The sequence below is a fragment of the Trinickia diaoshuihuensis genome (assembly GCF_003390925.1).
In the GTDB taxonomy this organism is placed as follows: domain Bacteria; phylum Pseudomonadota; class Gammaproteobacteria; order Burkholderiales; family Burkholderiaceae; genus Trinickia; species Trinickia diaoshuihuensis.
The window spans coordinates 57,672-98,670 of the sequence record NZ_QUBS01000016.1; the positions used below are offsets into that span (position 1 = coordinate 57,672).

39 protein-coding genes and 2 pseudogenes (1 of these 41 running past the window's edge) are annotated in these 40,999 nt (G+C 63.3%); 32 read left to right on the forward strand and 9 right to left on the reverse strand.

Going from position 1 to position 40,999, the window contains the following annotated elements; genetic code table 11:
• The 19 genes from DXT59_RS03065 to DXT59_RS03155 form a co-directional block, all read left to right on the forward strand.
• Positions 1-441, forward strand: partial view of an Hcp family type VI secretion system effector gene (locus DXT59_RS03065; RefSeq protein WP_116135465.1) — the 3' portion only. It extends 48 nt beyond the left edge of the window; the window shows 441 of its 489 coding nt (coding positions 49-489); its start codon lies off the left edge, out of view; it ends in the stop codon at positions 439-441.
• 63 nt (positions 442-504) lie between these two features.
• Entirely contained in the window at positions 505-954 is a 450-nt protein-coding gene (gene tssE / locus DXT59_RS03070; RefSeq protein ID WP_116135466.1) for a type VI secretion system baseplate subunit TssE, read from the forward strand.
• 5 nt (positions 955-959) lie between these two features.
• Positions 960-2,723 carry a type VI secretion system baseplate subunit TssF gene (tssF, locus tag DXT59_RS03075; protein WP_116135467.1) on the forward strand — a complete coding sequence of 588 codons (1,764 nt, stop codon included), beginning with the start codon at positions 960-962 and terminating at the stop codon, positions 2,721-2,723.
• Positions 2,678-3,766 (forward strand): type VI secretion system baseplate subunit TssG, encoded by a 1,089-nt coding sequence (gene tssG / locus DXT59_RS03080; RefSeq protein ID WP_116135468.1) that lies wholly within the window; start codon positions 2,678-2,680, stop codon positions 3,764-3,766. The genes tssF and tssG overlap by 46 nt, the downstream gene beginning before the upstream one ends.
• A 10-nt stretch (positions 3,767-3,776) precedes the next feature.
• Positions 3,777-6,470 (forward strand): type VI secretion system ATPase TssH, encoded by a 2,694-nt coding sequence (gene tssH, locus DXT59_RS03085; RefSeq protein WP_116135469.1) that lies wholly within the window; start codon positions 3,777-3,779, stop codon positions 6,468-6,470.
• A 1-nt stretch (position 6,471) separates the two neighbouring features.
• Positions 6,472-8,397 carry a type VI secretion system tip protein TssI/VgrG gene (tssI, locus tag DXT59_RS03090; RefSeq protein WP_116135470.1) on the forward strand — a complete coding sequence of 642 codons (1,926 nt, stop codon included), beginning with the start codon at positions 6,472-6,474 and terminating at the stop codon, positions 8,395-8,397.
• 27 nt (positions 8,398-8,424) lie between these two features.
• The gene (locus tag DXT59_RS03095) at positions 8,425-9,153 is read left to right on the forward strand and encodes a toxin-antitoxin system YwqK family antitoxin (protein WP_116135471.1); all 729 of its coding nucleotides are present in this window, start codon (positions 8,425-8,427) and stop codon (positions 9,151-9,153) included.
• Positions 9,154-9,156: 3 nt separating this feature from the next.
• Positions 9,157-9,543: a DUF4280 domain-containing protein gene (locus DXT59_RS03100; RefSeq protein WP_116135472.1), complete on the forward strand. Its 387-nt coding sequence runs from the start codon at positions 9,157-9,159 to the stop codon at positions 9,541-9,543.
• A 12-nt stretch (positions 9,544-9,555) separates the two neighbouring features.
• Entirely contained in the window at positions 9,556-9,777 is a 222-nt protein-coding gene (locus tag DXT59_RS03105) for a hypothetical protein (protein ID WP_116135473.1), read from the forward strand.
• 26 nt (positions 9,778-9,803) lie between these two features.
• The gene (locus DXT59_RS03110; RefSeq protein WP_240324387.1) at positions 9,804-10,748 is read left to right on the forward strand and encodes a substrate-binding periplasmic protein; all 945 of its coding nucleotides are present in this window, start codon (positions 9,804-9,806) and stop codon (positions 10,746-10,748) included.
• A 28-nt stretch (positions 10,749-10,776) separates the two neighbouring features.
• A complete protein-coding gene (locus tag DXT59_RS03115; protein WP_116135475.1) occupies positions 10,777-12,054 on the forward strand; it encodes a dicarboxylate/amino acid:cation symporter in 1,278 nt (425 codons plus the stop codon).
• Between the two features lie 9 nt (positions 12,055-12,063).
• Positions 12,064-12,774 (forward strand): cysteate racemase, encoded by a 711-nt coding sequence (gene cuyB / locus DXT59_RS03120; protein WP_116135476.1) that lies wholly within the window; start codon positions 12,064-12,066, stop codon positions 12,772-12,774.
• On the forward strand, positions 12,771-14,192 hold the full coding sequence (locus DXT59_RS03125; protein ID WP_116135477.1) for a dicarboxylate/amino acid:cation symporter: 1,422 nt from the start codon (positions 12,771-12,773) through the stop codon (positions 14,190-14,192). Before cuyB ends, DXT59_RS03125 begins: the two co-directional genes overlap by 4 nt.
• On the forward strand, positions 14,189-14,770 hold the full coding sequence (locus tag DXT59_RS03130) for a hypothetical protein (RefSeq protein ID WP_240324379.1): 582 nt from the start codon (positions 14,189-14,191) through the stop codon (positions 14,768-14,770). The genes DXT59_RS03125 and DXT59_RS03130 overlap by 4 nt, the downstream gene beginning before the upstream one ends.
• A gap of 81 nt (positions 14,771-14,851) precedes the next feature.
• The gene (tssK, locus tag DXT59_RS03135; protein ID WP_116135478.1) at positions 14,852-16,183 is read left to right on the forward strand and encodes a type VI secretion system baseplate subunit TssK; all 1,332 of its coding nucleotides are present in this window, start codon (positions 14,852-14,854) and stop codon (positions 16,181-16,183) included.
• 14 nt (positions 16,184-16,197) lie between these two features.
• Positions 16,198-16,956 (forward strand): DotU/TssL family secretion system protein, encoded by a 759-nt coding sequence (locus DXT59_RS03140; protein ID WP_116135479.1) that lies wholly within the window; start codon positions 16,198-16,200, stop codon positions 16,954-16,956.
• 34 nt (positions 16,957-16,990) lie between these two features.
• Positions 16,991-21,136 carry a type VI secretion system protein gene (locus DXT59_RS03145; protein WP_116135480.1) on the forward strand — a complete coding sequence of 1,382 codons (4,146 nt, stop codon included), beginning with the start codon at positions 16,991-16,993 and terminating at the stop codon, positions 21,134-21,136.
• Positions 21,133-22,245: a type VI secretion system protein TssA gene (gene tssA / locus DXT59_RS03150; protein ID WP_116135481.1), complete on the forward strand. Its 1,113-nt coding sequence runs from the start codon at positions 21,133-21,135 to the stop codon at positions 22,243-22,245. The genes DXT59_RS03145 and tssA overlap by 4 nt, the downstream gene beginning before the upstream one ends.
• 96 nt (positions 22,246-22,341) lie before the next feature.
• Complete coding sequence (locus DXT59_RS03155; RefSeq protein ID WP_116135482.1) at positions 22,342-23,097, forward strand: Fic family protein; 756 nt, start codon at positions 22,342-22,344, stop codon at positions 23,095-23,097.
• A gap of 9 nt (positions 23,098-23,106) precedes the next feature.
• On the opposite strand, the gene DXT59_RS03160 is transcribed toward DXT59_RS03155, so the two are convergent.
• Positions 23,107-24,009 carry a LysR family transcriptional regulator gene (locus DXT59_RS03160; RefSeq protein WP_240324380.1) on the reverse strand — a complete coding sequence of 301 codons (903 nt, stop codon included), beginning with the start codon at positions 24,007-24,009 and terminating at the stop codon, positions 23,107-23,109.
• Between the two features lie 124 nt (positions 24,010-24,133).
• On the opposite strand from DXT59_RS03160, the gene DXT59_RS03165 reads away from it, so the two are divergent.
• Together DXT59_RS03165 and DXT59_RS03170 are read left to right on the forward strand one after the other, a co-directional pair.
• Entirely contained in the window at positions 24,134-24,895 is a 762-nt protein-coding gene (locus DXT59_RS03165; protein WP_116135484.1) for an SDR family oxidoreductase, read from the forward strand.
• Between the two features lie 54 nt (positions 24,896-24,949).
• Positions 24,950-25,855 (forward strand): SDR family oxidoreductase, encoded by a 906-nt coding sequence (locus DXT59_RS03170; protein WP_162877928.1) that lies wholly within the window; start codon positions 24,950-24,952, stop codon positions 25,853-25,855.
• Positions 25,856-25,883: 28 nt separating this feature from the next.
• Here the strand turns inward: DXT59_RS03170 and DXT59_RS03175 are convergent, their stop codons facing one another.
• Positions 25,884-26,744, reverse strand: a complete 861-nt coding sequence (locus DXT59_RS03175) for a LysR family transcriptional regulator (protein ID WP_116135486.1) — start codon at positions 26,742-26,744, stop codon at positions 25,884-25,886.
• A 135-nt stretch (positions 26,745-26,879) separates the two neighbouring features.
• On the opposite strand from DXT59_RS03175, the gene mdtD reads away from it, so the two are divergent.
• A complete protein-coding gene (gene mdtD / locus DXT59_RS03180) occupies positions 26,880-28,271 on the forward strand; it encodes a multidrug transporter subunit MdtD (RefSeq protein WP_116135508.1) in 1,392 nt (463 codons plus the stop codon).
• Here the strand turns inward: mdtD and DXT59_RS03185 are convergent.
• Positions 28,214-30,151, reverse strand: coding sequence for a putative bifunctional diguanylate cyclase/phosphodiesterase (locus DXT59_RS03185; protein ID WP_240324381.1), 1,938 nt, complete (start codon positions 30,149-30,151; stop codon positions 28,214-28,216). The genes mdtD and DXT59_RS03185 overlap by 58 nt on opposite strands.
• Before the next feature lie 288 nt (positions 30,152-30,439).
• On the opposite strand from DXT59_RS03185, the gene DXT59_RS03190 reads away from it, so the two are divergent.
• Positions 30,440-30,958: a metal-dependent hydrolase gene (locus DXT59_RS03190; protein WP_116135488.1), complete on the forward strand. Its 519-nt coding sequence runs from the start codon at positions 30,440-30,442 to the stop codon at positions 30,956-30,958.
• Between the two features lie 49 nt (positions 30,959-31,007).
• On the opposite strand, the pseudogene DXT59_RS03195 reads toward DXT59_RS03190, so the two are convergent.
• A pseudogene (locus tag DXT59_RS03195) lies at positions 31,008-31,925 on the reverse strand (LysR family transcriptional regulator).
• 53 nt (positions 31,926-31,978) lie between these two features.
• Here DXT59_RS03195 and DXT59_RS03200 point away from each other — a divergent pair.
• A complete protein-coding gene (locus DXT59_RS03200) occupies positions 31,979-32,578 on the forward strand; it encodes an SDR family oxidoreductase (RefSeq protein WP_240324382.1) in 600 nt (199 codons plus the stop codon).
• Positions 32,579-32,600: 22 nt separating this feature from the next.
• Here DXT59_RS03200 and DXT59_RS03205 read toward each other — a convergent pair whose 3' ends face one another.
• Complete coding sequence (locus DXT59_RS03205) at positions 32,601-33,620, reverse strand: alcohol dehydrogenase (protein WP_116135509.1); 1,020 nt, start codon at positions 33,618-33,620, stop codon at positions 32,601-32,603.
• A 156-nt stretch (positions 33,621-33,776) separates the two neighbouring features.
• Complete coding sequence (locus DXT59_RS03210; protein WP_116135490.1) at positions 33,777-34,064, reverse strand: putative quinol monooxygenase; 288 nt, start codon at positions 34,062-34,064, stop codon at positions 33,777-33,779.
• Between the two features lie 80 nt (positions 34,065-34,144).
• Here DXT59_RS03210 and DXT59_RS31040 point away from each other — a divergent pair, with 80 nt between their 5' ends.
• The gene (locus tag DXT59_RS31040) at positions 34,145-34,768 is read left to right on the forward strand and encodes a YunG family protein (RefSeq protein ID WP_240324383.1); all 624 of its coding nucleotides are present in this window, start codon (positions 34,145-34,147) and stop codon (positions 34,766-34,768) included.
• On the opposite strand, the gene DXT59_RS03220 is transcribed toward DXT59_RS31040, so the two are convergent.
• On the reverse strand, positions 34,761-35,402 hold the full coding sequence (locus DXT59_RS03220; protein ID WP_116135491.1) for a LysE/ArgO family amino acid transporter: 642 nt from the start codon (positions 35,400-35,402) through the stop codon (positions 34,761-34,763). The genes DXT59_RS31040 and DXT59_RS03220 overlap by 8 nt on opposite strands.
• A 121-nt stretch (positions 35,403-35,523) precedes the next feature.
• Between DXT59_RS03220 and DXT59_RS03225 the strand changes: the two genes are divergently transcribed.
• Complete coding sequence (locus DXT59_RS03225) at positions 35,524-35,979, forward strand: Lrp/AsnC family transcriptional regulator (protein WP_116135492.1); 456 nt, start codon at positions 35,524-35,526, stop codon at positions 35,977-35,979.
• Between the two features lie 131 nt (positions 35,980-36,110).
• Here the strand turns inward: DXT59_RS03225 and DXT59_RS03230 are convergent, their stop codons facing one another.
• Complete coding sequence (locus DXT59_RS03230; RefSeq protein ID WP_162877929.1) at positions 36,111-36,776, reverse strand: NAD(P)-dependent oxidoreductase; 666 nt, start codon at positions 36,774-36,776, stop codon at positions 36,111-36,113.
• 156 nt (positions 36,777-36,932) lie between these two features.
• On the opposite strand from DXT59_RS03230, the gene DXT59_RS03235 reads away from it, so the two are divergent.
• Together DXT59_RS03235 and DXT59_RS03240 are read left to right on the forward strand one after the other, a co-directional pair.
• Positions 36,933-37,568, forward strand: a complete 636-nt coding sequence (locus tag DXT59_RS03235) for a TetR/AcrR family transcriptional regulator (RefSeq protein WP_162877930.1) — start codon at positions 36,933-36,935, stop codon at positions 37,566-37,568.
• A gap of 50 nt (positions 37,569-37,618) precedes the next feature.
• Complete coding sequence (locus tag DXT59_RS03240; RefSeq protein ID WP_116135495.1) at positions 37,619-37,798, forward strand: hypothetical protein; 180 nt, start codon at positions 37,619-37,621, stop codon at positions 37,796-37,798.
• Here the strand turns inward: DXT59_RS03240 and DXT59_RS03245 are convergent.
• Positions 37,785-38,180, reverse strand: coding sequence for a thiol-disulfide oxidoreductase DCC family protein (locus DXT59_RS03245; RefSeq protein ID WP_240324384.1), 396 nt, complete (start codon positions 38,178-38,180; stop codon positions 37,785-37,787). The genes DXT59_RS03240 and DXT59_RS03245 overlap by 14 nt on opposite strands.
• Before the next feature lie 138 nt (positions 38,181-38,318).
• Between DXT59_RS03245 and DXT59_RS03250 the strand changes: the two genes are divergently transcribed.
• From DXT59_RS03250 to DXT59_RS03265, 4 genes and pseudogenes are all read left to right on the forward strand, one after another.
• Positions 38,319-38,864, forward strand: a complete 546-nt coding sequence (locus DXT59_RS03250) for a GbsR/MarR family transcriptional regulator (protein ID WP_116135497.1) — start codon at positions 38,319-38,321, stop codon at positions 38,862-38,864.
• Positions 38,865-38,949: 85 nt separating this feature from the next.
• On the forward strand, positions 38,950-39,333 hold the full coding sequence (locus tag DXT59_RS03255) for a hypothetical protein (protein ID WP_162877931.1): 384 nt from the start codon (positions 38,950-38,952) through the stop codon (positions 39,331-39,333).
• A complete protein-coding gene (locus tag DXT59_RS03260; protein ID WP_116135499.1) occupies positions 39,330-40,631 on the forward strand; it encodes an SDR family oxidoreductase in 1,302 nt (433 codons plus the stop codon). Before DXT59_RS03255 ends, DXT59_RS03260 begins: the two co-directional genes overlap by 4 nt.
• Positions 40,628-40,951 (forward strand): annotated as a pseudogene (locus DXT59_RS03265) (DUF2269 family protein); the annotation flags it as partial. The gene DXT59_RS03260 and the pseudogene DXT59_RS03265, both read left to right, overlap by 4 nt.
• Positions 40,952-40,999: the final 48 nt, after the last annotated feature.

Sequence of the window (40,999 nt, forward strand, 5' to 3'; positions counted from 1 at the left end):
ATCGACGGCTACGCCGACGGCATCATCCTGTACTCGTTCAGCCACAGCGTAAGCATGCCGATGAACTCGGATACGTCGAACACGGAGCGCACGATGGGTCGCCCGACGTTCAGCGAATTCTCGGTCACGAAGGCGACGGACCAAGCCACGCCGGCGCTGTACGCGGCTTGCGCGGCGGGTACGAAGCTCGGCGACGCGACGATTTCGATCGGCCGTAACGAAGGCGGGAAGTTCATGCTGCTGATGAAGTACGTGCTCAGCAACGCCATGATCTCGCACATCAGCACCGGTGGCGGCAGCTCGGAGATGTCGGATTCGGTCACGATCCACTTCACGCAGATCACGTCGCAGTACACGCAGCAAAGCACCGACTCGACGAAGAAGGGTAACGCCTCGTTCGGTTGGGATCTCGCCGCGAACAAGGCAGCCAGCGCCTCGTAATCGAGGCCGGGCGCGCCGCCCACACGCGGCGCGCCCCGCGACCGATCGCCCCAGGCTTACGTTATGTCGACCCTCCGTCAAGGCTATCCGATGCCGCTCTTCGAGCGGCTCGTCGAGGATACCGGCGCTTGGCTCGAAGGCGAGGACGCGCTGCGGCAATCGGTGGCGCGCGAACTCGCGCGCTTGCTCAACGCGCGCTCGCGTCTGACGATGGCCGAGTTCGCGACGAGCGAATGCGGCGTGCTCGACTACGGCGTGCCCGACTTCTCCGAACGTTCGCTGCGCTCGGGCGCGGATCGCGATGCCATCTTGGCGGCGGTGCGCCGCGCGATCGCATTGTTCGAGCCGCGCCTCGTCAACGTCGCCGTGAAGTTCGGCTTCAAGGACGAGACGAGCCGCGATGCCGTGCTCATCGTCGAAGGCGACATCCGCGTGGAACGATCGGTCGAACACGTATTTTTTGAACTGGCGGCCGGGGCCGGGGAAAGCCCGGACGACCCGGACGGATGCTGAGCGACATGGCGCCGGACGACATCCTTCAGTACTACAAGCGAGAGCTGTCCTATCTGCGCGTGCAGGGGGCCGACTTCGCGCAGCGCTACCCGAAAGTCGCGGCGCGTCTTGCGCTGCACGGCACGGAATCGCTCGACCCGCACACCGAGCGGCTCATCGAGGCCACCGCGTTTCTCGCCGCGCGCGTGCATCGCGATCTCGATCAGGCGTTCCCGCAAATCGCATCGGCGTTGCTCGAGAACGTGTGCCCATCGCTCGCGCAAAGCGTGCCGTCTATGACGGTTGCGCAGTTCGAGCTCGATCCGACTCAAGGCAAGGTGACGGCGGGCTTTCGCGTGCCGCGCCATACGGGACTCTCGGCACTGACGGAGGCAGGGGACGCCTGCCGCTTCCGTACCGCGTGGGAAACCGTGTTGTGGCCGCTGACGATTGCCGATGCGGGCTTCGGCGACGACGCGACCCTGCGCCTGCGTCTCGAATGCGAGCCGGGCGTCGATTTCTCCGAGTTGGAACTGACTTCGCTGCGGCTGCATCTGCACGGCGATTGGATGATGACGGTGCCGCTCTACGAGCTGCTCGTCTCGGGTGTCGTCGGTGTGTCGCTCGAACCTGCCGGCGCGCCCCGCGTGCGGCTCGCGCAAGCGGCTTGGCGTGAAGTGGGCTATGCCGAGGAAGATCGCGTGCTGCCGCAACCGGCGCACGCGCACCCGGCCTACGGGCTCTTGCAGGAATATTTCGCATTCGCACGCAAGTTCCATTTCTTCGATCTCGACGTGCCCGCGGGCGCGTTCGGCCGCGGCCGCACTTGCGAGATCGTCTTGCACTTGGATCGCATGCCGCGCTCGCTCGCGCATATCGGCGCCCAGCATTTCCGCCTCGGCTGCACGCCCGTGGTCAATCTGTTCGCGCAGACGACGGAGCCGATCGTCGTCGACGGGCGCAGCTACGAGCATCGTCTCGTCGCCGAACAAAAGCGCGAAGCGATCACGGAGATCCATTCGATCGTCTCGGTGATCGCTTCCGATCCCGTCGCCGATCGCGCGATCGTGCTGCCCGGTTATACGGCGGTCGATCGGATGGACTCGGACGACGCGGGCACGCCGTCGACGTTTTGGTTCGCGCGCCGCGAACGCAGTGTGCGGGGCAACGTGCCGGGCGTCGATACGTATCTGAGCTTCGTCGATGCGAACCGCAATTTTGCGGCGCCGGCCTCGCCGGTGGTCTATGCGAACGTGCTTTGCACCAATCGCCGCCTGGCAGAGCACGTGCCGATCGGCGCGCGCATGCTCGTCGAGCGCGTTTCGCGCAACGCGCGCGTGCGGTGCTTGTACGAGCCCACCGCGCCGCGCGATCCGCCGCTCGGCAGTGAGGCGCTATGGCGGCTCGTGTCGGTCTTGACGCGCAACTACCACTCGCTCGTCAGCGGGCCCAACGGCCGGCGCGAGTTGCAGGAGATGCTGACGCTGTTCGCCTCCGATGCGCTGCGCGAACAAGATCAGATTCGTGGCATCAGCCGCATCGGGGCCCGGCACGTGACCGCGCACGTCGGCACCGACGCTTGGCGCGGCTACTGCCGCGGGACCGAGGTCAGCGTGGAGTTCGATGCCGATGCGTTCGTGGGCGGCTCGCCGCTGTTGATGGCTGCCGTGCTCGCGCGCTTCTTCGCGATGTGCACGTCGGTCAACTCTTTTGTCCGGCTCGTGGTCTGCCGTGGAGATGAGATATGGAAGCAATGGGAGCCGATGACCGGTTGCCAGCCGCTGCTCTGATCGCCCGGCTTCTCGCGCGTCCGCACGACTTCGACCTGTTCCAAGCGATTCATCTGCTGGAGCGCGCGCAATCGTGGGCGCGGCCGCTCGGAACGGGTGATGGGACCGACGAGGCCGTGCGCTTCGCCGGCCATGTCTCGCTCGCGTTCGAACCGAGCGACATCCGCGCGGTGCGTGCCGATACGGCGCAGCCCGGGCGCACGACCTACACCCTGACCACGGCGGCGATGACGCTCGCGGGCGCGAGCGGGCCGCTGCCGCTGCCGTTTACCGAATGGCTGTTGGCGCGGCGCGCGGCGCGTGAAACGGCGATGTCGGATTTTCTCGACATCTTCAACCATCGCTTCCTGTCCTTCCTTTATCGAAGCCGGCAAAAACATGCGCCGGGGTTGAACGGACGCGCCCCCGACGAGGCGGCGCTCACCGCGTGCCTGGACGCGCTCGGCAATCTGGGTTTGCGCGCCGGCGAGCGCGGGCCGGCCGGGGCTCGCCGCTGGCTGCGGCATGCGGGGCTCCTGGGCGGCGCGCCGCGCTCGATGGCCGGATTGTTGGCAATGCTCTCCGACCGGCTCGGGGTGGCCGTGCGCGGCGGCCAGTTCGTCGGCGGCTGGCGCGAGTTGGACGCCCGCGATTCGGCGCGCTTATCGGGCCTCGGGCGCGGCGCCAGCCGCTTGAACGGCCGAGCGGTGGTCGGGCGGCGTTGCTGGGACCAAGCGGCCGGCATCCGCATCGAATTCGTCGATCTGGTTCCCGACCGATTCGACGCGCTGTTGCCCGGGGGCAAGCTGCACGAATTGACCGCCTGGCTCGTGCAATCGTATTTGGAACAGGATCTCGACGTTCATGTCGTGCTGCGGCCGGCGCCGGGCCCGGCGGCCTGCGCGGTCGGCGGCGCGGGCGCGGCGCGTTTGGGCTGGACGTCGTGGCTGGGCGCTCAGCGCACTCCGAACACGCGCGAGGCGCAACGTACGCCGCGCGCGCCGGCCCGATTCACCCTGCGCATGGCGCCGAGCGCGCAAGCATGGCGCCCATCGAACGCGTAACCGAGCCAATATGGAAATCGACATCCGCACTTTAGTGAGCCGGCTCAATCCGGCCTGCAAGCACGCAATGGAGCTTGCCGCGCAGCTATGCGTGAGGCAAACGCACTACAACGTCGATGTCGAGCACTTCCTGCTGCAATTGCTCGAATCGGATGCGCCCGATCTGCGCGTCATCCTCGAGCATTTCGAGGTGGCTTCTGCCGACGTTTGCGCGCAGCTTCAAAAGGCGGTGGATCAATTCAAGCGCGGCAATGGGCGCACCCCCGCGTTGTCGCCGGATTTTTCCCGCTTGTTTCAAGAGGCTTGGCTGTTGAGCTCGATGCTGCTCGGTCAGCAGCAGATTAGGTCGGGCACGGTGCTGCTCGCATTGCTCGAAGTCGATGCGCTACGCGGGATGTTGATCGATTCCGCGCCTTCGCTTCTGAAGATCCCGCGCGCGACGCTGCGCGAATCGCTGGCGGCCGTGCTCGCCGCGTCCGGCGAAGACGGCGGCCCGGCGGGCACGCCCGCGGCTCATGGCGCCGCGGCGCCTGGCCAAGGGCCGCTGCCGGCGATGCCGTCGGCTGCGGGCAGCAAAGCGGGTGGCTCCGCGCTCGCGCAATACACGGTCGATTTGACGGAGTTGGCCCGCGAAGGCGCGATCGATCCGATTTGCGGACGAGATCTGGAGATTCGCCAACTGATCGACGTGCTGCTGCGCCGGAGGCAAAACAACCCGATTCTGACGGGCGAGGCGGGCGTGGGCAAGACGGCGGTCGTCGAGGGCTTCGCGCAGCGCATCGTCCTCGGGCAGGTCCCGCCCGCTCTGTTGAACGTCAGCGTGCGCTCGCTCGATCTCGCGCTGCTGCAAGCGGGGGCGGGCGTGAAGGGTGAATTCGAAAACCGGCTCAAGTCGGTCATCGCCGAAGTAAAGGCGTCGCCGGTCCCCGTCATTCTTTTTATCGACGAAGCCCATCAACTGATCGGCGCGGGCGGCAGCGAAGGCCAAGGCGACGCGGCCAATCTGCTCAAGCCCGCGCTCGCCCGCGGCGAGTTGCGCACGATCGCGGCCACCACTTGGGCCGAGTACAAGAAGTACGTCGAACGCGATCCGGCGCTTGCGCGACGCTTTCAAGTCGTCAAAGTCGACGAGCCGAGCGAGGCCGTCGCCATCGAGATGCTGCGCGGCATGGTACCGAAGCTCGCCCAACATCACGGCGTCGAGATCGTCGACGAAGCGGTGCGCGATGCGGTGAAGCTCTCGCATCGCTATATCTCGGGGCGTCAATTGCCCGATAAGGCGATCAGCGTGCTCGATACGGCCTGCGCACGCGTCGCTATCGGGCAAAGCGGCGTGCCGCAAGATATCGAGGCGCTGGGCCGCGCACTCGAGTCCGGCGAGAATCAACTGCGTATTCTGCGCCACGAAGCGGCAACGGGTGCCGATCATGCCGATGCGATCGCCGCGCTGAGTAAGCAGCTCGAAGAGCAGCGCACGAAGCACGCGCGGCTCACGGAAAAGCTCGCGACCGAGCAGCGGGCCGTCGAAGAGATCCTGGCATGGCGGCGCAAGATCGCTCGTCAGGTGGATGCGCCGGAGCCGGCCGAGGAGGGCGAGGACGCGCAATCGCTGCTGGCCAATCTCGGACGCCTCGAAAAAGGCCTGGAGGCCGTGCAGAACGACGAACCGATGGTGCCCGTGTATGTCGATTCGGCGATGGTGGCCGAGGTCATCTCGGGCTGGACGGGCATTCCCGTGGGCCGGATGCTGGCCGACGAGCTTCATACGGTGCTCTACCTGCACGAGAAGCTCGCCGAGCGCGTGGTCGGTCAGGACGAGGCGCTCGATGCGATCGCACGCCGCGTGCGGACGTTCCGTGCGGATCTGGACGATCCCGGCAAGCCGGTGGGCGTGTTCTTGCTGGTCGGCCCGAGCGGCGTCGGCAAAACCGAGACCGCCGCTGCGTTGGCCGACACCCTGTACGGCGGCGAGCGCAACATGATCACGGTGAACATGTCGGAGTTCCAGGAGGCGCACAGCGTCTCGGGGCTCAAGGGCGCACCGCCGGGGTATGTCGGATACGGGCGCGGCGGCGTCTTGACCGAGGCGGTGCGGCGCCGGCCATACAGCGTCGTGCTGCTCGACGAAATGGAGAAGGCCCATCCGGACGTGCTCGAATTGTTCTTCCAGGTATTCGACAAAGGGGTCATGGAAGACGGCGAAGGCGTGCCGATCGACTTCAAGAATACGTTGATCCTACTGACCTCGAACGCGGCGCAGGAGATCATCACCGAAGCGAGTCAAGGCGGCCGCCGGCCGCCGCCCGAGGAGTTGATCGAGCGGTTGCGGCCCGCGTTGCTGCGCCAGTTCAGCCCGGCTTTCCTCGGCCGGCTCGTGCTCGTGCCGTATTACCACCTCGGCGACGCGCAGATCGCCGCGATCGTCAACTTGAAACTAAACCGGCTCGCGGAGCGCTTCGCGCGCAACCATCATGCCGAGCTGACGTGGGACGACGACTTCGCGCGCGTGATCACCGAGCGCTGCAAGGAAGTGGACAGCGGCGCGCGCAACGTCGACCATATCCTCACGCAGATCGTCCTGCCCGAACTGGCGCGCGAGGTGCTCGAACGCATTTCGGTGGCGGAACCGTTCTCGGCCGTGCATCTCGCATTCACGCCCACGGGTAGCCTCGCGTTCGGCTTCACCGCGGGTGAAGGAGCCTAAGATGCCGCAAGTGACGACGGTCCAGTCCGGCAGCTTCCTTTCGGTGACCACGCCCTTTGGCGAGGACGTACTGCTGCTCGAGGGATTCTCGGGCCGCGAAGCGATTTCCGAGCCGTTTCATTTCGAGTTGCGGATGCGCTCGACCAATCCCGCGCTGTCGGCGGCGTCGATCGTCGGAAAAAGCGCCACCGTCACGATACAAACGCATGGCGGCACGCCGCGCTATTTCAACGGCATCGTCACTCGGTTCGCTCAAGTGGGCGCGGACGCGGCGTACGGCTACTACTCGGCGGCGCTCGCGCCGCGCTTGTGGCTCGCGACGCTCGGCAGCGACCGCGTGATCTACCAGAACATGACCGTGCTCGATATCGTCGAAAAGGCGCTATCGGGCCTGGGCATCACCGTCAAAAAGAACACGACGGGCGACTACGCCGCGCGCGAGTACTGCGTGCAGTACGACGAGAGTCCGTTCCATTTCGTTTCGCGGCTGATGGAGGAAGAGGGCATCTTCTACTTCTTTACGTTCGCGAACGGCAGCCATACGATGGTGCTGGCCGATAGCCCGTCGGCGCACGAGGCCACGCCGAATGCCGGCAAATTGTGGTTTTCCGGCGATTCGGTCGCGCATAGTCCGGCCGAGCGCGTAAGCTCGTTCGAGCTCGTCACCGGGCTAACCGAGCGCACGCATATCGTGGCCGATTACGACTTCACGTCGGCGGCCGTTTCCACGGCAACGTCGTCGTCAAGGAGCGGCACGACGAACGGCACCCGCTATACATTCCCGGGCCGCTACGCGCAGGCCAAGGACAGTAGCCGTACCGCGGATTTGCGGCTGGCGGCGCAACAGGTCGGGCAACAAACGGGCAGGGGGACGAGCGCGTGCTTCGCGCTGACGGCCGGATCGAGCTTTACGCTCGGGGGACATGCGAACGGCGCGGTCAACGCCAACTATGTCGTGCGCGCCGTCGAGCATAGCGCGACGAACGACCAATACACGAACGAGTTCGTGGTTTTCCCGTCATCGGTCCCGTTTCGCCCGCCGCTCGTGACGCCGCGGCCCGTCGTTGCCGGCAACCATACGGCGACGGTCAGCGGCTCCTCGGGCGAAGAGCTTTGGACCGACGCCTATGGCCGAATCAAGGTCAAATTCCACTGGGACCGCTCGTGGACCGAGCACGAAAACACGTCGTGCTGGGTGCGCGTCGCACAGACCGTGGCGGGCAACGGATGGGGACATTTCTTCCTGCCGCGCGTGGGCCAGGAAGTGATCGTCAGCTATGTCGACGGCGATCCCGATCGCCCGCTCGTGACGGGCTGCGTGTACAACAAGTCCAGCACGTTGCCCTATGAAATGCCGTCGATGCAAACGCGCAGCACGATCATGTCGCGTTCGTCCAAGAACGGCGAGGCCGGCAACGAAATCCGCATGGAGGACAAGACCGGCAGCGAGGAGCTGTATCTGCATGCGCAGAAGGACATGAACCTTTCGATCGAGAATGCGTTGGCGACGACCGTCATCGCGGGGAATGAAACACATACGGTCCAGAAGGGCGATCGAGTCGTGGACGTGCAGACGGGTAAGGAGACGCACACGGTCAAAGGCACCCGCTTGCTCGACGTGACGGGCGACGAGACCCATAGGAACCACGCGAAATTCACGCACGACGTGACGGGGGATTACACGCTCAAGGTGAGCGGGAACTTGACGATCGACGTCAGCGGTTCGATCACGTTCAAATCGGGTACGTCGTTTAGCGCGAAAGCCGGTACGTCGCTCTCGAACGAGGCGGGGACGACGCTCGCGAACAAGGCCGGCACCACGCTCACGATCGAGGGGCTCGAGGTGCAAGGCAAGGCGTCGGCGACGGCCTCGGTCGACGGCGGGGGCATGCTGGCCTTGAAGGGCGGCATCGTGAAGCTGAATTGACCGCGTCCCCCTATCGTCCTCATCGCCATGTCCGATCTCGATCCTAGGCATTCCCCGACTACTTCGCCCGCCTCGCCGGGGGAGCAGGCGCATGCCGTCGTCGAGCAGCGCGACGCGAACGGCGCGCTCGTCGGCCGTGACGCGCTGGCCGGCGGCGTCGCGCACGGGCCGATGATGCGGTGTACGCCGCAAGGCCAGCCGACCTTCGAGGCGCACTACGCGCATGGCGCGCTGTCGGGGCCCATGCGTGCCTACGATCCGCCGGGCGTACTCGTGAAAGAGGCGCACTACGCTCAAGGCAAGGAAGACGGTCTGACGACGCTGTATCAGGACGGCCGCGTGGCTGCGCGGCAACGGTACGTGCGGGGCGTGCTGCAAGGCGAGAGCGTGTCGTACGCGCCGTCGGGGCAGGTGACGTCGCGTTTGCCTTACGCGGCGGGCAAGCTGGAGGGCGAGGCAGTCTATTTGCATGAAGGCGTCGTCGTGCGGCGCGCCCGATACCGGGCGGGTGTGCTCGAGGGCGAGACGCTCGAGTATGCGGCGGACGGCACGCTGGTGCAGAGCTTGCCGTATCACGCCGGTCTGCTGCACGGGACGGCGCGGCGCTTCGCCCCGGACGGGCGGGTGATGGCCGAGCGCCGCTATGCGAGCGGCAAACCGCAAGAGGCTTGGTGCGATACCGACGCGCCCGTGGCCGGTCAAGTGGCGGGCTTGCCGAAGCTCGTCTCGAACTTCGAGAAATGGGTGAAGGGCTGACCGATGGGCATTTTGGTTACCACGGGCACTACGCTGCAATGCAGCTTCGGCGCGGCGCCCTCGGCGTTGAACGTGCTGCCGACCTCGCGCGTCATGGCGGGTGCACCGGCCGCGACCATCATGGATCACGCGCCGATGGTCAACGTGATGCCGTTCGGCATGTGCAACTGCCCGGCGAATCCGACGGTCGCGGCGGCGACCGCGGCCGCGTTGGGCGTCTTGACGCCGATGCCGTGCGTGCCGGCCACGGCGGCGCCATGGGTGCCCGGATCGCCGACCGTGCTGATCGGTGGGCAACCGGCGCTGCAAAACGATTCGAAATTGATGTGTAACTGGGGCGGCGTGATCCAGATCGTCGCTCCGGCGCAATTCACCACGATGGTTCCATAAGGACGAGCGGCGATGCCTTACGTTTTTTCGATGACGACACGGATGGCGACGATCGCGGCTTGCTGCGTGTTGCTGCTGTGCGTCCTGCTCTTCTTGCTCGGCGTCGAGATTGGCGCGCGCTACGTCGCGCCAGCCCAGGCGAGCGCCACGCCGGCGGCGAGCGAACGTGCGCCGGCGCCCGCGAATCCGGACGCCGCTAGCGCGCCCGCCGTACCCGCTTCCAACGCTTCTTGAAACTGCAAACGGTAATTGCCATGCCTATGCTTTACTTCCCGGGTCTCGCTTCGCAACGGCGTTCGGCCGTCGCGCGCGGGACGCGCCTCGCCGCCGCCTTCGTGACGGTCATCGCGCTTTTCGCGGGCGCGAATACGGCGAGCGCCGCCGGTACGTCTGCGCCGGTGCCCGCGCCCGCCGCCAGTGCGCCGCCCGCGATGACGTCCACCGGGCTCGTGCGGATGCCGGACGGACGTTTGCTTGCTCCGGAATTCGCCCGCATCGTGAATCGCGGCGAACTCGTGGTGGCGATGCTCGGCGTGGACCAGCCGCCGTTCTTCCAGACGCGCAACGGACGCTTGCAAGGGATCGACGTCGACATCGCCGACGAGATCGCGGCGAAGCTCGGCGTCAAGGTGCGCTTCAACCGCGATGCGAAGACCTACGACGGCGTCGTCGCCGAGCTTGCGAACGGCGATGCCGATCTGGCCGTCAGCAAACTTTCACGTACGCTCGCGCGAGCCGAACTGATCAGCTTCAGCACGCCGTACGTTCGCCTGCATCGCGCGCTGCTGCTCAACCGGTTGAACTTCGCCCAAGTCGCGCGCGGCCGCCCCGCGCCGGAAGTCATTCGTTCCTACGACAGCACGATCGGCGTCGTGATGAATTCGTCGTATTCGCAGTACGTCCAGACGAACTTCCCGAACGCGAAGGTCAAGGCATATCCGAGCTGGGACGCGCTGCTCGGCGGGCTCGACAAAGGCGAGGTGACCGCCGCCTATCGCGACGAATTCGAGGTCAAGCACGTGCTCAAGAGCGATCCGACGGCGTCGCTGAAGTTGCGTGTCGTCACGCTCGACGATCTGGAGGACCCGATTGCGATCGGTGTGAACGTATCCACGCCGGCGCTACTCGCGTTCGTCAATCAATTCCTTGCCGAACGCAGCACCAAACTCGATGTAAAGACGTTGCTGCAAGCCACCGATAACTAAAACAAAGAGCGCTACCCGGAGACCGACGATGAATTCGAACAAACTCTATGCCCTGGCCGTCAATCCTTGGATCGTGATCGGCAGCCTCGCACTCGGCAGCGCGCTCGGCCTATTGCTGCCGGCGATCGCGCAACGGCTCGACGTGATCGGCGATCTGTACGTCAATTTGCTGAAGATGACGACGTTGCCGTTCATGGTGTCCGCCGTGATTTTCAGCCTGCAGCGCTTGTTCCGCGACGGCGGCACCTCGCGCTTGCTGCTGCGCGTCGTCGTGGTCATCCTCGGCGCTTCGGCGACGGTGGCTCTGATCGGCGCGATCGTGCTGCTCACGATGCGGCCCGGCTCGAATCTCTCGACGGCGACGATGCAGACCTTCGGCGCGATGGTGGGCAGCGACGCCTCGGGCACGAACGAAACCGTCATGAGTCTGTACGGCACCGATACCGTGCCGAAGACGATCGGCTTTACCGATATGCTGCAAAGCCTCGTGCCGAGCAATATCTTCGCGGCGCTGGCGAGCGGCGATGCGCTCAAGGCGCTCGTGTTCGCGCTGCTGTTCGGTTTGGCCGTGGGCCGCGTGCCCGAACGGATCTCGGTGGGTTTGAGCCAAGCGCTCGAGACGGTCTACCATGCGTGCCAGAAGCTGATGCATTGGCTCAGCTATCCGCTGCCGCTGATTCTGTTCTGCATGAGCGCGGCGCAATTGGGCAAGTCGGGTGTCGGACCGCTGCATGCGATGCTGCAGTTCGTCATTGCCTTCTTCGTCGTGGCGGTGCTTTTGCTGGTGCTGGCGGCCGCGATCATCTGGAAGCGTTCGGCCAATTCGCTTGGCGGCACGCTCGATGCGCTTCGCGCGCCGTTCGCGCTTGCGCTGGCGACGCGCAACAGCGCGGCCTGCATGCCGAGCATGATCGAGAGCCTCGTTGATCGGCTGGGCTTCGCCCGCTCGCGCGTCGAACTGATGGTGCCGCTCACGGTGTCGCTGCTGCGTGTGGGTCCGATGGTCTATTACGTCTGCGCCACGCTGTTCATCGCACAGCTATACGGGCGTCACCTCGGGGTGGCCGAAGTCAGCACGGTCGTACTGGCCTCGATCCTCGCGGGTTTCGCATCGGCCGGGATGACGGGGCTCGTCACCGTCTCGTTGATCGGCATGACGTGCGTGTACCTGAGCTTGCCGTTCGAGGCGGCCTTCATTCTGTTTCTTGCGGTCGATCCACTGTGCGACATGCTGCGCACGTTAATTCTCGTCATCGGCAATACGGCGGCCGTGTCGATTATTTGCCCTCGGCCGCTCAAGCTCTAGGACCCGACCATGGCATTGATCGGCATCCTGGGCGGCATGGGACCGCTTGCCACCGTCGATTTCATGCAGCAGGTGATCGCGTTGACGAACTCGGCCGGCGCCTCGCGCGATCAGCAGCACCTGGAGCTGCTCGTCGCGCACCTGCCGCATATCCCCGACCGCTCCGAAGCATTGCTCGGCAGCGGCGAGAGCCCGTTGCCGGCGCTGCTGCGCGGCATCGATATGCTCAATCGCAATGAAGTCGAACTGATCGTCATTCCGTGCAACTCGGCGCATCACTGGTACGACGCGATGCGCACGCATAGCCGGGCTCCGATCATCCATATCGCCGAGGCGAGCGTGGCGGCGCTGCCGCCTGAGGCGTCGCGCGTGGCGGTATTGGCAACGGGCGGCACGTTTCAGTCCGGCCTCTATCAGCGCATGCTCGCCGCGCGCGGGTTCGAATCCATCGATCCCGACGACGCGACGCAACGGCGTATCGACGCCTGCATCCGCGAAGTCAAGGCGGGCCGGATCGATGCATCGACCGAACATCTCGCGGCGGCGCTTGATTGGCTGCTCTCGCATGGTGCGCAGGCGATCGTCTGGGGTTGCACGGAATTGCCGCTGGCCGCGCGAGAGATGGACCTTCCGGCGATACCGATCGTCGATAGCACGCTCGAACTCGCGCGGGCGACCGTATCGTACGGTCTCGCGCGCGGCTGGAATTCGCCACGATGAACGCGCTGAGACAACTGCCCAATTCCGCGCCGGTATTGCTGCTGTGTGTCGTGCTCGGCTGCGTTGCCGGCGCATTCGTCGAGCCGGTCGGCGCCGCCGCCTATGCGCTCGGCCAGGTCTACATCTCGCTCGTGACGATGGCGGCCGTGCCGTTGCTCGTCGTGGCGATGTTCTTTGGGCTGCGACAACTGTTGGCGCTGCCGCGCCCCGGGCTGCGGATCGGCACCATGCTGATGGTGGCGATCGCGCTCGTCGGATTGTGCGGCGCCGCCGGCACGATCGCGGGTGCGTTGGCGGCGCCGGGATTGCATTTGTCGGCGGCCGCGCACGAGCACCTCGGCCGGCTGATCCTGACGAGCGGCGGCAACGCGGGCGAGGTCCGCATGACGCTGTTCGCCCAGGGTGCGCAGCCGGCGGCCGATGGCATATTCGCGCTGAACGACTTGGTGCCCGATAACTTTTTCGGCGCCCTCGCAAACGGCCGCGCCCTAGGTATTCTCACGTGCACGATTTTGTTCGGCATGGCGTTCGCCGCGCTATCGAGCGAGCAGACGAAGGTGCTCAATGGCATCTTCGAAAGCATCTACCGGGCTCTGGAAGCGCTGATCGGCTACGCGAATCTGCTGTTGCCGGTGCTCGTGTTCGGCACCGCGGCCCATTGGGTGGCGCACACGCCCCGCGAGATCGTCTCGGCGATGAGCGGATTCATCGAGGTGTTTCTGGTTATGGCGGGCGTCTTCTCATGCGTTGCGCTCGCCGCCATCGCGATGCGTACGCGCGTGTCATTCATTCGAGCGCTCGCGTGCTTGCGCGCGCCGATGCTCGTGGGCTTCACGTCGGGCACGGCAACGGCGGCGATCCCGCATACGATCGAGGCGATGAGCGCGAAGCTCGGTTGCAGCCGTGGGGTCGCCGAACTCGTCGTGCCGTTCGGCGCCGTATTCGTGCGCGCCGGCTCGGCGCTCTATTTCGCATTGGTGACTACATTCGTCGCCAATCTTTATGCGCATTCGCTCGACGTCGCCGACTATGCGATCATCGGCGCCGCCGCCACCTTGGCCGCTTTCGCGTCGGCGGGGCGCAACGGAGCGGGCGGCATCGCCGCGGCGGGAATGGCGCTGTCGCTGTTGCGCTTGCCGGCGGAGGCTGCCTTGGTGCTGTTCGTGGCGATCGATTTGCTGTGCGACGGGCCGCGCAATGTGCTGAGCTTGCTGTCCACGTGCACCGTCGTCGCGCTGGTGTCGGCGGGCTTGCAGGCCGAACGAGCCCCCGTCTCGGCACAAGCCGTATCGCCGGATGGCGATTCCGCGCTGGTACGCCTAGCATTTACTCGAGCGCAACTCGCGTTGGTGGCGGGGTGCGCGCTCGTGGCGGCTTCGTTGATCGTAATCATGGGGATAGGAGTGGGAGCGAGATGACTCACTGGCGACGCTATGCGCGGCAGCTTCTCTTCGAATGCGGCGGTGCGACGCTTCGCGCGAGCCCCCGCCCGCGCGTGGGGATGTTCGCATCACGCGGCGAGCGTGCGAGCCTGCGGCGGTGGGCCGCCGGACTATTGACGGTGCTGTGTTTCGCCGGACTCGCCGGCTGTTCGATGCTGTTTCCGTCGGGCGAGAAAGTGAAATGGGACGAACTCACGCTGGCGGCGAGCGACGATGCGAACAACGACAGTCCCGTCGCGGTCGACGTCGTGTTCGTCACCGATCAGGCCCTGCTGGCCCGCGTCGCCGAACTGCCTGCCTCGAAGTGGTTCGCGGTGCGCGACGATTTGACGGGCACGTTTCCGGGGGCGATCCGTTATCAAAGCTGGGAGCTCGTTCCGGGGCAGCGGCTCGTGGTGCCGAAGGACAAGTTGCGCGGGCCGCGCGTGGCGGGGGTCTTCGTGTTCGCGGATTATCCAGGGCCGGGTGCCCATCGCGTGCGAGTCGAGCGATTCGACGGCCGGCTCGTCGTGCAACTCGGCGGCAACGCATTTTCAGTTTCGAGTGTGAAATGACAGAGCTTCGCTGTGCTTCCGATTCCCTGCGTGCCGCGCCGTCGCGCGGCTGCGTCGACCTATTCGATATGGGGGGCCGTCATGCCTGATCGATTGTTGCCCATCGTCGATCGCGTCGAATGGTTCGAGGGAATGATGCTCGCCCCGCAGCATTTTCAATTGCTCGGGGCGCGCGTCGATTCGCTCGTCGCGTGGCAAACGCTGGCGGCCGCGCCGTTCAGTTGGGGCGTGCGGCGCCTCGCGTTCGACGAGGGCTTGCTCGCGGCCGGCGTGGTACGCGTGCTCGCGCTCGAGGCCATCATGCCGGACGGCACTGCGGTGTCGTACTCGGCCGATTACGGTCAACAGGGCAGGCTCGAGCTTTCGCTGGCGCCGTTCGCCGAACGGATCGCCACGGCTGAACTCGAGATCTATTTGACGTTGCCCGTGGCCGCCTCGATGCGCGGCGAGGCTGAACTGCGGCGATTCCGCTCCGTGCCGGGCGAGCCGGTCGAGGACACCACGTCGAGCGCGCCGCCGGCCGATATTCCTCGCTTGCTGCCGAACCTCGCGCTCGAGGCGGGGGAAATTCCCTCGGCGCGCTTCGTCTCGCTGTGCCTCGGCACCGTGTACAAGGACAACGAGGTCGTCAAGCTCGGCGAGCGGCAGCCGCCGCTACTGGAAGTGGCGCGCGAGAACCCGCTGTGGACGGCCGTATCTTCGTTGCTTGGGCAGGTGCGCGGCAAAGCCGCGTTCGTCGCCCGGCAGACGGCGATTCCCTCGTCGAAGGCGGACGACCGTTTGAATCAACTCGAATTGAAGGACCGGCTGCGCAGCTTGCTCAGCGCGTTGCCGTTGGCCGAGGCAGTTTTGCGTACGCCGCATCTGCATCCGTTGGCGCTCTATCATGCGCTTGCCGCATTGCACGGTTCCCTATCGATGCTCGCCCCCGGCGGTCTGCCCCCCGTGCCGCCCGATTACGACCATGCCGATCCGCTTGCCGTGTTCAAGCCGCTGCTCAGTTCCTTACGCGAAGCGATCGCGGAGGTCAGCGAAGGGTACCGCGAACGAAAATTCCGCTTCGGCAACGATTTGTTCGATATCGCCTTGCAACCGCAATGGGTGGACGGGCGGCTCGTCATCGGCCTACGCGGTCAATCGGATCGCGATCTATTGGCTTGGATGGACGGCGCGGTCATCGGCTCCGAGTCGGTCTACGGCTCGTTGCGCAGCCGTCGCGTGCTCGGCGCCGGACGGCGCCCCGTGGAATATGCGGAAGAGCTCGGCGTACGGTCCGGATCCGGCTATTTGCTGTTCGAAGTCGCCGCCGACCCGTTGTTCGTAAGGGCGGGCGAGGCGCTTGTCATCAGCAACCCGAACGAGGGGGCGAGCGCGCAACGGCCCCAGGAAATGTTGCTGTTCACGAAAGACTGACGATCGACACGAAGATGCTACGCAATCGTATTGAAATCGAAGAGAACGATCCCGCGATGGAGCAGTTTCGCGCGTTCCTCGACGAGCTCGTCAAGGCGCAAAAGCGGTTCTCCGAGGCCGCCGAGACCGATGCCGACGAGGCCGCGCAGGGCATGTCGAGGCATCTGCTGAACGTGCTCGAGATCCAGACGCTGCAGTCGCGCCGCGACAGCACGCGCTTCGATATCGAGAACATCGCCGACGCCCGCTACCTCAAAGCCGTACTTGCCGACGAACTGCTGCTCAATGGCGAGTGGGCGGGGCGCGAGCGCTGGACTTCGACGTTGCTCGAATCGACGCTGTTTCGCACGAACATCGCCGGCGACCTCGTCTTCAAGAAGATCGAGGCGCTGCTGTCGGATCGAGAACCGTCACGCCGTGAGATCGCGCGGCTTTACCTATTCGCGCTCGCGATGGGGTTTCAGGGGCGCTTTCGCGGCGGCGGCGACGAAGCGCAGGCGCGCTTGCGCAGCTATCGCGAGGAACTGTACGAGTTCATCTACCAGCGCCGTGCCGACCTGGGCGGCCGCGATCGCGTAGTGGCCGAGTCGGCCTACACGAACACGCTCTCGCACATCGCACCGCGCAAGTTGCCGAGCGTGAGCCGTTGGAGCGTCATGGCGTTGCTCGCGGTCGTCGCGTTGCTGGCTATCTCCGAGATTTTGTGGGTGTGGCAATCGTGGCCCGTCCGCCAGGCCTTGCACGGCGATACCGTGGTGGGAGTGAGTTCATGAGCGTCTTGCATCGAGAGGTCATCGCGAGGGCGCTATGCTGACGAGCAATCTGTTCTTGTTGTCGGTCGCAGTTCTGATCGCGCTCGTGCTCATCGTGCTCGGGGCCGTTCTTTGGATTGCCGCGCATAGCGCACAGAACAAACCGGCCCCGGAGCGCAAGATCGTGCGGCTGCGCACCGATTCGTTGCGCAACGCATTCCGTCAAGCCGTCGAGCTGATCGAGGGCAACATCGCCTCGCGCAGCGAACGTTACAACGTGCCTTGGGTCATCGTCTTGAACGAGGGAGACGATCCACGGCCCTTGCCGATCGCGCAGGCCGGCGTGGCGAGCGTCTTGAGTTCGGAGGCTGCCAATCCCGCTGCGATCCAAGGGATCTCGTGGAATTTCTTCGATCGCGGGATTGCCATCGACATCAAGGCCGCGTACCTGGGTTCGCCCGACGAGGACAGCGATGAAAAGCCCTGGGACGAATTCCTGAGCCTGTGCCGCAACTATCGGCCGCAGCGTCCGTTCGATTCGGTGGTGGTGACGGTACCGGCTTCGATGCTGCTCGCCGATCACCCCGATGCGCGTCTGGAACTCGAGCGCCACGCGAAGCTCGCGCACCGTCGGCTCTGGCTCGCACAGAATCGGTTCGCGATGCGTTTCGCGGTCTATGTCGTCGTCACCGGCTGCGAAGCGCTGCCCGGTTTCGCCGCTTTCGCGCGTGCTTTGCCTGAACCGCTGCGGGCCAGTATGCTCGGCTGGTCCTCGCCGTTCGATTTGTCGACGACGTATCAATCGAGTTGGGTCGATACGGCTATGGCCAGTATCGAGCGCGCCGTCTCGGATGCTAGCGCCGAACTGTTTACGCTCGACACGGGCAACATCGACGTGCAAGGATGTTTATTGCTGCCGGCGCGCGTCGATGCGATGCGCGCGCAGTTGCAACTTTACGTCGACGAGCTGATGCGGCCGAGCGCGTATCACGAGCCGTTCTTCTTTCGCGGAATCTATTTGACCGGCGACAGCGGCGAGCTCGCGCAGCGCGGCGAGGCGGCCGGGCAAGCGGGCGAGGCGCAGGCGCCGGTATCGCCCGAGGCGTACGACCCGTACGCCGAACGCGCCGAGCCGCGCTTTGCGGCGAACGACGGCGATGAGAAGGCGCACGAAGACGGCCGCGCGCTGAACGATTTGATGCTGCAGCCGGCGTTTTTGCGAGACCTCTTCGAGAAGAAGATCTTCCTCGAATATGGCTTGACGCGGCCCTCGCGCTCACAGCACCTCACGCGGCCCATGCTGCATCGCGCGGTACGCTGGGGCGGCATTGCCTTGCTGGGCGGCTGGGCGATCGGGCTTGCGGGCGCCACGCTCGCGCTGAGCCACCGCAACCCGAGGCTCGTCGCCGCGCTTAACGAACTGCACGCCGACGCGCAAGAACGCGATGCGGCGGCGCGCGGCGGAGAGTCGCTGCCCGCCGATTGGTACCGCACGAAGACGCTGTCGCTGATCGGCCTGAACGGCGAGCATATCGGGACGCTTTGGACCGTCTTCATGCCGGGCTCATGGAGCGTGTTCGACGATCTGGATGAGCGCGTGCGCGCGCGCTTCGAGCGCGAGTTCGGCGAGATAGCCCTCACCGCGCTCGAACGGGAGATGTTGGCGCACGTGAGCCGCATGACGGGCGTGGCTACCGATCCGAGCACCGGGCAACTGATCGTCGGCGACGATTGCGCCGCGCCCGCACTCGGCAGCGATTCGCCCGTGGTCGGCAGCTTGGCCGTCGACGACCTGCCGGCGATGCACGCGATGCAACACTACGTGACTTCCGTCGATCAGCTCGACGCAGCGCTTGCGGCGATGCAGCGCTTGCAGCGGCCTTCGCCGGGCAACGAGGAGGCGCTTAGGCTCGTGGTGCGCTATGCGTTCGGCGCCGAATTGCAGGGCAACGTCGCCGGTAGCCTGCGCTACTTCTATCGCGATGCTTCCAGCCGCGGCGACGCCTACACGGCCGACCGCACCGGCGGTTTGAACGTGCCGGTCATCAGCCAGGCCGTGCGTTGCACGTTCGACAAAGGCGCGCAGCAACTGGACGCTCAAATGTTCGCGGCCAATCCGCTGCTGGCGGCCGAGCGGACCGTCACGGGCGAAATCGACGCGCTATCGGTCGGTAGCGTCGGCCTGGGCGACTTTGCGCAGACGAGCGGCAGCTATCGCGCGATCGTCTCCGGCATCGACATGCAGCAAACGTTGCTGGCTTCGGGAAAGGCGGGTTGGATGCACCAGACGCAATTCAATCCGGGACCGGTATGGGATCGCATGTACATTCGCGCGGCGCAGAACCGGCTGCTCGGGGCCGATCTCGTCGCACGCCTGCGCGAGCGCTCCGGCACGGCGTTCGAGGTTTTTTCCACCGAGATGGCGCAGCGCTTCGGCGGCCCGGACGGCGGTGTGATTTGGGTCGACAAAGATGCACGCTACGTCGTTTCGCCGGCGCGCCTCGCGTTGCGGGACGGATTGGCGAAGCTGCTGTCGCAGCCCTTCATGGTGGCGCCGCGCAATGTGCCGTTGCCGGCGGTGCCTGACGGTTCGATCGTGACGTGGGACAGGACGCAGCTCGATCAGGCGATCGCGCTCGGCGACGAACGCAAGCACTATCTCGCCGAGGGCTTGGCCACCTTGCCCGATGCGGTTCGGCCCGCCGTCCAGCAAGCGCTCGACGCGCAGTTCGCTCGGCTCGTACTCGATCAAGTGGCGTCCGCGGCATCCGTGTCGCCGGCGCAAGGCGATACGATCACTGCGGCGGGGACTGCCTTCGACGCGGCTCGCACGCGGCTAGTGAAAATTCGCGCGGTGCTCGCGGAAATGGGCGCCAACGCGCAGGCGGCCGATCTGGATACGCTGGTGTCGAGCGACGCGATGCAGCACCTTCGTCTCGTCGATAATGCGCTTGCGCAGTCCGATCTGTATGCGACGCGTCCGGCGGGCAGCGCGCCGAGCGGGGGCAGGCCTGTGCTCGCCGCATTCGGCGTCGGCGATGCCGCCGCGCTCAACGTTTATCTGCAACAGCAATCGCTGCGCGCGCTCGAATTAGGTAAGCAAGCGAAGACCTATCTGTCGGCCCTCGACGGCGCGGAGGCGAACACGCCGCTCGCGCAGCGCTGGCAAGCCATCGTGACCGACCTCGACCGCTATCAGTTGAAGAACCCCAACAGCAGTTTGCTGATGCTCGAGCAATTCCTGCAGACGGTCGCGGCCGATCCGAACGCGAGCGAGTGCGTCGATCGCTTCCCGCCGCGCCCGACCGGTGTCGGCGGCGACTACTTCACGTCGTTGCATATGCGTCTTTACGACAGCTTGCTGTCGCGCTGCGGCGCGGGCCTCGCCGATGCGCTACGCGGAGAATGGGATAGCTTCGCGGCGGTCTACAACCAAAGCGTGGCTTACCGGCGGCCGTTCGGCGGAGCGCTTGCGCCCGCCAAACTGAACGAGGCACCAGCGACGCCGGTCGATTACGGCGAGCTCGGCGTCGCGCTCAAGCGCTACGAGCAGGTCGCGCCCTCGCTGCGCGCGTCGGGGGCGGGGGCGCATGCGATTCGCGCTAGCTCGGTGCGCCATTTCGTCGAGCAATTCGATCCGGTCGATGCGTTGCTCGCGCCGCTCTATCCCGGCGCCGACGGAACGATGGCCGGTTACGACGTCAGCGTCGACTTCCGTGCCGACCGCGCATCGGAAGTCGCGGGCAATCAATTGATCGACTGGACGATTCAAGTCGGCGATCACAGCGTGTCGCTGCAAGACGCATCGCATTCGGTGCATTGGGAGTACGGCATGCCCGTCTCGCTCGTGCTGCGTTTTGCGAAGAACTCGCCGTTGACGGCGAAAAACGATCCGGCGCAGCGCAATTTCACGACGGACGGCGAGACGTTGACCTGGCAGTTTTCCGATCCGTGGGCGCTGCTTTCGTTTATTTCCGAGCAGCGCGTCGCCGATACGACGGTGCGTTCGAGCGCTAGCGCGTCGCTGCTGAAATTCGAGTTTCCGCTTGCGACCTCCAATGCGGCCGATACGGCGCTCGTCGCCAAGTATCCGCGCGGCCGTGTCTTTCTGCGTGTGCGGTTGACGCCCGGCGGTAAGAAGATTCCGCTTGCGTGGCCGAACAGCTTTCCGGCGCATGCCCCGAACTGGAGTACATCATGAACCCGTCCGATTTGATTGAAGCCGAGCTGAGCTTTGCCGTCGATCTGGAGCCCTTGCTGAGCCCGTTGCCCGACGGCGAGGGTGTCGGGGTGTCGTTGCGCTCCGATCCGATTTGGCAACGGATTCGCGACGCCCAGCGTGAGGACGATCCCTCGTTGCCGATGGGTGCCTGGGAGCGCCCGCTCATCAAAGCCGACTGGCATGCCGTCGCGGCGCTCAGCGCCGATGCGCTTCGCTCGCGCAGCAAGGACTTTCACCTGGCCGTTTGGCTCTGCGATGCATGGACGCGCCTATACCGGCTCGAGGGTCTGATGGCCGGCGTGAAGCTGCTGACCGAGCTGGTCGATCGGTATTGGGATCGTGCCTATCCGCTGATCGAGGGCGACGACATGGAGGCGCGCGCCGCGCCGCTTCATTGGATCAGCCGCCGGCTCGAGATCGTATTGAAGCTGCACGTGCCGTTGATCGGGCTATCGGTCGAGCCCGGATTCGTCAATCTGGACGACTGGCGGCGAGTCGTCGCCGCGTCGTTGCAGGACGACGATGAGACTGCCACGGCATTGCCCCGCGAGATGCTCGATCGCGAGGCCGCGCAAGGTTCGAACCTCGCGTTGCTGCGGCAACTCGAGCGAACCTCGGGCTCCGTGCTCGCCGCCATCGAGGCCTTGTCGCGCCGGCTCGACGAACGTTTGCGCGACGACGCGCCGAGCTTCGCGCGCGTGCTCGCCACGCTTGGCGAACTGCAACGCGCTGCCCGCACGCTACGCGGTGACCATGCGTTGGACGAAGCGGTGCCGCCGGCATTATCCGGCGAGCCGGCGGACGAAATTCGCGTGGCCGAAAACGGCGACGCACCTATGGAGGTCGAGATGCCGTCGCGTACGATTCCCCTCACACGCGAGCATATCGTCGATCGCGCGCACGCCTATCGGTTGCTGGAGGATATCGCGCGGTATTTGGCGGAGCATGAGCCGCATAGTCCAACGCCTTATCTGCTGGCGCGCGCCGTGAGCTGGGGGCATATGCCGTTGCCCGAGTTGATGCGCGACATCGTGAGCCAGGAAGGCGATCTGGGCCGGTACATGGCAATGCTCGGCGTGGAGCCGTAGGCTCGATGGGGAGGAGCGGGCAGAGGATGACAGCAACTGCCTTATACTCGTTTCAACGTCGGCGTTTGCTGCCGACATTGAACCCGCGAAGAACTCATGGATGCCTCGCTGAAAATCTTGCTAGACGCCGTCGACGCCGATAAGGCGAAGCTCGACGCCTTGCGTCCTCTGCCGCCGCATACGTTGGCGTCATTGCGTGAAAAGTTGACGCTGGAGTGGACGTATCATTCGAACGCGATCGAAGGCAACACTCTGACGCTGCGCGAGACGAAAGTGGTGCTCGAAGGCATCACGGTCGGCGGCAAGACATTGCGGGAGCACTTTGAGGCTGTCAACCATCGCGATGCAATTCTCTACGTCGAAGAGATTGTCGCGAAGCAAGAGTCACTCACGGATTGGCAGATTCGAAACATCCACGGACTTGTTCTCAAGGGCATCGACGACGCTGAGGCGGGCCGCTACCGGCAGGAAAACGTCGTGATTTCCGGCGCGAGCGCGGTCCCCCCCGACTTTCTGCACTTGCCGGCGGAAATGGCTGCCCTCGTAGCGTGGTACGAGCAGGCTGGGGCGATGCGTCCGGTGGAGCGCGCAGCTCAATTGCATACCCGCTTCGTAAAAATTCATCCGTTTATCGATGGCAACGGCCGGACTGCCCGCTTGCTACTGAACTTCGAGTTGATGAAGTTCGGCTATCCGCCGGCCGTCATTCGTAAGGAAGACCGGCTCGCTTACTACGATGCACTCGACGAGGCCTGCGTTAGCGGCAACTTCGAAAACATCACGCACCTCGTTGCGGAGGCGGTCAAGCGATCGCTCGACACCTATCTCCAGGTGCTAGGCCCGCGCGGATAGAGGCCGAGCCTATCTCAGCACCGACCGCAAATATTCGGTCGCGAAGTCGATGAAGGCTCGCACGCGCAGCGGCAGCCTGCGCTGTACGGGATAGACGACCTGTGCGGGCAGCGGCTTGGCGTGCCACTTCGGCAATAGGCGCACGAGTCGCCCCGAAACGAGGTCCTCCTCGACCAGCCATTCCGGCAATACGGCGACGCCGAGCCCCATCCGTACCGCTTCGCGCATGCTCGTCACGCCCTCCGAAATCATGACGGGATCGATGGCAAACGTCTCCTTCATCGTTCCCGAAGACAACACCACGTCCTTCGCGCCGCCGAACTGACTGCTCGACAGCGCGATCCACGGCACCCGCGCGATCCGCTCGAGCCGGTTAAGGCCTTTGTGCTGCGCGATGAAGGACGGGGCTGCCACCGGGAAGCGCCTGATCTCGCCCAAGGATCGCGCAACGACGCGCTCGTCGCTCAGCGAACCCGCCACGATGCCCGCATCGCAGCCTTCCTCGATCATATGCAACGGCCGGTTCGAATAACCCAATTCGATCCGCACGGCCGGATGCGCCTGAATGAAACTGGCGATCAACCTGCTCACGACGGACTGGCCGAAGTCGATCGTCGAAAACACGCGGATGTTCCCGGCCAACGCATGTTCGTCCTCGCGAAACCGCTGCTGCGCTTCGTCGGCCAGCGAGAGCAGCGCCTGCGCGTCGGCCAGAAAGCGATGCCCCGCATCGGTCAAATGCATGCGGTGCGTGTCGCGCCGAATCAGCGGCGCGGCGCATTGCGCTTCGAGCGCGCGAAGCTGACGGCTCAGCGTCGGCTGCGTCACGCGCAGCTTGCGCGCGCCGGCCGAGATACTGCCGCTCTCGACAATCGAGACGAACGCTCGCAGCAAGGAAAGGTCGTCGAACATGCTCATACGGTTCGTGCATAGGTGATATGACGGTTATGCGCGTTCCAAGATAACCGATTCGGCGGGAAGATGCACCCATCGCATCAACGAACCCAGTCCACCCCAACCGAAACGGAGTATCGCCATGAGCACAGCAAGCAATGCAGTCAATGCAGGCAAGGTCGCTATCGTCACGGGCGCGTCGCGCGGCATCGGCGCATCCATCGCTACGCGGCTAGCCGCCGACGGATTTGCCGTCGTTGTCAACTACGCCGGCCGCGAAGCCGACGCGAATGCGATCGTCGAACAAATCAAAGCGAACGGCGGCCGGGCGGCCGCGATTCAAGCCGACGTTGCCGTGCCCGCACAGGTGGCCGCCATGTTCGACCGCGCGCTGACGCTGTTCGGCGGCATCGACGTCCTCGTCAACAACGCAGGCATCATGCAGCCCGGCCTGACGACCTTGGCCGAGACCGACGACGCGCTGTTCGATCGCCTCGTCGCCATCAATCTCAAAGGCACCTTCAATACGCTGCGGATCGCCGCGAACAAGCTTCGCGAGGGCGGCCGCATCGTCAACTTCTCGAGCAGTCTGACGGCGCTCGCGACGCCCGGATATTCGATCTATGCGGGCACGAAGGCCGCCGTCGAGACGATGACGCTCATCTTCGCCAAAGAGTTGCGCGGACGCGGCATCACCGTGAACGCCGTGGCGCCGGGGCCGACGGCCACCGAACTTTTCTTGAAGGACAAGACGCCCGAACAAATCGAACGTCTCGCCAAAATGCCGCCGCTCGAACGCCTGGGCCGCTCCGAGGACATCGCCTCCGTGGTCGCGTTCCTCGTCGGCCCGGACGGCGGCTGGATCGATGGCCAAACCATCCGCGCCAACGGCGGCATCGCCTGAGCGTGCGATCGACGCACGGCCCCTATATCGCTAGCGAACTCAAAGGAAAAGATCATGAAGAAGGTTATCGTCGTAACCGGCGCATCGAGCGGCTTCGGCCGGTTGAGCGCCGAAGCGTTGGCTAAGGCCGGTCACATCGTCTATGCGTCGATGCGCGCGACCACGGGGCGCAACGCCGAAGTCGTCAAGGAGATGGCGGCGCTTTCCGAGCGCAATGGCGTGGACTTGCGTACGGTGGAGTTGGACGTGCAATCGCAGGCGTCCGTCGATGCGGCAATCGAGCACGTCATCACGGAGGCCGGCGCGATCGACGTGCTCGTGCATAACGCCGGTCATATGGCCTTCGGACCCGCCGAAGCCTTCACTCCCGAACAATTCGCGCAACTGTACGACATCAACGTGCTGAGCACTCAACGCGTGAACCGCGCCGTGCTGCCGCATATGCGCGAACGCAAGCAGGGGTTGCTCGTGTGGGTGTCGAGCAGCAGTTCGGCCGGCGGGACGCCGCCGTATCTGGCGCCGTACTTCGCGGCCAAGGCAGCGATGGATTCGATCGCCGTTCAATATGCGCGCGAGTTGTCGCGTTGGGGCATCGAGACGTCGATCGTCGTCCCGGGCGCCTTCACCTCCGGTACCAATCACTTCGCGCACGCGGGCAGCCCAGCGGACAAAGCGACGTTGGCGCAATATGAAGCGGGTCCCTATGCGGGATTCGGCGAACAGATCCAGCAAGCATTCGCGGCCATCGTACCCGCCGATGCCGATGCGAGTCTCGTGGCGGAGGCGATCGTCGATGTCGTCGATGCGCCGTTCGGCGAGCGGCCGTTCCGGGTCCATATCGATCCCGCCCGCGATGGGGCCGACGTGGGCTTCGCCGTCCTCGATCGCCTCCGAGCCGAAATGCTGCACCGCGTCGGCATGGCCGACTTGCTCGAGCCGCGTCGATACCGCCAGGGATAACGGCTCGCCTGACGAGCCGCCGCTCCGGTTATTCGCCGATCCAAGATCCGCGCAGGTCGCTGTCGTAGAGCAGTTGCAACAGCGTCCCCGCGGGCCGGCTGAGCCGCTTGGCCGCGAGCGCGATGAATTCGATATCGGGCAGCACGGGCAGGCTCGCGGCGTTCAGCGGTTCCGACAAGCCGCGGCCCGACAAGTATTGCGCGCGCACCGTAATGCCGAGCCCCGCGCGCGCAGCCGCGATGCAGCCCGAGTGGCTGCTGCTCGTGCAAACCACCTGCCAGCGAAAATCGGTTTGCGCGAGCGTATCCAACACGACCGAGCGCGTCACGCTCGGCTCCGCCACTAGAATCAACGGCAACGGTTGCTCCAAATCGACGCGCGTGCCTGTGCGCGCGATCCATTCGAGCCGCCCCGTGAAGAGCGGCACCCCGCGCTTGTCGCCGAGCCGCCGCTTGCCGATAAACAAATCGATCGATCCGGCGTCGAGCAATTCGTAGAGCCGGCCCGTCATGCCGATGACGATTTCGAGTTCGACGTCGGGGTGCGCGCGCCGAAAGGCCGCGAGCACGGTAGGCAAGGGACCGAGCGCAATGTCGTCGGACGAGCCGAGCCGCACGCGACCCTTCAGCCTCGGCCCGCGAAACTGCGACTCGGCGCGTTCCAACGCCTGCAAGATGACGCTCGCATGCGCGAGCATGGCCTCCCCGTCGGCCGTCATGGCGAGCGAGTGGGTATCGCGCACGAAGAGCCGCCGCCCGACGGCATCTTCGAGACGGCGGATATGTTCGCTGACGCTCGATTGCGTCAAACCGAGTTGCCGCGCGGCCTCGGTAAAGCTATGGCACGCGGAAACCGTTGCGAACGTCTTGAGCCAAACGGGATTGAGCATGGACGCTTGGTTATCGGAATCGCCGATAACAGTCAGTGTGGTTAGTGGGGTTCTCGATTGAAACCGATTCCAATATCATATTCTCGTTCCCAGGTATAGCGTCGAGGGCGCATGCATGCGCTCCAAAAGATGAAGATGAGTAACGATTCAACCCACACCGCGTTGCTGTGGATCGTCGCCGCGGGGTTCTTTATGCAGGCGCTCGATACGACGATCGTCAACACTGCGCTCCCTTCCATCGCGCATAGCCTCGGCGTGCAACCGCTCGCCATGCAGTGGGCCATCGTCGCTTATACGCTGACGATGGCGACGCTGACGCCGGCTTCGGGCTGGCTCGCGGATCGCTTCGGTACGCGCCGCGTTTACTTCGGCGCGATTCTGATCTTCGTTTTAGGTTCGCTCAGTTGCGCCGGTGCGCATACCTTGCAGCAGCTCGTCATCGCGCGCGTCCTGCAGGGTATCGGGGGATCGATGCTGCTACCGATCGGCCGGCTCGCGGTTTTGCGCAGCGTCAGCAGCGAGCAATACGTCTCGGCCCTCGCCATGATTTCTGTGGCGGGGCAGGTCGGACCGATCGTCGGGCCAACGCTCGGCGGCTGGTTCGTCGAAGCGATTTCGTGGCATTGGATTTTCTTGATCAACGTGCCGATCGGGCTGGTCGGCTTGTTCTCGGTCCATCGATATTTGCCGCGTGCGGTGTCCAGTAGCGCGCCGCCGTTCGATCTCGGTGGTGGTGCGCTGCTGTCGCTTTGTATGATCGCGTTCTCGCTTGCGGTGGATGCGCCCGTGCAGGCTCACCGGGCGGCGTGGTCGGCTGCGCTGTTCGCGGTGGGCTTGATTGCCGCGCTCGCCTATATCCCGTATGCGAAGGGCCGCCGCAACGCGCTCTTCAAACTGACATTGTTCCGCGAGCCGAACTTCAGTATCGGACTCATCGGCAATCTGGTTTGCCGCATCGGCTCGAGTGCGGTTCCGTTTCTCGTTCCGTTGCTGCTGCAACTGCAGCTCGGCTATGCGCCGTTGCAGTCAGGTTTGATGATGCTGCCGGCCGCGCTCGCGGGAACGGTGGCCAAACGCTGGATCGCGCCGCTGATTCGCCGCTATGGCTACGACACGTTCCTATTGGCGAATACGTTGATCGTCGGCGGCGCGATCGTCGCGTTCGCGTTGATCACGCCCGATACGCCGGCGATCGTGGCCATCGTCGTGCTCTCGATCTTCGGGGCGGCGAACTCGATGCAGTTTGCGGCGATGAACAGCGTCACGCTCAAAGGGCTTTCGCATGAGGACGCGGGAGGCGGAAACAGTTTGTTTTCGATGGTGCAGATGCTGTCGATGGGCTTGGGCGTTTCGATCGGCGGTACCCTCGTCAAGCTCTTTTCCGATCACGCCGGGTCGAGCGTCTTCGGCTTTCGCATGAGCTTCGTCTGTGTCGGCGCGATTACGCTTATCGCGGCGCTCATCTTCCGTCAAATCGAAGACACGCCGCCGGCCGTCGCTTCCATGGCCACGGGCTTGCCGAAGTGATAGCCCTGCATGAAATTGCAGCCCAGCCCCGCAAGTACGGCGGCTTGGCGCTCCGTTTCCACGCCTTCAATCACGCAGCTCAGCGCGAGGTTGCGGCAAAGTTCGACGATCGTGCGGACGATGCCTTGCGCGAGTCTGTCTTGTTCGATATTGCCGACGAACGTGCGATCGACCTTGACGCTGTTCAGCGGTAACTGGTGAATGCAGTGCAAACTCGAATAGCCGGTGCCGAAGTCGTCGAGGGCGATCTTCGCGCCGAGGGCGCTCAGTTGCGAGAGGGCCTCACGGCCTTTCGCGAAGTCCTCGATGACGGCTGTTTCCGTGACTTCGAATGTCAGCCGGCTCGTGTCGACGTTGCTTTGCAAGACGATTCGGCGGATCCGTTCGACGGCGTCGGGCGAGGCAAGGTCGCGTGCCGAAAGGTTGAACGAAACACCGATGTGCGGATCGCTTCGCTCCATGAAGGCCAGCGCCTTGCCCAGCAGCACGGCGGTCAACTCATGGATCAAATCGCTTTTTTCCGCGATCCGAATGAAGACGTCGGGCGCGATATTGCCGAGCGTAGGACTGCGCCAGCGCGCGAGCGATTCATACGAGACGACCTCGCTCGTTGCAACGTTCAAGATGGGCTGGAAATGCAAGGTCATCTCGCGTTCGAGATCGGCCTGCCGTAACGCTTGCTCGATCCGTCCGATGTGCCGGATCGTACTCTCGTGCTGTTCCGAAAAGATCGTGGCCTGTCCGCGGCGGTGCGCTTTTGCATGGTAGAGCGCGTAGTCCGCGCGCTCGAACAACTGTTCGGCGGTGCGTCCCGCTTCGGGGAACAGGGCGATGCCGATCGTGGCGGAGATGCGCGTCGTCGTCTCCGACAACATGTACGGCTTGCGCAGTGCATCGCAAATGGCGGTGCTGATCGACAGTAGTGAGTCGTTCGAGCGGACGCGCCCGAATAGCAGACCGAATTCGTCTCCGCCGAGGCGAGCGATTTGCAACTCCTCGCTCGTGAACGCTTCGAGCCGGCGCCCGACTTCGCGCAGAAGACTATCGCCAGCCCGGTGCCCGTGCAGATCGTTGACTTGTTTGAAGCCGTCCAGATCCACGATGCCGACGGCGAACCGCGTCTCGTCCAGCCGCTCGTGGGCGAAATGTTTGCCGAGCCGGCTCAAGAAATGGCGCCGGTTGGGAAGTGACGTCAGGCTATCGATATTCGCCAGGCGCTGGTTCTCGTTGTTTAGCACGAGCAACTGTTGCTGCTTGTCCTCGAGCACTTTCTTCGCGTTTACGAGATCCGCGAAGTCGCGGTAGTAGGTCAGCAACACCTTGACCATGGCGATCGAGACGAACATCACGTTCATCGCGATTGCAATCAGCACGACGTTTTCCGTCAACGAGAAAAAGACGACGAACGGGACCAGCACGATGGCGGTGAGCAACAGGGCCGCGATCCGCATGTGCATCAAGCAGAAGATGCACGCGATGACGGTGATCGACATGTAGAACGCGACATGCGTGCGCTCGTACGCGCCGCCGTACGGATAGAGACTCAAACCCCAGAACGTGAAAACGAGGCCGAAGAGCACGACGAGCACCACCGTGTTTCGCATCCGTACGGCGATTTGGCTATCCGTCAGTACCGCACCGAGCGCGCGCCGGCGCGCCCAGACGTACAGCCGCAACATGCACGCGGCGCACAGCGCAGAAGGCAACACCTTCGTCATGACGGCCGGCGCGCTATGGACGTGCGTGTACGCCACGGCGATGCTGTTTACCATCAGCGTGAAATAAAGCAGCGGCAATTGCCGAGAGAACGCCTCGAACTGGCTTCGCATCAATGCGACGTTCGAGGCGTTGCTGCGCGTAAAAGGGGTCGTCAATCGCATTGAGAACATAAATCGGGGCCGATGCACATCCGCTTGCGCGAAACGCTCTTCTTCTATCTGTTTACGGGTCTTTCCGCGAATTCTGAAGGCGGTGCATGGGCCGTGGTGTCCCCAATAGACGCGCGTCCATATCGCGCCATCGTGGGTCAAACATCTGATGAATATAGGGCCGGGCTATGCGTACTTCTTATCGACTCACCGCGCGTACGTTCGTCGGATGCGCATCGTTCTGCGACAATGCTGTCCCTTTGGTTTCTTCGCATCGCTCACGCATTTACCCTTTACCGTATGGCATCGAATAGCGCGCATCACGCCACAGGATGGGCAGCAGGATTGATCGCGGCCGCGCTCGTCGCCCAAGTGGGCGCGGCTGGCCCATGGCATTTGGGCAGCGTTGCCGCGTTCGTGGCGGCAGTCGCGGGAGGCACCGCACCCGATTGGATGGAGGTTGCCTGGTGGAGCCGGGGGCGGCGGCTGTGGATCACTCATCGCACCGCAACGCATTGGGGGCTGGGATGGATCGCCGCGCTCGTTTTCGCCTATGGCTCGCTGCATCATTCGAAGCCATATACCGCCGCGGTGTTCGGCTTCGCTTGCGGCGGCGTCATGCACCTGCTCGCGGATTGGCCCAATCCGCTCGGTGTGCCGTGGATCTGGAAGCGGCATTCCCTGAATTGGTGGAAGAGCGGGCGGTGCGATCTGCTCGTCGTCGCGTTGGCTTGGGGCGCGGCGTGCTGGATCGCTAGTCCGTTATGGGTTGCGCGAGTCGAGCGTTTGGCGCAGTGGTTGCACACCGTCGTTCGTTAGTAGGTTGAAGGCAAATGCGCGTGCCGCTGCGCAATTGTAGGCCGGCGTTTCAAGCAAACACATCGATTCCTCTGACGATCCGCTTTGCGAGGCGCGGCTGTTGTATCTGATCGACCCACCATTGCAACGCGCGGCCGTCTTGATCGCTGCGCCAGGCGGCATACAAAATATTCGGTTCGCGCGGATCCGCCGTCCGTAATTCGACGAGTTCGCCGCGTTCGAGCAGCGATGCCACGCGATGCCTCGGCAGCCATCCGGCGCCGAGCCCGTTACGTTGCGCGGCGATTTTGGCCTGCATGCTTGGCACGGCCAGTACCGCTTGACCGCCGAGCACGCCATAGGCGCGTCCCTGCGTGGCACGCGACGTGTCCGCGACCACGACCGCCCGGTGCCCGGCGATGCGTTCGCGCGATATCGGCGCGCTTTCCCGCGCCAGCGGATGGCGGGGCGACACAGCAAATATCCATTCCATCGCACCGAGTTCGATCCAGCGCAAATGCGCGATCGCCGGTGGTGCGTTGGTGGCGCCGATGACGAGATCGGCCCGGCCGTCGCGCAGTGCTTCCCACGTTCCGCCGAGCACTTCGTGCGTGACCCGCAGCGCTACGCCCGATTCGAGGGCATCGAACGAACGGATGATCGGCAGGAGCAATTCGAATTCGATCAGTTCGTCAGTCACGATCCAAAGACGGTCCTCCCAACCGCTGGCCACTTGCCGCACGCGGCGTGCGAGACGGCTTACGTCCTCCATGAGACGCGCGGCATCATCCGCCAGCAATTGGCCCGCGGGCGTCAGCCGCAACCGGTAACCGCGGCGATCGAACAGCAGCGCGTCGAAGCGCGTTTCCAATTAGCGCGCGGCATGCGAAATGGTCGACGGTGCTTTGCCGAGCCGCGCGGCCGCGCGCGACAGGCTGCCCGTGGTTCGGATCGCGTCGAGCAGCGTCAATTCGTCTTCCGACAACATGTTCGACTCCTTCGAACGAGTGCATCGAGCCGATGGTACGACATGGCGATCGAATGCGTCCATCATGGCTTCAACGTCGTGAAACGGGCACGGCAGCCGCCGCGCGGGAATTGGCCAATGCCCTCGAAGCGGCGGGGATCCGTCTCGACGCCGTGTTCGTCAATGCAGGGGTGGCGAAGTTCGCGTCGCTAGCCGAGGCCGACGAGGCGCTGTGGGACCTGATCTTCGACAGCAACGTGAAGGGCGTCTTCTTTCAGCTTCAAGCCCTTGCGCCGCTGTTGAATCAAGGGGCGTCGATCGTGTTGAACGGCTCGATCAATGCGCACATCGGCATGCCGAACACGGCGATCTATGGGGCGAGCAAGGCCGCATTGATCTCGTTGGCGAAGACGCTCTCGGCCGAACTGCTGCCGCGCGGCATACGTGTCAACGTGGTGAGTCCTGGGCCGGTGACCACGCCGTTGTACGGCAAGCTCGGGCTCGATTCCGACCAACTTGCCGCGGCGGCGGAGAGCATTCGCGCTCAGGTGCCGGCCGGCCGCTTCGGCGAGCCGAAGGAGGTGGCCGCGACCGTCCTGCACCTGGCGTCCAGCGAATCGGCCTTTATCGTTGGCACCGAGATCGTCATCGATGGCGGGATGAGCCAGCTCTAACGATGTCGTGGCCGGTGCGCTGTTATTTGCCCGGTGTCAGTACGACTCTAAAGCGCGCCTTGCCGCTCATCATGCGGTCGTAGGCTTCGGCCGCTCTCGAAAGCGGGTATTGCTCGATCATCGGCCGCACGCCCGTCAACGCGCTGAACGCGAGCGTGTCTTGCGAGTCGGCCGAGGTGCCCGAGGGCCATCCCTGAACCGATTGACGGCCCATGATGAACTGCGTGATCGGCACTTCGACAGGCTCCTCGGACACGCCGACCATAATCAGCTTGCCGTTCAAGCCGAGGCCGCCGATGGCGGCCGTCATGGCTTTTCCGCTCGTGGCCGTGGCCAGAATCACGCGTGCGCCGCCGAGCGCTTGCAGCGCCTCGGCGACGTTTTGCGCTTCGCTGTCGATGTAGTGATGAGCGCCGAGTTCCTTGGCGAGCGGCGCTTTGTCTTGTCCGCGGGCGATCGCCACAGTGAGATAGCCCATCTTGCTTGCATATTGCACCCCGAGGTGGCCGAGACCGCCGATGCCTAAGATCCCCACCACGTCGCCGGCGCGGGCGCCGCTGTGACGCAATGCGTTGAAGGTCGTAATACCTGCGCAAAGAAGCGGGGCCGCGTCGATATCGGAGAGATCGTCGGGCATGCGGGCCAACGCCTCTTGCGGCGCGACCATGTAATCGGCGTACCCACCGTCGTAGCTGATACCGGGGATTTGGCCGCTCTTGCAAAGGACGAAGTCGCCGCGGCGGCAGTGCTCGCAATGGCCGCAGTGCCCGCCGTGCCAGCCCACGCCTACGCGTTGCCCAACGCGCCAATCATCGACGCGGGCACCGAGTTTATCGATGACGCCGGCGATTTCGTGGCCCGGCACGCGCGGAAACTGCAAGCCGGGCCACATCCCTTCTTTCGTGAGCGAATCGCTGTGGCAGATTCCGCAGGCCTGCACCTTGATCAAGACATGGCCTTCGGGCGGTTCGGGAATGTCGCGTTCGACGAGTTCGAACGGTCCTCCGGCATTCTTCACCTGCACGGCTTTCATCGTACGCATCGTTTGCTCCTGCATGAGTTGTCGGACCGGACGCCGGTGTCGCACACCCCGGCGATGCGCCGGATCGTGTGAGAAAGCGGCAGCCTTCGATGACTATAGGACGCGCGCTTCGGTTCTGCAGGAAATAGCAAATGCGATGCCGTGGGCGGGCTTTGGTTACACAGGCTTCAACTTAAGCAGCTTGGCCGGAGCGGCCCTGAAGGCTTTGTTGGTCTCGGCTGCCGCAATCATATGCGGGGCGACACTATGTGCAGCGAGTGCTTCGTCGGAGGCCCACTGCTCCGTGATAACGAATAGGTCGTCGTTGCCTTCCACGCGATGAAGCTCGTATTCGATGCAACCCTCTTCGGCTCGAACCAAAGGGACGATGGCATTGAAGGCTTCGATTTGCTGTTGAGATTTGCCGGGCTGGACTTCGAGCAAGACGACTAGCGAAACGGTCATAGGGGGCCTCTTTTTGGGGAGGGGGATTATTCGGGCCTACGATCATGCCACACCCATCCGGGGAACGTACGCGAACGCGATTGACGATCGTACGCTTTGCGGGCAAACTCATTGCCCATGTACGCAATCTCGCCCGTTACCACGTTCCATCATCATTGGCACATCCATTCGGGTTGGCGGCCGGGAACGCGCGTGCATTAACACTGTGCAATAAAGTGTGCTACGAAGCCCCGCCGATCGCGACGGGGCTTTTTGTTTTGTGGCTTGTCCCCGACGTCATCGGCCTAACCCGAGGTGAAAACATGACGTCGCTTAAAGAAGGCAAGTTCGCAACGCCCATTGATTTATACCGCGTGATTTCGCGCGTATGGTCCGGGGACACGGCAAGTCCAACCGGTGCTTGGTCGCCGTCGAACCCGGCACAGAATCACTGCAGCGTTACGGCGCTCGTGGTGCAGGACGTTTTCGGCGGTGACATTCTTTGCACGCGGACGGTGGGTGGAACGCACTTTTATAACGTGGTCGACGGCAAGAAGTGGGACATCACGGTGAGCCAATTCAGGGAGCCGATTCCTTATGACGACACCGCTTCCAGCCGCGATGCGGCGCTCGCCGATACGTCGCCTGAGAAGTATGCGCTGTTGAGAGCGAGGCTCGAGGCGGAGACAGGCGCATTCACGGCTGGCGAGAAAGCGGCTAAATGACGTAGCGCACGCCCTCGACCAATTGAACGGCGCCGAAAGCGCCGATCACCAGTGCCGACACCCGGGCGATCCCATGCATGAACGAGGCGGGCATCTTCTTCCCGGCCGCGGCGGTGATTGTGCTCAGAAACAGCCACCAGGCCGCGGAGCCGGCGAATACGCCGGCCACCATCGGCGCGACTGTGAACCAAGGCGAGCCCGTCGCAGCGCCGGATCCCGCCGTCATCGGCCCTAGCGCCGCGAATACACCGATGAACGAAATAATCGTCATCGGGTTCGACAACGTTAGGCCGAACGTCGTCAGGAATGCGCGCGTTGTTGACGTACGCGGCGCGGTGGCGGCCGTACTTTGCGCAACCGGTTTTTCGCGCGCGATCGTGAACGCTAGCCAAAGCAGGAATGCGCCTCCGCCGATCTTGAGCGAGATGCTGAGCGCAGGGAAGGCCGTGGCAAGGCCGGCGATCCCGAGTGCGCCGAGCAAGCCGTAAATGGCGTCGGCGCACGCCGCGCCGAGTCCCGTCGCAAAGCCGTAGCGGAAGCCTCGGCTGAGGCTGCGCTGAATGCAGAGCATGCCGATAGGACCTACGGGGGCGGCGATGGATAAACCGATGGTCAATGATTTGAGGAGCAGCATGGCCGTTTTCGCCTTGCGTTAAGAGGTAAATGAAACAAGTTCGATCGTAGGCGCACCCAAGCGAGCGCAAAAGACGGTTTTTAAGGGAGAATGCCGATTCAACCTTAAAAAATTCACCGTCATGGACGATCTGGATTGGAAGTTACTAGCGCTATTGCAATGCAACGGCCGAATGACCTACACGGAATTGGCGCGCCAGGTCGGCTTGTCGGTGCCTGCTGTAACCGAACGTGTGAGGCGCTTGGAGGATGCGGGGGTGATCGAAGGCTACGCCGCGCATATCAATGCGTCTGCGGCGGGTTATGTGGTCACGGCATTGATCGCCATTACCGTGCAGCAGCCCGCCAAAGCGAAGTTTCTAAGGCTGCTCGAGACGATTCCCGAAGTGCTCGAATGCCACCACGTCACCGGTGCCGACTCGTACATCATGCGATTGGTCGCGGCGAGTATGGCGGATCTCGAGCGGCTGATCGGTCGCATCAATCTGTACGGCGAAACGCGGACTTCTATCGTCATGTCAACACCGTTGCCCGCACGGCCGCTTCAGCCGCCTCCCACGGCTGCGAAGAGGCGATAACTGCGTTCATCGAACGTTGGGCGTACGAGACATCGGTTGGCGCTTTGCCTTCATCGATAGGCCAATTGTCTGCGATCTAGATACGTCTGTCGCGCGTTTCAAATTGGCCGAGGGCCTCTGAAAACCTCGCACTAGCTGCTCGACGGATAATTGCTCGTCGTTGCGCCGCGGCCCTTATCATAACCAATGACGGGTGACTGCCGCAGCCACGAGTCGCTTGTGAGTTGCCCTACCATCCATTCCGCCAGGTCGGCGCGGGTCATGCTGTGGCTTATCCCCGAGCCGTCAATAGATGCCCTTACACCACCACGCGGAGATTTGTTCAACAGGCGACCCGGACAGACGTTCACGTAATCGATGTTCGAAGCAAACAGTAGGTTTTCGCCGCGCTTTTTGTCGGCAAAAATGTTCCGCAAGAGTAACCCTTGCAGGACGGTTTGCATTATGTTGATACGCTTATGCGATTCCTGCGCGCCCCATGCTGAGAGGTTAACAAACCGTCTGACATCGTGCCGCTTCATCGAATCCAGGATATTACGCATCAAGACTTCCTGAACGTCACTGGCTTTCAGCGAGCGCGGGCCGAAGGCTGACATAACAGCATCTTGTCCCTGCATGGCTTGATCGATCAAATCGGGATCGAGCACGCTGCCTGCAACTATCTGCAGATTTTCATGTACGGTCACAACTGCTTCCGGTCGTCGCGCCGGCGCTTTGACGCAATGGCCCGCCGCAAGCAACCGGGGCAGAATTTCTCTGCCTGTGCCCCCGGTGGCACCGATCAATAACACTTTCATGACTATCCTTGCCGGATGACGTTCGCTACCCATGACGAGTCGATACACACACGGTTTGTGGTCTACGCACGTCCCATATCCCTTCTTATTAGATACGATAGGGTATCGTATCGTAGGTGTTGCGATAATACAGCCTATCGTTTGGAGGTGCAAGGCATGAGAGCGTGGTCGACCGACCATCCGAAGGCGAAGTTAATGACGCGGAAGCGGGCAGCTATTCTCGCGGCCGCGAAAGCGTCGTTCCTGGAGAACGGCTATGCCGGCACAAGCATGGAGGCCATTGCGAAATCAGCCAACGTCTCGATCATGACGCTGTATCGGCACGCGAGGAACAAAGACGATCTGTTTCGCGCTGTAATTTCGAATGCTTGTGAGCCGGCTGACGACGTAGAACGCGACGCGCTTGAGGGCATTCTTGCAATGCCTATGGAACAGGCTCTCGTAGAATCGGCGCTGCACATGCAGGCGACTCTCATCGAAAAGGACAGCGTTGCGCTTTTAAGAGTCGTTCTTGCCGAAGCTCCGCGCTTCCCCAGATTGGCCGAACTGGCTTACGGTGGATTTGTAGGTCGTTTGGAGAGCGCGATCGCATGGGCGCTGTCCAGGATGGAAAAAACGGCTGACTTGACCGAGGAAGAACGCTGCCGGCTAGGCAGCTTGTTCGTGGAAAGAATAGTCGGACCTGAACTGCTGCGCGCGCTGCTTGGGCTTCCAGGACCGACGGACGTAGATCAACGGCTGCGCGCGGAAAGAGCGCGCGACGACCTCCTCCGAGAGATCAATAAGATTTGAACTGACCAAGCGGTTCGAGGTGACGATAGCGTAACGTCGCAGGCGCCCCGTTGCGCGACCCGAACGCGGCCGGACTGCCGGTGCCGGCGACGCGTTCGTGCAATATTGCCGTCGACGTGCCTTTGCTGATGGTCAGCGGGACGGCCCACCTGACCGTGCCCTATGTGGGCGGCGAGATGTCGCTATTCGTCTGCAGGGATCACGGACGCAGCGCACTCAATCCACCTTGAACCTGCAGGCTTGAGTCGTGCATTCCGAGAGCGTACCCATGCCCAACCACCGGGAAAGGCGCATGCGATTGCGCGCAAACACAAGATACGCCGCACGAAAGAAAGGCCGCAGCATGGGTACCCGCAACGGCGCGACTATCCAGCCTTTGCCGACGTGGGTATAGGCAGCAACGAACGTGTCGATCCCGACCAGGCGGTGTCCGTCTGCTGTCCAGGCATGTATCTGCCGGTTCAGCGCAGCCAACTCCACACCGAGCGGCGATGGATCGAAGCCCGGTTGTGCGATATCGACGAATGCGAGCCTCCGGTGTCGATCCCACGCACGCAGGCGCTTCACTTCCGCAACGCACAGCGGACAGTTGCCGTCGATATAAAGCGTCAATGAGGCTGCTTGCATCATTACTCTCCTTTCGAATATTTCAGTAGTTTCTGTCATGAGAGAAATTAGACGCCAAGTCGTCGCTCGTCAAGTCGAATTTCTCTCTTGACAGAAATTACTGAACGAAATAGATTGCGAGTCATGAAACTTACACCGATTGCCGAACGATTCATTCTTCACTGGGGCGAGATGGGTTCGCGTTGGGGGGTGAACCGCACCGTCGCGCAAATCCACGCTCTGCTCTACCTGCTTGGGCGGCCACTTGCTGCGGACGAAATCGCCGATACCCTTGGTGTCGCACGCTCCAATGTCAGCACGAGTCTCAAGGAGCTTCAGTCGTGGAGACTCGCGAAGGTCGTCCATGTGATGGGAGACCGTCGCGACCATTTCGAGACCTCCACAGACATCTGGGAGTTGTTTCGGTTGATCGTGGAGGGCCGACGACAACGCGAGATAGACCCGACCCTGACCATGTTGCGCGACAGTCTGATCAGTCCTGAGATGGCGCAAGAAAGCGAGGAGACGGAGCAACGGCTTAAGGCAACACTGGCGTTTCTCGAGACCCTTACGACATGGTCGGATGAAATGTTGCGCATGAAGCCGGAAACTCTGATGAAAGCCCTAGGAATCGGCGCGAAGATAAGTCGGACCGTGCGGCGTACAAAGAGATCGCGCAAGCAGGAATGACCCGGTCGTGGAGGACGACGCAGTCGTCCTTTTTTTTGCACATTTATTTCGGTGTTGACAGAAATAACAGAAAACGGAGAATAAAGTGATGATCGTGTTGTCGCTGATGTTTGAGTGGACGGTCCCAGTCCTTGCGGGCGTGTTTGCAACCCGATACCTGAAAAAGGTTTTGTGGGACGTACTGGTTTATCTTTGCGGCACACCCGGGCGCGCGGAATTCTGGGCTCGTGTCAGCGCCGTGCTGATCGCGGCTACACCATTACTGTTCGTGATGGTGACAAGTGTCAACCCTCTGGCTCGCTCGACAGGGGACCCGATCTGTTCTATCGGTCTGTTGCGCAGAACCTGCATCTTCACGCTGCTCGGCGTACTTGCGGCAGTCGGTGGTATTGCGGTGATCGTTGGCCGGTATATTCCGCGCGCCGCTGAGGTAGCGCATCCCGCGTCCGTCGCGAAGGGGGCCGCATGAACGTGCTCGTTTGCGGAGCCCATGGCTTCGTCGGACAAGCGGTTTGTACCGCACTTGCCCGACGCGGTTATCGGATATTGAAGGGCATTCGCCATGCGAAGGAGAGCGACGAATTCGAGGTCGACTACACCACAAATCTTGACCCGGCATCCTGGACATCGAAGCTGCGGGATATCGACGTCGTGATCAATGCCGTGGGAATTTTGATCGAGCGCGCGGGACAGACGTTCGAACTCGTCCATCATCGCGCCCCGGTCGCACTCTTCGAAGCTGCCTGTCGCGCTGGTGTTCGACATATCGTGCAGATATCGGCATTGGGCGCACACACAGGGACGACTGCTTATTTCAAAAGCAAGCTGGCGGCGGATGAGTACTTGATGTCGCAGCCTGTCGAACATCATATTCTCAGGCCTGCCCTCGTGTATGGGCCAGACGGAAAGTCGTCGCGCTTCTTTCGAACTATCGCCGCGTCGCCCATCCATCCTCTGCCGGCCGGAGGGCACCAATGGGTCCGGCCGATCCATGTGGATGATCTTGCCGAAATTGTCGTTCGCCTCATCGACCACGTGAATCTGCAGCCAAACGCGGCCGTTCGAAGTGAGGCGAGGGTCGACGCTGATACCCCGGCGGTCCTGGAACTCGTCGGTCACACGCGACTTGAATACAAGGACATGCTTGCCGTCTACCGCAGATCGATGGCATTCGAGCCTGCGTGGCAATTCAGCATTCCTCGCCGGTTCGTCGATATCGCCGCAAAGGTCTGCGACCGTATACCCGGCTCGATGCTGACACGGGACACCTGGCACATGCTCGAGCAAGGCAGTTCGGCTGAAGTCGATACGACGGCACGCATTTTGGGTCGCCCTCCTGCCGGCATTGAAATGTTCATTGGACCGGTCGAGGCCATGTCCTTGAGACAAACCGCGCTTGCCTTTTGGCGATCGTTGTCCTTGCGTATCGCACTGGCAATCACTTGGCTCGGAACGGCCGTATGCAGCGCGTTCTTTTATCCCAAAGCCGAAAGCCTTGCATTACTTGCCCGCCTTCACTTGCACGGCGGGGCGGCGCTTGGACTGCTCTATGGGGCATCCGCGATTGACGCCATGATTGGCGTTCTCACGCTCACGCACCCGGGAAAACGTTTGTGGATCGCGCAGGCATTTCTTGTCGGCCTATATTCCTGCATCGTTGCCATAACACTACCCGAGTTCCTGTGGCACCCGTTCGGCCCAATCCTGAAGAACGTGCCCATTCTCGCCGTGCTCGGAGTACTGACGATGGAGGAAACGACATCATGAACTTCTATCTGGCGATCAAGACATTGCATATCGTCTCGTCTGTCGTGCTCGTCGGGACGGGCTTCGGCACTGCCTTCTATTTGTTCTTCGCGAACAGGACACGAAGCGTACAGGGGATTGCGCTGGTGACGCGACTCGTTGTCCGGGCGGATTGCTGGTTCACGACCCCTGCGGTCATTGTTCAACCGGTCTCCGGACTATGGCTCGCTCATACGGCGGGGTGGACATGGCAGACGCCGTGGATCGTGGCCGCGTTCTGCCTCTATCTGCTTGCTGGCATGTGCGAGCTAACGTCAATAGTGGTGTATGAACAAATTGACGGCGATCGATTTCAAGCGGCGAGTTTCTGCTGAACCGGCCGATCGTCT

What these genes read in the sequence shown, in the direction of transcription:
- tssE (WP_116135466.1), top strand. Translation starts at nt 505, where the DNA reads ATGTCGACCCTCCGTCAAGGCTATCCGATGCCGCTCTTCGAGCGGCTC.
- tssF (WP_116135467.1), top strand. Translation starts at nt 960, where the DNA reads ATGGCGCCGGACGACATCCTTCAGTACTACAAGCGAGAGCTGTCCTAT.
- tssG (WP_116135468.1), top strand. Translation starts at nt 2,678, where the DNA reads ATGGAAGCAATGGGAGCCGATGACCGGTTGCCAGCCGCTGCTCTGATC.
- tssH (WP_116135469.1), top strand. Translation starts at nt 3,777, where the DNA reads ATGGAAATCGACATCCGCACTTTAGTGAGCCGGCTCAATCCGGCCTGC.
- tssI (WP_116135470.1), top strand. Translation starts at nt 6,472, where the DNA reads ATGCCGCAAGTGACGACGGTCCAGTCCGGCAGCTTCCTTTCGGTGACC.
- DXT59_RS03095 (WP_116135471.1), top strand. Translation starts at nt 8,425, where the DNA reads ATGTCCGATCTCGATCCTAGGCATTCCCCGACTACTTCGCCCGCCTCG.
- DXT59_RS03100 (WP_116135472.1), top strand. Translation starts at nt 9,157, where the DNA reads ATGGGCATTTTGGTTACCACGGGCACTACGCTGCAATGCAGCTTCGGC.
- DXT59_RS03105 (WP_116135473.1), top strand. Translation starts at nt 9,556, where the DNA reads ATGCCTTACGTTTTTTCGATGACGACACGGATGGCGACGATCGCGGCT.
- DXT59_RS03110 (WP_240324387.1), top strand. Translation starts at nt 9,804, where the DNA reads ATGCTTTACTTCCCGGGTCTCGCTTCGCAACGGCGTTCGGCCGTCGCG.
- DXT59_RS03115 (WP_116135475.1), top strand. Translation starts at nt 10,777, where the DNA reads ATGAATTCGAACAAACTCTATGCCCTGGCCGTCAATCCTTGGATCGTG.
- cuyB (WP_116135476.1), top strand. Translation starts at nt 12,064, where the DNA reads ATGGCATTGATCGGCATCCTGGGCGGCATGGGACCGCTTGCCACCGTC.
- DXT59_RS03125 (WP_116135477.1), top strand. Translation starts at nt 12,771, where the DNA reads ATGAACGCGCTGAGACAACTGCCCAATTCCGCGCCGGTATTGCTGCTG.
- DXT59_RS03130 (WP_240324379.1), top strand. Translation starts at nt 14,189, where the DNA reads ATGACTCACTGGCGACGCTATGCGCGGCAGCTTCTCTTCGAATGCGGC.
- tssK (WP_116135478.1), top strand. Translation starts at nt 14,852, where the DNA reads ATGCCTGATCGATTGTTGCCCATCGTCGATCGCGTCGAATGGTTCGAG.
- DXT59_RS03140 (WP_116135479.1), top strand. Translation starts at nt 16,198, where the DNA reads ATGCTACGCAATCGTATTGAAATCGAAGAGAACGATCCCGCGATGGAG.
- DXT59_RS03145 (WP_116135480.1), top strand. Translation starts at nt 16,991, where the DNA reads ATGCTGACGAGCAATCTGTTCTTGTTGTCGGTCGCAGTTCTGATCGCG.
- tssA (WP_116135481.1), top strand. Translation starts at nt 21,133, where the DNA reads ATGAACCCGTCCGATTTGATTGAAGCCGAGCTGAGCTTTGCCGTCGAT.
- DXT59_RS03155 (WP_116135482.1), top strand. Translation starts at nt 22,342, where the DNA reads ATGGATGCCTCGCTGAAAATCTTGCTAGACGCCGTCGACGCCGATAAG.
- DXT59_RS03160 (WP_240324380.1), bottom strand. Translation starts at nt 24,009, where the DNA reads ATGTTCGACGACCTTTCCTTGCTGCGAGCGTTCGTCTCGATTGTCGAG.
- DXT59_RS03165 (WP_116135484.1), top strand. Translation starts at nt 24,134, where the DNA reads ATGAGCACAGCAAGCAATGCAGTCAATGCAGGCAAGGTCGCTATCGTC.
- DXT59_RS03170 (WP_162877928.1), top strand. Translation starts at nt 24,950, where the DNA reads ATGAAGAAGGTTATCGTCGTAACCGGCGCATCGAGCGGCTTCGGCCGG.
- DXT59_RS03175 (WP_116135486.1), bottom strand. Translation starts at nt 26,744, where the DNA reads ATGCTCAATCCCGTTTGGCTCAAGACGTTCGCAACGGTTTCCGCGTGC.
- mdtD (WP_116135508.1), top strand. Translation starts at nt 26,880, where the DNA reads ATGAGTAACGATTCAACCCACACCGCGTTGCTGTGGATCGTCGCCGCG.
- DXT59_RS03185 (WP_240324381.1), bottom strand. Translation starts at nt 30,151, where the DNA reads ATGCGATTGACGACCCCTTTTACGCGCAGCAACGCCTCGAACGTCGCA.
- DXT59_RS03190 (WP_116135488.1), top strand. Translation starts at nt 30,440, where the DNA reads ATGGCATCGAATAGCGCGCATCACGCCACAGGATGGGCAGCAGGATTG.
- DXT59_RS03200 (WP_240324382.1), top strand. Translation starts at nt 31,979, where the DNA reads ATGCGTCCATCATGGCTTCAACGTCGTGAAACGGGCACGGCAGCCGCC.
- DXT59_RS03205 (WP_116135509.1), bottom strand. Translation starts at nt 33,620, where the DNA reads ATGCGTACGATGAAAGCCGTGCAGGTGAAGAATGCCGGAGGACCGTTC.
- DXT59_RS03210 (WP_116135490.1), bottom strand. Translation starts at nt 34,064, where the DNA reads ATGACCGTTTCGCTAGTCGTCTTGCTCGAAGTCCAGCCCGGCAAATCT.
- DXT59_RS03220 (WP_116135491.1), bottom strand. Translation starts at nt 35,402, where the DNA reads ATGCTGCTCCTCAAATCATTGACCATCGGTTTATCCATCGCCGCCCCC.
- DXT59_RS03225 (WP_116135492.1), top strand. Translation starts at nt 35,524, where the DNA reads ATGGACGATCTGGATTGGAAGTTACTAGCGCTATTGCAATGCAACGGC.
- DXT59_RS03230 (WP_162877929.1), bottom strand. Translation starts at nt 36,776, where the DNA reads ATGAAAGTGTTATTGATCGGTGCCACCGGGGGCACAGGCAGAGAAATT.
- DXT59_RS03235 (WP_162877930.1), top strand. Translation starts at nt 36,933, where the DNA reads ATGAGAGCGTGGTCGACCGACCATCCGAAGGCGAAGTTAATGACGCGG.
- DXT59_RS03250 (WP_116135497.1), top strand. Translation starts at nt 38,319, where the DNA reads ATGAAACTTACACCGATTGCCGAACGATTCATTCTTCACTGGGGCGAG.
- DXT59_RS03260 (WP_116135499.1), top strand. Translation starts at nt 39,330, where the DNA reads ATGAACGTGCTCGTTTGCGGAGCCCATGGCTTCGTCGGACAAGCGGTT.